Origin of the sequence: Capnocytophaga cynodegmi DSM 19736 (genome assembly GCF_000379185.1) — a bacterium.
Classification (GTDB): domain Bacteria; phylum Bacteroidota; class Bacteroidia; order Flavobacteriales; family Flavobacteriaceae; genus Capnocytophaga; species Capnocytophaga cynodegmi.
The window spans coordinates 57759-115429 of record NZ_KB900736.1 but is presented as its reverse complement, the minus strand read 5'-3'; the positions used below and the strand labels follow the sequence as shown (position 1 = coordinate 115429).

The following is a 57671-nucleotide window of genomic DNA, read 5'->3' as shown; positions in this document are numbered from 1 at the left end:
TACAAATAGCAAATATACTACACGGAGAAGTAGAAGGAAATCCTGATGTAGAGGTGTACAAACTCTCAAAAATTGAAGAAGGTGAGGCGGGAAGCATTACTTTTTTAGCAAATCCGAAGTATAAAAACTACATATATACCACAGAGGCTTCTGTAGCAATAGTTAATAAAACTTTTGAGGCGGAAAGTGAACTTTCAGTTACTCTAGTAAAAGTAGATGATGCGTATTCGGCTTTCTCAAAGCTATTGGAATACTATAATCAGATAAAGTTGAATAAGAAAGGAATTGAAGACCCTTCATTTATCTCAAAATCAGCACAAATAGGGCAAGACGTGTATGTTGGTGCTTTTTCCTATATTGGAGAAAATGTGGTTATTGGTAACAATGTAAAAATTTATCCAAATACCTATGTTGGTGATAACGTCACCATTGGTGATAATACCACTTTATTTGCAGGTTGTAAAATATATTCCGAAACAATTATAGGCAAATATTGTACATTACACGCTGGGGTTATATTAGGGGCTGATGGATTTGGTTTTGCTCCAGTTCAGGAAGGATTCTATAATAAAGTTCCGCAAATCGGGAACGTTATCATTGAAGATTACGTTGATATAGGTGCAGGAAGTACCATTGACCGAGCCACTTTAGGTTCAACAATTATTCGTAAAGGTGTAAAATTAGACAATCAAATACAAATAGCTCACAATGTAGAAATTGGGAGGAATACAGTGATTGCAGCTCAGACTGGAGTAGCAGGTTCTACGAAAATAGGAGAGAGTTGTATGATTGGAGGTCAGGTAGGAATTGTAGGGCATTTGAATATAGGAAATCGAGTGAAGATTCAAGCACAATCGGGTGTTATCAGAAATGTAGAAGACGATGAAGTGTTACAAGGAGCGCCAGCAATAGGATATTCTGATTATAATAAATCGTATGTGATTTTCAAAAAATTACCTACATTGATGAAGCGATTTTTAGATATTGAAAAAAAATATTTGGAAGATAAATAAAATTTTATGGTAAAGCAAAATACTTTAGCAAACCAAATTAGTTTAGAAGGAGTAGGTCTGCACACGGGTCAGAATGTGAAAATGACATTAAAACCAGCTCCAGTAAATCACGGATATACTTTTGTTCGAGTGGATTTGGAAGGGTCTCCCTTGATTGAGGCAGATGTTAACTATGTGATAAATACCGAAAGAGGTACCGTTCTGGAGAAAAAAGGTGTCAAAATACAAACTTGTGAACACGTTTTGGCAGCTCTTGTGGGAATGGATTTGGATAATGTTATAATTGAATTAAATGCTTCAGAACCACCAATTATGGATGGCTCGGCAAGGTATTTTGTAGAGGCTATATCAGAGGTAGGAATTCAAGAACAAGACGCTCCGCGTGAGGAATACATTGTAAAAGAAGTAATTTCATACGTGAATGAAGAAACAGGGAGTGAAATTACCCTAATTCCTTCTGATGAATACCAAGTAACTACGATGGTTGATTTTGGTACTAAAATTTTAGGTACACAAAATGCTTATCTGAATAAGCTTTCTGAGTTCAAAGATGAGATTGCTAATTCACGAACATTCAGTTTTTTACACGAATTAGAAATGCTTCTTGACCACGGGCTGATTAAAGGAGGAGATTTGAATAATGCTATCGTTTATGTAGATAAAGAAATCTCGGAAGAGACGATGGAAAAGTTGAAAAAAATCTTCAATAAAGAGGATATTTCTGTGAAGCCAAACGGGATTTTAGATAATTTGAATTTGCATTATTCCAATGAGGCTGCCCGACATAAGCTCCTTGATGTAATTGGAGATTTGGCTTTGGTCGGTACACGCATAAGAGGAAAGGTAATTGCCACAAAACCAGGTCATTTTACTAATACACAGTTTGCTAAAAAATTGTCGAAAATTATTAAAAATGAACGTAGAAATAACGTTCCTTCAATTGATATAAATCAACCTCCATTGCTGAATGTTAATGATATAATGAAGCTCTTGCCACATCGTCCGCCATTTTTATTAGTGGATAAAATTTTTGAGCTTTCGGACAAACACGTTATTGGCTTGAAAAATATAACAATGAATGAGCCTTTCTTTGTAGGACATTTTCCTGGGGCTCCCGTGATGCCTGGGGTTTTGCAAATTGAAGCGATGGCTCAAGCAGGAGGCGTATTGATTTTGAGTACAGTACCTGATCCCGAAAATTACTTGACATATTTTATGAAGATAGATAACGTTAAGTTCAAAGTTCAAGTAATGCCTGGTGATACACTTATTTTTAAGTTAGAACTCTTGACTCCTATTAGAAGGGGTATTTGTCATATGCAAGGGTATGCCTATGTAAATGGAAAATTGGCAACTGAAGCTGAGTTGATGGCTCAAATTGTAAAAATTAAATAATTCGGAAAAGCGATGAATCAACCTTTGGCTTACGTACACCCTGGTGCGAAAATAGCTCAGAATGTGGTGATAGAACCATTTTCAACCATTCATAATAATGTTGAAATTGGTGAGGGTACCTGGATAGGACCTAATGTTACGATTATGGAAGGAGCAAGAATTGGCAAGAATTGTTCAATCTTTCCTGGAGCGGTAATTTCCGCAATTCCTCAAGATAAAAAGTTTCAGAATGAGGAAACTATTACCATTATTGGAGATGGAACAACTATCCGAGAGTGTGTTACAATCAACAGAGGGACGATTGACAAAATGAAAACTGTGGTAGGAGAAAATTGCTGGATAATGGCTTATAGTCATATCGCTCACGATTGTACTGTAGGGAATCACTGTATATTTTCAAATAATACAACTTTAGCAGGACATACTACGGTTGGGGATTTCGTGGTTTTAGCAGGGATGGTTGCAGTTCAGCAGTTTACCACTATTGGTAGTCACGCATTTGTGACAGGAGGTTCTTTAGTTCGCAAAGATGTGCCTCCTTACGTAAAGGCAGCTCGTGAGCCACTTTCATACGTGGGGATAAATTCTGTTGGTTTACGAAGAAGAGGTTTTACACCAGAAAAAATCAGAGAGATACAAAACATTTACAGGATTATTTTCCAAAAAGATTTCAATATCACACAAGCACTTTCCATAGTAGAAGCGGAAATGGAGGCTACTCCTGAGAGAGATGAAATTCTTGATTTTATTCGTAATTCTTCTCGAGGTGTGATGAAAGGTTATACAGGGGGAAGTATGTAGCAGTATCGTACTTTCTTATTTTATGATGAAGTTTTTAATATTCTTGAAAAATAAAAGTTTAAATTAATTATATAGATGGCAACAACAGCAGATATTAGAAAAGGATTATGTATCCGTTTTAATCACGACATTTACAAAATAATCGAATTTTTGCACGTCAAACCAGGAAAAGGACCTGCTTTCGTTCGTACCAAATTAAAAAGCGTTACAACAGGAAAAACTCTTGATAATACATTTTCTGCAGGACATAAAATTGATGATGTGCGTGTAGAAACTCGCTCTTTTCAATATTTATACGAGGAGGGAGACGATTTTGTTTTTATGAATACTGAGGATTACAACCAAGTAAATATCCGCAAAGATATGTTGGAAAATCCTGAATTATTAAAAGAAGGAGAAATAGTAATGATTATTTTTAATGCAGAAGATGAATCACCTCTTTCTGTGGAAATGCCTGCCAGTGTGATACTTACCGTTACGCACGTTGAGCCAGGGGTAAAAGGAAATACAGCAACTAATGCTACAAAACCTGCTATTGTGGAAACAGGAGCAATTGTAAATGTTCCGTTGTTTATTAATGAGGGAGACCGCATTAAGGTAGAAACAGAAAAAGGAACGTATGTAGAACGTATGAAAGATTAATTATCTTTTCAATAAATATAAAAATCCGAATTTCATTAATAAAATTCGGATTTTTAATTTCTTATCAGTCATTACAGTACTTCTCAATAGCTACTTTACATTCTTTTTGAAAAAGGTTTTCTAAATCATCAATTTTTAGACGTAGTTCCAGAATGTCACTTTTTTCTGAAATATTGTTCAAAAAACTTAATATTTCCACTTCTCTTTTGGCATTTATCTGTCCGAACATACTTAACATTTTGTGAGCAATAGCTCGGATATGTTCATATTCTCTAATATTTGCAAAACGTTTTAAGTCTGAAATGTTTTTTATAGAGTCATTTATAAAGTTTTCGTAAAGAGCGATTATACCTTCTTTATCATCACCCATAAATTGTTCCAAAACTTCAGGACGATACTTTGTAGAATCAACAGTTGAAGGAGGTGTGAAGTCTACTTCGTTTACTTCTATTTTTGGGAAAAATGAGTTCAATTTTTCGTAAAATTTTTGAGGTGTGAAAGGTTTGGGTAATATTCCTGAAAAGCCGTTTTGAGTATAGAAACTCTCAGGGACATCTTTTCTTCCAGTGATGGCTAACACAGGAATTGGATTATCTTTATATTTCTCATTGAATAACGTAACAAAGTGAAAACCATTCATTTCAGGAAGCTGAATATCTGTAATGACCATATCAAAACTGAGGTTGTTCATCTTGAAGAGAGCTTCTTTTCCGTTACTGAAAGGAATTACTTCTATACTCTTTTGTTGTAATAATTCCTGAATGAGTCCCAAAATAGTCACATCGTCATCAATGGCTAGAATTCTAATTTCGTTAGGTTTTTTGTCAGAAATCCATTTTTGTGAAATATTCTTTTGATTTTCAACAACCTTTTCAGATACAAAACGAAAAGTAAATGTACTTCCTACATTTTCCTCACTCTCAAGAGTTATTTTTCCTTTAAGTAAATGAGCCAATTTTTGTGAAATATGTAGTCCCAATCCTGAGCCTCCATAACGTTTTGAGACATCTGTATTAGCTTGTGTAAATTCATCAAAAATATGTGCTTGTTGCTCTTTTTTTACACCAATTCCAGAGTCAGTAACAGAAATTATGATTTCAGAAGCCTTATCCGTGAAAGGTTTTGCCTCAGCTTTAATGCGAATTTCTCCTTTTTCAGTGAATTTAAAAGCATTGGAAATCAGATTGTAAAGTATTTGTCTGATACGATATGAATCATTTGTAAATTTGCTATTACGAATTGTATCGGAAATTTCGATGGAAAGGGTAATAGGTTTTGATTTGAATATAGATTTCACATTATCAGATACTTCCTTGATGGTGTCGGCTATGTTTATAGGAACTTTTTGTATAGTGATTTTTCCAGCTTCTAATTTTGAATAATCCAACAACTCATCGACCAATTTTTGAATATATTCTGAAGAATATTTAATATGTGATAGATAATTCTTACTTTTTTCTGTAATATCTTGCTTACTAAGCAATTCCGAATAACCTATGATGGAACTTAGTGGTGTTCGTAAGTCGTGGCTAACCATCGATACGAGTTGTTCTCTACTTTTTAACAAACGATTGGTTTTCAAGTTTGCTGTTTCTAGTTCTTGTCGGTACGTTTGAATTTTCCAAAAGTCTCTAATTATGATAAAGGAGAGCAAAACCGTCACTATAATAGCAAAAATATAAGATGAAATTAGAAAAGATTTACTTTTTTTGAAAATAATTTGGCGTTCGTAGTTAATTTCCTGTGAGCTTTTCAGGATATCTTCTTCAAAATCGGAAAGTAAATCACTGATTTTCTCTGACATACGGTTGTCATTGTGCCAAAGAGTTTGAATCTTTTCATTTTGCTTATACTTAGATTTTTGAGTTTCTTTGTAGACTTTAGTCAACAATTTCAAGGTCTCCATAACGGTTTCATCAAATTTTGACTGATTCCGAGTAGGAGGAATTTTGATGTCCTTGTATCGTTTTAAGATGGAGGATATATCGGGTTGTGTATCCGTTGAATCTATCTTAGGACCTATTCGCTCTTGGTTTGTTACTATGTTGTCATTCAACAAGAAATGCCCCAATGAAGGTTCCAAACTCGAAAGTTTTTTAATAGCATTACGAATGGTAATTGATGAAATATCACTACGTTGAATAACTTTTAGTTCCTGAAGATTTTTACTTTTCAATTGTAGTAACATCTGCACAGTATCAAGCATTTGTAAATGTTTTTCCGAAGTGATATGTTCCCTGAATTTAATAATGCTATCCTCCAGAATATGATTTTTTTTAAGAAAGGATTGAAGAGCCTGTTCGTCGTCAGTACGGATTGCGATTTTTCCAGCACTCTCTGTTTCATTCATAAGAGTTAGTATCCTACCAATTTTTAGAATTTTATCTCTGTTGGATTCATTTATATTTTCTGAGGCGGTTAGCTTCTGGATTTCTTTGTAAGTAACAACAGTAACTGTCGCAGATGTTAAGGTTAATAGAAGGTACCCTAAAATTATTTTTAGTGTTATTTTTGGAGATTTCATAGTTTTTCTAAGCTAAAAATTTAACTCTGACAGCAAAAATAACATTTTTTTATGATTTAAAATACTATTTTGTGAATTTAAGAATTAAATTGAATTTTGTTTGGAAAAACATTTTTTTTTTTATAAAATTGCAGTCGCATAAATAGAATAGTTTTGTTTTTATAAATGATTGATTTCAAATAAGTTATCTTTAATACAACTACACAAATATGGGTTTTTTTGACTTCTTAACAGAAGAAATAGCAATAGATTTAGGAACTGCAAACACATTAATTATTCATAATGATAAGGTGGTGGTTGATAGCCCGTCAATTGTAGCTCAAGACCGAACTTCGCACAAAATTATAGCAGTAGGTAAGGAAGCTCGTTTGATGCAAGGTAAGACACACCCTAATATTAAAACAATCCGACCGTTGAAAGATGGAGTAATTGCTGATTTTGATGCTTCCGAGCAGATGATTAGTATGCTTATCAGGAGTGTACCCGCATTGAAAAGACGCTTTTTTTCTCCTTCGTTGCGTATGGTGGTTTGTATTCCATCGGGAATTACAGAGGTGGAAACACGTGCGGTACGCGAATCGTGTGAGCGTGTAAATGGTAAGGACATTTACCTTGTTCACGAACCAATGGCTGCAGCTATTGGGATTGGTTTGGATATTATGCAACCAAAAGGAAATATGATTATTGATATTGGAGGAGGAACCACAGAAATTGCTGTAATTGCCTTAGGGGGAATTGTTTGTGATAAGTCCGTGAAAATTGCAGGTGATATCTTCAACTCTGATATTGTTCATTATATGCGTACTCAACATAACTTATATGTTGGAGAAAGTACTGCTGAAAATATTAAAATAACTATTGGTGCAGCAACAGAAGATTTAGACCTTCCGCCAGATGATATTATGGTACAAGGGCGTGATTTGTTAACGGGTAAACCCAAACAAGTACAAGTTTCGTATCGCGAAATGGTAAAAGCATTGGATAAGTCCATCTTACGAATTGAGGATTCTATTATGGAAACTCTATCACAAACGCCTCCCGAGTTAGCTGCAGATATTTACAATACAGGTATTTATATGGCTGGTGGCGGGGCTATGTTACGAGGTTTGGATAAGCGAATTTCTCTAAAAACTGATTTGCCAGTTTATGTAGCGGAAGACCCATTACGTGCAGTAGTTCGCGGAACTGGAATTACCCTGAAAAACATAGATAAATTCAGAAGTATATTACTTAAGTAATGATTTATAATTTTGAAATTGTAAGGTGTAGGATATTGAAAACTTGCACCTTACAATTTGTCTTTTAAAAATATGTAATTTAAAGTTTATGCAACAAATCATTTTGTTTTTTATTCGTAAAAGAAACTTTTTTGTGTTTTTGTTGCTTTTTTCTTTTTCTATCTTTCTGACTATTAAAGATAATTACTATCCACAAAGTAAGTATATTAACTCTGCTAATATAGTTTCTGGAAATTTATATAATTTTTCAAGTTATTGGACTCAGTATTTTGACTTGAGAGGACAAAATAATATTCTTAGTGAAGAAAATAAACAACTTCGTAGCCAAATATTTGCATTAGAAAATCAGCTCAAACAAAGCATTGCAACTGATAGTATATCATTTTTTGATACAAGCCAATATGAAGTTCGTAGGGCTAATGTTATAAAAAATAGTTTCTTACGAAAGAAAAATTATTTGACAATTGATAAGGGAGAAAAAGAAGGAGTAAAGCAAGATATGGGAGTTATTTCTCCTAATGGAATTGTGGGAATTGTTGAAAACACATCGGGTGAATTTGCTACTGTTCAAAGTGTTTTGAATATAAAATCTTCTTTGAATGCAATGGTAAAACGAACAGGTCATTTTGGTTCACTGAAATGGAATGGACAGGAGTTAAACATTGTTCAACTTGTGGACATACCTAACATAGCTCCCATTCGAAAAGGTGATACTATAGTTACGGGAGGAATGTCGAGCATTTTTCCTAAAGGAATTCCTGTTGGGCAAATTATGAATATTACTAAAAGTCAAATGGATAATTCTTTTGTAGTTGATATTAAATTATTTACGGATATGTCCAACGTGGATTTTATCTACATAATTGAAAACAAAGACAAAGAAGAGATTAGTAATTTAGAAAGTCAAAATCCTAATGAATAATCTTTTTATCAAAAATATTTTTCTGTTTATTGTGCTAGTATTGTTGCAGGTACTTGTGTTTAGCAATATTGGTTACTTAGGGTATGCAAATCCGATGGTGTATTTACTTTTTGTTATTATTTATCCATACAGGGAGTTCAAGATACCATTTTTATTTGCAGCTTTTTTAATAGGTTTAAGTATTGATATTTTTTCGAATACAGGAGGAATTCACGCAGCAAGTACAGTTTTTGTAGCCTATATTCGTTCAGTAATATTGAGATTCGTGTTTGGTAATAACTTTGATTTTCAGGAAATAAAGCTTTTGCAATATCCTCCTGCAAAGGTATTTTCTTATACAACAATTATGGTTGTATTGCATCATACGTTATTTTATTTTCTCGAAATATTTAACTTCAATCACTTGTTTACAACCTTTGTAAAAATAGGAGTATCTTCTGTTTTCACTATAGTTGTATGTTTGCTATTTGTCTACATATTTAGAAGCCAAAAGAAATGAGAAAGTATTTGTTATTTATCATAATTATCTTAACATCAATCATTTTCGTAATTCGTTTAGTTTATCTTCAGGTTGTGGAATTTAATGAGAATTCACGTCCCGACGAAGATGTTGCTGTTGAGGTTGTTTACGACTATCCAGAGAGAGGTTATATTTACGATAGAAATGGGCAACTTCTGGTGTCAAACCAACCAGCCTACGATGTGATGGTAGTTCCTAATGATGTTAAACAATTGGATACGTTGGAGTTATGTGGATTATTGGCAATTTCAAAAGAAGATTTTAAAGAACGTTTACAGAAAGCAAAAAAATATTCTTACCGAAAACCATCCGTTTTGGTAAATCAACTTTCAAAAGATGATTATGCAGTTTTGCAAGAAAAGTTACGTAAATTTGATGGTTTTTACATTCAAAGACGCTCGTTACGTCATTATTTAACGCGTAATGCAGGAAATGTTTTAGGATACATAAGCGAAGTAAATGAGTGGGAATTAAAAGAAAATTCATATTATATATCAGGAGAATTAGTTGGACGTCAGGGAGTTGAAAAACAATATGAATCTTTTTTAAGAGGAGAAAAAGGAGTGCGTTATTTCCAGAAGGATAGACACAATCGTCAGATAAGTAGCTATAAAGAAGGAATGTTAGACACGCTTCCTGTTATGGGACAATCTCTACAACTTACATTAGATATTGGTTTACAGGCATATGGAGAAGAGTTAATGCAAAATAAACGAGGTGGTATTGTAGCGATTGAACCTAAAACAGGAGAAATATTAGCATTGGTTTCTGCTCCTACTTTCGATCCTAATTTGTTGGTAGGAAGGCAACGTTCTAAAAATTATACAACTCTCTATCAAGACTCTATTGCTAAACCTTTGTATGATAGGGCTTTACTTGCAGAATATCCACCAGGTTCTCCTTTCAAAGTAATCAATGCTTTGATAGCCTTACAGGAGAATGTAATATCTTCTTCAACTTCTTTTGGTTGTGGGGGAGGGTATCGGTATGGAAATCGAATAATGCGATGCCATTGTGGACGTTCAAGCAATGATTTGCTACACGGAATTGCTCACTCTTGTAATTCTTATTTTGCAAATTCTTACAGACGTAGTATCGAAAAGTATGGAAAACCTTCTGTAGGAATGGATGCGTGGAGTAAACACGTCAAAAGTTTTGGTTTGGGAAGCTTCTTGGGAAGTGATTTTCCTACAGGACGACCAGGCAAAATTCCGAATACGGCACTGTATGACAGGCAATATGGACAAGGTCGTTGGGCAGCGACATACAATATTTCAAATGCAATAGGGCAAGGAGAAATATTGACCACTCCAATACAACTTGCTAATGTAATGGCAATTATAGCTAATAGGGGGCATTTTTATACACCTCATATCGTAAAGAAGATAAATGATGAAGTAACTCCATTTAAAGAGTTTACAACACTTAAACGTACAACTATAGATAAGCAACATTTTGAACCTATAATTCAGGGAATGAACACAGCTTATAATTCAGGTACTGCACGTGGAACGAGAATAGAAGGAATTGATATTGGTGCGAAAACGGGAACTGCTGAAAATTTTGTACGAATTAACGGAAAGCGTATGCAGCTGACAGACCACTCTATTTTTGTGGCGTTTGCGCCAATTGATGATCCTAAGATAGCTATTGCTGTATTTGTAGAGAATGGATACTATGGAGCAAGAGTTGCAGGACCAATTGCTTCACTGATGATAGAAAGATATATAAAAGGAGAGGTATATCGCTGTGATTTGGAAAAACGAATGCTTGAAAAAAGCTTAGAGGAAGAGTATGCAAAACCATATAGTGGGCAACCTTTCCGTATAAATCAATAAAATTTCAGGTAAGTTGTAATTTTGATATGGTATTTTTAGTGTAAAAAATATCCGAAATTAAAAATACTTGATTTTTCTGAATTTTATAATCTGTTAATAATCAGTATGTAATATATATAGTGTCCAAATATATGGCACACTATTTTGAAAAATAGTTTTGTGATATTGTATTTTTAAGTATATTTGTCACTATCTATTTCTTAATATTGCAGAAGAGTAAAAAAATGTCTTCTTTTTTTAAGAAAATTTTAAAAATAAAAACATAGATAAAATAATATGAAATTTATTGTATCAAGTTCGTACTTATTAAAAAAATTACAAGTAATAGGAGGAGTTATTAATAGTAGCAATACGATGCCTATTCTTGATAACTTTTTGTTTGAATTGTCTCCTAATGTACTAACTATCTCAGCATCAGATTTAGAGACAACAGTTAAAGGAGCATTGGAAGTGGAGTCAGATTCAGAAGGAAGCATTGCTGTACCTGCGAAATTGTTGGTCGAAATATTGAAAACTTTCGCTGAACAACCGCTAACGTTTGTAGCAAAGGATAATAACACAATAGAAATCAGCTCAACACACGGAAAATATTCATTGGCATATTTGAATGGAGAGGAATTTCCAAAGCCTGTTACCTTATCTGAAGCCAACAAAGTAACTTTGCTTGGAGATGTTTTGGCTACTGCGATTCAAAAAACAATTTTTGCTGTCGGGAATGATGATTTACGTCCTACAATGAGCGGAATTTTCTTTGAATTCAATGAAGAAGGGCTAACTTTTGTGGCTACAGATGCTCATAAGTTAGTGAAATACCAAAGAACAGATATCAAAGCTACAGAAACTTCAGAGTTCATTATGCCTAAAAAACCTTTGAATTTATTGAAAGGAATTTTAGCAGGAAGTGAAACGGAGGTTATCGTTGAATATAACGAAAGTAATGCCAAATTCTCTTTCGATGGAATGGAGTTTATATGTCGCTTGATTGATGGAAAGTATCCAAACTACGATGCGGTAATTCCTAAGGAAAATCCTAATAAGTTGGTTGTGAATCGTTCACAATTTTTAAACTCAGCAAGGCGTGTTTCTATATTTTCGAATAAAACAACGCATCAGGTTCGTCTAAAAGTAGCAGGCTCTGATTTACAAGTTTCTGCAGAAGATATTGACCACAGCAATAAGGCAGATGAGCGTTTGGTTTGTAACTACCAAGGTGATGATATGGAAATTGGATTCAATTCTCGTTTTTTGATTGAAATGTTGAATAATTTGGATTCAGATGAAGTAATGCTTGAAATGTCTATGCCAAATAGGGCAGGTATATTAACTCCGCTTGATGGGTTAGACCCAGGTGAGAAAGTGTTAATGTTAGCGATGCCTATAATGTTGAATAATAATTAGTTGAAAACATAAAAAAGGGAATAAATTTTTAATTTATTCCCTTTTTTATTTTCTCATTCAATTTCAGCACTTAAACCAGCATCTAATAAGGCGAGACACATAGGTTTTAGTTTTTCATAACTTCCTGACTTTACATCACATTTACCTTTAAAATGAACAATGATTGCACATTGTTCTGCTTGGTCGTAAGTATGTTTACAAACATTGACCAAAGTTTCGATAACGTGGTCAAAAGTATTCACATCATCATTGTACAAGATAAGATGGTATCCATCATCCAAGAGTTCTTCTGTAGAAGTTTCGCTTTGTATTTTTTCTTGGTGATTGAAAATCATAGTTTTTAGGATTTTAATTTTTTTTAAATTTTAAAGCAACCCACTGATTACGTTCTAATTTCTCCACAAGTTTTAGATCATTTTCGTTGCATTTATTCGTAATTACAGGTATATCAGATTCGTAAAATCCACTCAATAATAACGTTCCTTCAGAAGGTAAAGTTTTTGCATATTGTGGAATATCCGAAAGCAAAATATTTCGATTAATATTGGCTATAACAACATCAAAATTTTCATTATCAAGAAGTGAAGCATCGCCTAATTTTACTGAGATATTTTTGCAATGATTCCTTTCTATATTTTCAACAGAATTTTGAACACACCAATCATCAACATCAATAGCAGTTACGGATTCAGCACCTCGTTTTTCTGCCATAATAGCCAAAACGCTTGTTCCACAGCCCATATCTAATACTTTTTTTTCTTGTAAGTCTGTATTTAACAGAAATTGCAACATCATATATGTAGTTTCGTGATGCCCTGTGCCAAAACTCATTTTTGGTTCTATGATAATATCATAAGTTGTATTAGGAACTTCGTGAAACGGAGCTCTGATTGTGCAAATATCATCAACAACAATAGGACTGAAATTTCTCTCCCACTCTTCATTCCAATTGATTTGTTCTATGGTCTTTAAAGTATATGAAATTTTGAATTTAGCAGATTGTAAGATATAAACATCATCTAGGATATTTTTGTACCATAAATTTTCTTGAATGTAAGCCAATATTCCATTTTCAGAATCCACAAAACTCTCAAAACCAAGCTCTGCTAATTCAGCAACCAGAATTTCAGAAGCAACTCCAAGAGGTTCAATTGTAAAATTGTATTCTATATAATTATACATTTTTTTGTTTTTTACTCCATTTTCTTTTTGCGAAGCTCAAAGTTTTTACCTAAATATACTTTTCTAACCATTTCATCTTCAGCAAGTTCTTCGGGTGTTCCTGCCTTTAAAATTCCTCCTTCAAACATCAGGTAAGTTCTGTCCGTAATGGAAAGAGTTTCTTCCACGCGGTGGTCAGTAATTAAAATTCCAATATTTTTGCTTTTTAATTGAAATACAATAGATTGAATGTCTTCAACAGCAATAGGATCAACACCAGCAAAAGGTTCATCAAGCAGAATGAATTTAGGATTTGTAGCCAAAGCACGAGCAATTTCGGTACGTCTACGCTCTCCTCCTGAAAGTAAATCTCCTCGATTTTTTCGTATATGTCCTAAACTGAATTCATCAATAAGTTCATCAACTCTCCTTTGTTGTTCTTTTTTAGATAGTTTGGTAAGTTGCAACACACTTTTGATATTATCTTCAATGCTTAGCTTTCTGAAAACGGAAGCCTCTTGTGCCAAATATCCAATTCCGTATTGTGCTCGTTTGTACATCGGGAAGTTAGTAATATTCTCTTTATCAAGATAAATTGTACCTCCATCGGGTTTTATTAAACCAACAATCATATAAAAAGAAGTTGTTTTCCCAGCTCCATTTGGTCCTAAAAGTCCGACGATTTCTCCTTGATTCACTTCCAAAGAAACGCCCTTAACAACTTTTCTTCCTTTGTATATTTTAATGATGTCGTTTGCAATTAGCTTCATTTTCAGATTAATTAGAAAACCAAAATTACATACAAAAATGATTTCCGGCAGAATCTTTTTTGGATTTTATTTAAAACTCGAATCGATAAGGCATTTCGTCCAATTCAGTTTCTAAATCTACCCAATCGTGAACTTCTGTTACGAGGCTATAAACCATCTTTTCGGTCAAGATTTTTCCTTCATATATGTCTGAAATTGTTTGTTCTGACATATCTTCTCTTAGGAAAGTTTCATCTCCAAAAAAGTCAATTGCCCAATTTTTGTATTCTTCTGGTTTGGTAGTAATTTGGTCAAATTTATGAATAAATTCATCAACTTCAAAATTTTCTTCACAATTCCAAGTTTCGCCGTCCAAAGACCAAATTACAAACGGAATATCAGTATCTGAAAAATTCTTACGATAATAAGGAAGGAATATTTTGGGAATTCGTTTTTCAAATGACTTATTGTCAGAATCTCCATTTCCTTCTGAGGTTGTTGATGGAACAATCAAACAAGCCTTATCAGCAAAATAAAACGAGAGTGAAGCTCCATCTTCTTCTTCAAATCCAAGTCCCCACTGAGCTTCAATTCCATCGTATTCTTCTTGATTGCTTTTGTAGTAAGTGTGGTATGTTTCAAATTCATAACCACAAATAATCCAGTCTATTACAGCTTTGCCTTTGCAAATCTGTTTCAACGTTTTCACGTTGGGTAGTTGTTGTAAGTAGGCTTTACAATCCATTGAACCTTGTTGTATTATAAATTAATTTTTTTTGATTTTTCGTCTTTTTTTAGTACGTATTTTGATATAAAAATACTTATTTCATATAAGATTAGAATAGGGATAGTTACAATAATCTGGCTGGTTACATCTGGAGGGGTAATGATAGCTGATATGATTAAAATAACTACAATGGCGTGTCTGCGATATTTTCGCATAAATGAAGGCGTTACCAATCCTAATTTTGTTAAAAAATAAACAATTATTGGAAGCTCAAAAACTAATCCACAAGCTATTACCGACGAACGTACTATGGAAATATACGAGCTTAAATCAATTTGGTTTTGAACCTCGTCACTTACAGAATATGAACCTAAAAAGTTAATTGAAAGAGGTGCTATTAGGTAGTATCCAAATAAAATTCCAGAGAAAAATAGAACTGAAGCAATAATAATAAATCCACTCGCTAGTTTTCGCTCGTTTTCGTATAAGCCGGGACTTATAAACTTCCAAAGTTCGTAAAGAATGTAGGGGAAAGAAACGATAACTCCAGTCCAAATAGAAGTCCAAATATGAGCTGAAAACTGCCCCGCCATAGTTCTGTTTTGCAGTGTGAAAGGCAATTCCTGAGCACAAAAAACACTTTCATAATCAAAAAGTTGCCCAAGTTTACAGAACATTTGATATGTGAAAAAATCTCCCTGTTTTGGTCCAAAAATGATTGCAAAAATGTAATCTTTGTAGATGAAAGCAAGAACAGCGACTATCAAAACAGCCATTGTTGAGCGAATTAAATGCCAACGAAGCTCCTCCAAATGGTCTAAAAAAGACATTTCATCTTTTTGATTTGTCATATTTTCTTAAGCTGAAAAACTTTCTTTTTTAATGGTTGAAATACTCTGCAAATATACATTTTGTTTTCAATTTTCAACATTTTTGAAAAGAATTTTTTATGTTGGGAAAAATATATTGGCTATTAAGAAAAATAAAATTGCTTTTTTTACCTCTATATTGTTGCTTCCCAGTGAGTTTTGAACAGACGGAGTTCGTCCCAAGTGTATTTTCCATTGAGTTTTTCAAATATATTTCCGAGTGAATGATTTTCTTCTTCGTTAAAAATATCAGTAAGTTCCTGTATTGTTGTTTCTGATAAAATTTCTGAAGCCATAATTTCCTGTTGTTCAACGAGTTTTATAAGATGGCGATAAATAGTTGCTTCAGTTAGCATTCTTTTTTCAGCAATAGATTTTACGCAATGAGTAGCATTCCAGAGTTGTAATGTGATGCTGTAAGTAGAGATTTTTTCCGTTTGATTTTTTATATCTTTTTTATTGATATTTTCCGATACAAAAAGCTGTTTGTTTTTTAAATGTTGCTCAACTTTTAGAAGTAATTCCGTTCGCATATTCTTAAATTTTTCGGAATTAATATTCTGATTTTCAAAATCTTTTTCTTCCTTGTGTAATTTAATTAATTGTTCTGTTTTTAAAAGATTTCTAATGATTTTTGAAGTGATGTCTTCTAAATCAGATAATTCATCTTTGAATTGCTTAACTTTCTTTAAAATTTCAATTTCACCATAAATGCAAAGAATTTCGTACCAAATTTCTTTTAATTGTGGCATAAAATAGGAATATGCTTTTTCAAAACGTTCACAAATGAATGAAAATTCATAATCTGAAATGAAAATATTTTTGAGCTGCAATACAAATTTTTCCGCAATTCCTGTTAATGTGATGACTTGTGATAATTTTTCATTTGCCCAGTTTTTGTATGTGCTTTTTTTGCCAACTTCACCAGTATAACTTGATTTGTGTAAGTTCCATTGATACAAGAAGTTATCCCATTGAAAGCATTCCAAAATTAACTTTTCCAAGAATTGCTTTTTTCCATTTTTACAAGCATTAAGTATTTCATTTTCAGAAGCTTTATTTTTAGCATATTGTCTTACATTTTCATTCCCGTCAATTCCGTGTTCACTGATAGGAGAAAGCAAAATCAACCCATCTAAAGAACGCAAACGAGAAAAAGCCACATACGCTTGACCTGAAGCAAAAACGTTATCCAAATCCAAAGCTGCTTTTTCAAAGGTAAGTCCTTGACTTTTATGAACTGTAATTGCCCACGCTAACCTGAGTGGATATTGTGTAAAAGTTCCTAATCGTTCTTCTTCAATGTCTTTGGTTTCTTCATTTACACAATAACGGATATTTTCCCATTCGTAACGTTCTACATTTATCATTTTTCCGCCATCTAATTGTATTTCAATTTCATTCTCGGAAAGAGAAGCGATAGTACCCATTTTTCCGTTGAAAAAAAGTTTTTCAGGAGATAAATCGTTTTTGATAAACATAACTCTGGCACCTTCTTTCAAATGTATTTGTTTTTCAATAGGATACATATTTTCAGGAAAATCACCAACAATGATAGCTTCATATGTAAATTCTTTTGTTTTTAGTTTGCTTATTTTCTCATCGTTGATGGCATCTGCTTTTGCATTGTGTGTTGTTAATGTTATAAAATCGTTTTCTGGTTTGAAGTTAGGTTTTACGTATTGTTGCAAAAATTGTATGTCTTTCTGATTTAATTTGTTATCTCTTAAATTATTGAGAATAGATATGAAATGCTTATCCGATTGGCGATATATTTTTTCTAATTCAATGTAAAGCAATGGATTCTGTGAAATCACTTTCGATTGGAAGAAAAACATTCCTTCGTAGTACATTTTCAAAATTTCCCACTCATCATTTTTCACAACGGGAGGAAGCTGAAGTAAATCTCCTATGAATAATACTTGCACACCTCCGAAAGGGACTTTGTTTTTGCGAATGGTTTGTAGCATAAAGTCTATCGCATCTAAAACATCAGCACGTAGCATACTTACTTCATCAATCACCAGAAGCTCCATACTTTCAATAATTTGACGCTTATTTTTATGCATCTTAAAGTGATTTCGTAAGGAAGTTCTGTTTTCGAATCGAGTATTGTTATTTATGAGAGGAGTAGAAGATGAAGTTGGTAGAAATGAAGCAAAAGGCAATTGAAACATCGAATGGATTGTAACGCCTCCTGCATTGAGTGCAGCGATACCTGTCGGTGCCACGACAATCGTATTTTTATGGCTTGTTTCAATAATTTTACGCAACAACGTGGTTTTTCCTGTTCCTGCTTTTCCTGTTAAAAAAATATTTTGGTACGTTTCGTTTACCAATGTAAGTATTTGCTTTTCCATAAAAAAATCGCTGACGAGCAAAAGTAATAAATTATTCTGAAAATTAAATTTTTACAAAAAGAAAGAAGTTGCCTTTTGAGCAACTTCTTGAAATATTTATGTTTTTCTTCCTTTACCAGAAAATAGCATACAAAGCCACTAATAGTATGATAATCACATAGGAAGCAATGTTAAATGTTGAATCTGTTTTGAAAGTGTTTTTGTCAATGATGATAGCTTTTTCACTAACAGCACCTTTATTTTCAAAGTGGCTAACCACAGCGATAATTAACATTGAAACAATCCAAGTAATCATCATTTGATGCATCCAAGGAAGTGTAACGAATAAGCTACTTAAAGCTGAATCTGTCATCCAACCGTTAGGTCCTATTTTGAAATAGAAGGCAATCAATGTAGAAAGAAGTATTCCCCAAATAGCTCCTTTGTTTGTAGCTCGTTTATAGAACAATCCCATCATAAAAACAGCCAAAATACCTGGGCTAACAAGTCCTGTATATTCCTGAATGTATTGGAACATTTGATTAATTCCTCCTAAGGCAGGTGCTACAATCAAAGCAATTACTAGTGCAATTGCTGCTGAAATACGACCTACGCTAACCAGTTGTTTTTGAGAAGCATTTGGATTAATATTTTGTTTGTAAATATCCATTGTGAAAATTGTAGCCGTGGAATTTAACATCGAAGCTAGTGAAGAAACAATTGCGGCTGCTAAAGCGGCAACTACCAACCCTTTTAATCCTGTTGGGATAAATGTTTTGATAAGCCAAGGGTAAGCATTGTCATTCATTACGGCTCCATCTACTCCTGTAAAGGCTTCTTTTACGCCATCAATAGTCGCCGTTCCTGCTCCACTTTGATACATAACATAAGCCACAATTCCTGGTATTACTACCAAAACAGGTACAATCATTTTTAAGAAAGCCGCAAAGACAATCCCTTTTTGTGATTCTTTTAAAGATTTTGCAGCTAAAGTACGTTGAATAATATATTGATTAAATCCCCAGTAGTACAAGTTTGCAACCCAAAGTCCACCAACTAGTACAGCAATACCAGGTAAGTTCATATATTCGGGGTGCGATTCGTTTAAAATCATTTTGAAATGATCAGGAGCGACATCGAAAATATGCTGTAAACCAGTTATTACTCCGCCCTGAGGTGTCACATTGTCAAGTGCAATGTAAGCAGTAATCAGTCCGCCAACAACAAGTAATGCCACTTGGATTACATCTGTCCAAGCAACTGCCGAAAGCCCCCCCCAAAGAGAATATGCCGCTGCAAAAAGTGCTAAACCAATCATCGCGTAAAAAGGGTCAACTCCTAAAACTACTTGCAAGGCTTTTCCTCCTAAAAATAAGACACTTGTAAGATTAACAAAAATAAACAAAGCCACCCAGAAGACAGCAAGAATTGATTTTAGATTAGCACTATATCGTTTTTCGATAAACTCAGGAATGGTGTACAATCCTTTTTCAATGAATATAGGTAAGAAGTACTTTCCTACGATAATTAATGTAAGAGCTGCCATCCATTCGTAAGACGCAATTGCTAAACCTAATGCAAACCCCGAACCAGACATTCCTATAAATTGTTCCGCGGATATGTTTGCGGCAATTAGTGAAGCACCAATTGCCCACCAAGGAAGAGATTTACTCGCCAAGAAGTAATCTTCTGCAGTTTTCCCTGAATTCTTTTTATTGCGTGACACAAAAAGCCCTACACCGAGAATGACCGCTGCGTACAGGCCAAAAATCACATAATCTAATGTTGTAAATGAATTCATATATCAAAATTTTAGTATGTTTTTATTTTTTCGGGTGCTAATTTAAGAAATTTTTATTTACGATGTAGCATCTGCCCTGAAAGATTTAAATGCGTTAAAGGTTAAAGACGATTATACTTGCTAAAATTGTCATATAATCACCTCTATACTCGGGTTAATTTCCAACAAATCAGCGATAAATGCTGTTCTATCTTTTGGAGAAATCAGAAAGCAGTCATATTTATTGTAAAAAACTCCAATACGCTCAAGTGATGCTCCCAGTCCAAGTTCTGCTATAAAGCCTACTTTTTCTATTTTTCGGATACTTTTAATAGATATTTTTTTCTTGAAAAAGAAACCTCCTTTTAAAGTCAGGAATTCTTGGTCAATAATATATCGAATGCCCCAAATACAATTTCCAAATACTAAAGCCAAAAGCAAAAGTATTGTTGCTACAATTATTCTATCTCTAAAAGAAGTAAGCTCATATAACAAGAATACAAGCGGAAAGAATGTAATTACGATAACAATTCCAAAAAGGAATTTATCTACTTTGGATTTATATACTTTTTCCATTTGTAAAAAAAATAAAAGCCAAATGAAATAATGGTTTCACTTGGCTTTCTGATGATTATAATTCACGAGTTCCCTCGCCGATGCTCACGTCATACACCGATGGGGCGTACCCAATTTTTTCTGTGTAGCGTTCGGTAATGTGTTTTTTGTAGGCTTCCACTCGGTCGTTCTTAACCAATGCAATGGCACAACCTCCGAAACCAGCTCCAGTCATACGAACGCCTGTAACGCCATCAAAATTAATACTTTCTAAATAGATGGTATCCAGTTCTTTGCCCGTAACTTCATAATCTTCCATTAAGGATTTGTGTGAGGCAGACATCAACTCTCCGAAGCGCTCCACATCGCCCGATTTTAAGGCTTTTTCGCTTTCTTTTACGCGTAAATTCTCATAAATCACGTGTTTAACTCGTTTTTGCATCTCTTCGGTAAGTTCGTTTTTGTGAGCCTCGAAGTACTCAGCAGGGATAGAACAAAGGTCTTTGAAATCGGCATTTTTGTTGAAGATTTCCAACGCTGCTTCGCAAGTAGCACGACGCTCATTGTATTTAGAATCTGCCAGTTTTCTTTCTTTGTTGGTGTTGATAATCAGTAGGGTATCGTCTTTTAAGCTGAAAGGCGTATAGGTATAATCCAACGTTTGGCAATCCAAAATGATGGCGTGTTCCTTTTTCCCCATTCCGATAGCGAATTGGTCCATAATACCACAATTTACCCCCACAAATTCGTTTTCTACATTTTGTGAAATTTTCACCAGTTCAATTTGGTCTTTTCCTAATCCGAAAAGAGAGTTCAGAGCAAAGGAAGTTACAAGTTCGATAGAAGCTGAAGAGGAAAGTCCGCCGCCGTTGGGAATATTTCCGTAGAAGAGAAATTCCATTCCACTGAATTTCACACCCTCACGTGTAAAATAGTCAATACAACCCAGCGGATAATTTATCCAAAGACTTCCATTTTTGGTATATCCTTCGTGATTGATGGTTACCTGATGTGTTGATTCTGGAAAGTTTAAACTCTTGAAAGTAAATGTGTTGTCGTTTGTTTTGCGAACCGCCAAATACGTTCCATTCTCAAGAGCACAAGGCATCACCAGTCCGCCGTTGTAGTCGATGTGTTCGCCAATCAAATTGACACGAGCCGGAGCAAAGAAAACCTTGTCACAAGGTTGCCCATAGCTTTTCTGAAATTCTTCTTGTATATATTTTTTCATTTTTTGAAATATTTTTTTCTGTTTTTGTACTAATTAAATATACATCTTTATTCCCGTATTACCAAGTATAGGTAATCTGAAATCTTTTTATAGTTTTATTTTATGTTTTTTACTTCTGACAAATGCTCGAAGCTCCAAAACGCTTGTTTTCTTTATTCGCCTAAATGCTCGAAGCTCCAAAACGTGTGTTTTCTTCATTCGGCTAAATGCTCGAAGCTCCAAAACGTGTGTTTTCTTCGTTCGCCTAAATGCTCGAAGCCTCAAAACGCTTGTTTTCTTCATTTGGCTAAATGCTAGAAGTCCCAAAACGTATGTTTTCATCATTCGCCTAAATGCTTGAAGCTCCAAAACGTATGTTTTCTCCAATCGGGAAAACCCCGAAGTCCTAAAACGTGTGCTTTCTTCATTCGGGAAAACCCCGAAGCCTTAAAACGTGTGTTTTTTTCTATCGGGAAAATCCCGAGCTTTCACAACGCGTGTTTTCTTATTTCGAATAAATGTCCGAAAGGCAAAATCTCTCGTTTTTAATTCTGAAAGTTTATGCTATTTCAATGAACTTAAAAATAGTAAAATGTTTGTATTCCTCCTGCGGATTTAACTGCGTGGATTGAAACTGCGGATAGTTCAACGCATCGGCAAAACCTTGGCATTCAAAACATATTCCTGCATTCTGCCCAGTAGCTTTTCTGTTTTTGGGGTGTAGTTCAGGCACATAATATCCGCCATAGATATGGAGTACGGGGTGATTGGTACGCACGTCCATACGAATACCACTTTCGTTGCAAATGAGCGACCCAACGGTTTCTTCCTCCGAAACCTGACGTGGAAAGGCATTGTCAATATCGGGGTGTACAAGGGTAGGCTTACGATAATCCCATTGTGTGCCTTCCACCAAGCGTAATTCGCCCGTTGGGGAATAATCAGGATTTAGTGGAGAAACTCTGTCGCCATTAATCTGTAAATGATGATTTAAAATATTGCTGGAATCGGTGTTCAGGTTAAAATAAGCGTGTTGGGTTAGGTTCAGGATAGTAGGTTTGTTGGTAGTTCCGTAATAATCCACTCGGAGTTCGTTTTCATCAGTAAGTGAGTAGGTTACTTCTGCGGTAACTTCACCAGGGAAGCCTTCTTCGCCATCGGCAGAAATGTACCGGAAAGTTACAGACGGAATTGGTTTATCTTGTACCGAAACGACTTCCCAAACTTTGCTGTCAAAACCTTCAAAACCGCCGTGTAGTTGTGCTTGGTTGTGGTTTACGCTTAGTTGAATTGTCTGTCCGTTGAGGGTTGTTTTTCCATTTTTGATGCGTCCAGCATTTCTCCCGATGATTGCTCCAAAATACGGATATTCTTTGCGATAATCTGCACTTAGGTATTCTTCCAAGGTGTCAAACCCAAGAACAGTTTGTATGTGTTTCCCGTCTTTTGGGAATTTAATGGAAGTGATGATACCGCCAAAGTTGGTTACTGATACTTCCATCGTGTTTTTATTGGTTAAGGTAAAGAGTGTTACCTGTTTATCGTGGTGTTTTCCAAAAGGTTTTTGTGTGATATTTTTCATTTTCAAAAATTTTGACGAATGTACGAAAATTTTGACAGAGTACAATGTTTTTCTGTTCAGAAATGACCAAAAACAGAAAATATTTTTTCTCTTCTGATGAAAACTGCTATCTTTGCAAAAAAAGTTTTAATGATGAAATCAGAGCAAGAATTGGCTGAATTTTACGAACGTTTGAAAAAAGAATTGGAGGAAACAACTTCTTTCCCAACCTCGTATTTGTACAAGTTTATCGTACCAACCGACGCCCAAAAAATAGAAACGCTTAATTCTGTTTTTGAGAAAACAGATGCTGAAATAAAAACTCGTCCTTCTTCGAATGGAAAATATACGGGAGTTTCTGTGACTATTCTTTTGCAAAATCCAGACGAGGTAATCCATTACTACAAGGAAGCAGGAAAAATAGAAGGAATTGTTTCCTTGTAAAGATTTGATAATTACTGAAACACAACGCTGAATAATCAGAAGAAAATGGAAAATCAAGATACACAAAATATGTTCGAAAATATGGGGTTGGAATACAACACAGAACGAACACCTTTGATAATTCCTGAATATGGAAGGCATATACAAAAAATGATTGAGAAAGCCATAACGATTGAGGATAGGGAAAAACGTAATAACACGGCAAAAAGCATCATAGCTGTAATGGGAAATATGTTTCCTCATTTACGAGATGTTCCTGATTTTCAGCATAAACTATGGGATCAGTTATTCATTATGTCAAAGTTTCAGTTAGATGTAGATTCTCCTTTTGAAAAACCAACTTCTGACGTATTGATTAAACATCCTGACACTCTTCAGTATCCGCAAAATCATCCAAAATACAGATTTTATGGCAATAACATAAAGAAAATGATTGAGGTTTGCGTTCGTTGGGAAGAAGGACAGCTAAAAGAAGCATTAAAATATGCAATCGCTAATCATATGAAAAAGAGCTATTTGATTTGGAACAAAGAAGCTGTTGAAGATGAAGTAGTTTTTCAGCATTTGTATGAATTAAGCGATGGTAAAATCGACCTAACTGAAACAAAAGAATTTCTGACAAATAGTAATGAACTTATCAAAACCAAGCAAAACTTAACGAAAAGAAATTCAACTCAGTCCAAAAAAAATAAAAAAACTAAAAGCAGTTAATTATTATGGGAGTATTTAAAATAGAAGGAGGATACACGCTGAAAGGCGAAATAACTCCGCAGGGAGCTAAAAATGAGGCACTTCAGGTATTGTGCGCGGTTTTGCTTACAAACGAAAAAGTAACAATACATAATATTCCTAATATATTAGATGTTAATAAGTTAATTTCATTACTTGAGAACTTGGGAGTGAAAATACAGAAATTGGGTAAAGGTTCGTATAGCTTCCAAGCAGATGAAGTAAATTTAGAATATTTGAAATCAGAGGCTTTTCAGTCTGAAGGACAGGGGTTACGAGGCTCAATTATGATTGTGGGACCACTGCTTACACGGTTTGGAGTGGGTTACATTCCTCGACCAGGCGGAGATAAAATAGGTCGTCGTCGGTTGGATACACATTTTGAGGGATTTATAAAATTGGGTGCAAATTTCAACTACGATAAAGAAAACCAGACGTATAGCGTAACTTCTAATCGACTAAAAGGAGCGGATATGTTGCTCGATGAGGCATCAGTAACTGGAACATCAAACATTATTATGGCTGCGGTTTTGGCAGAAGGAACAACAACCATTTACAATGCAGCCTGTGAGCCTTACGTACAGCAATTGTGCCGAATGTTGAACATAATGGGTGCTGATATTCAAGGAATAGGTTCTAACTTTTTGACTATTAACGGAGTAGAAAAGCTTTCAGGTTGCACACATACGCTTTTACCCGATATGATTGAAATTGGTAGTTGGATTGGATTAGCAGCGATGACCCAAAGTGAGATAACTATAAAAAATGTAGGTTGGGAACATCTTGGGCTGATACCTAATGTTTTTCAGAAATTAGGAATTACCCTCGAACGCCGCGGAGATGATATTTATATTCCTGCTCATACTCAAGGATATGAGGTTCAGAATTACATAGATGGTTCTATCTTGACTGTTTCCGATGCTCCTTGGCCAGGCTTTACTCCTGATTTGCTGAGTATTATATTGGTGATGGCAACACAGGCACGTGGAGAGGTATTAATTCATCAAAAGATGTTTGAAAGCCGTCTGTTTTTCATTGATAAACTGATAGATATGGGAGCTAAAATCATTTTATGTGACCCACATCGAGCTACGGTAATTGGTAATGACTTTAAATCTCCGTTGAAAGCTACTTTGATGACTTCTCCTGATATTAGGGCAGGAATTGCTCTGTTGATTGCAGCTCTTTCAGCTAAAGGGACTTCAACCATCTATAATATAGAACAAATTGACAGAGGTTACGAAAACATTGACGAGCGTTTAAGGGCTTTAGGAGCAAAAATAATACGAGTAAATTAACAGAAAATCAAAAATTTATATATAAATAAAAAATCAAAATGCTAATCATAGGAATTACGGGAGGAACAGGATGTGGAAAAACAACCGTTGTAAATCAGATAGTTAAAGAGTTGTCAGGAAAAGAAGTAACAGTAGTTTCGCAAGATTCATATTATCGGGATATGAGTCACTTACCTTATTCTGAAAGAGTTAAAGTTAACTTCGACCATCCAAGTTCTATCGATTTTGATTTACTAAAACAACATTTGATTGCTCTTAAAGAAGGAAAATCAGTAGAAAGCCCCGTGTACTCATTTGTGGAACACAACCGAACAGGCGAAACTATTTTGATAAATCCTACGAAAGTAATTATTGTTGAAGGAATTTTGATTTTTTCACACGCAGATATTCGTAGCCTATTTGATATCAAAATTTATGTTCACGCTGATTCTGATGAGCGATTGATTAGACGTATTAAGAGGGATACTACCGAAAGAGGCAGAGATGTGGAAGAGGTTTTGAATCGTTATCAAACTACTTTAAAACCAATGCATTTGCAATTTATTGAACCCACAAAAGAATATGCCGATATTATTATTCCTAACAATAAAAGAAATAATGTAGCTATTGATATTATAAGGACCATTGTTCACAATCGAATTTCTCAAACTGTTTCCTGATGAAATCTATTTTTCAATACATCGCACTTTTGAAGGGGTATAAGCTATACGCTTTTATACTCGTTTTTTTCTTTGTATGGATGGCTTTCTTCGATGCAAATTCTTTATTGACACACAGGGAATTAAATAAAGAAATTAAAAAATTGAACAAACAAAAACAGTTTTTGGAAAAGGAAATAGAAAAGGATAAAAAAAGTTTGAAAATCCTCAATACTGATGAAGGTAAGGAAAAAATGGGAAGAGAGGCATATTATTTAAAACACGATAATGAGGAAATCTTTATAATAGAATACGATACAATAGATTGAAAATTAAAGTTATATGAACTTCGGAATTGTTATTCCAGCCCATAATGAAGGAGATTTCATAGAAAAAACGTTGGAATCTCTTTTCAAACAAACAAAAGTACCTTCACAAATCATTGTAGTTGACGATTGTTCCACTGATTCAACGCCTCAAATTTTAGAAAAAATTAAACTAAAAAATCCTTCTTTGGTAATTCTTCGCAGAGAAGAGGGGACTACGCATTTGCCTGGGAGTAAGGTAGTTCAGGCGTTTAATTCAGGTTTGCCTTTTCTGAAAGATGATATAGATGTAATTTGTAAGTTTGATGCGGATTTGGTTTTTCCTCCTGATTATCTTGATATTTTAGAAAAGCATTTTACTGAAAATCAGAAAATAGGAATGTGCGGAGGTTTCTGTTATGTAGAAAGGAATGGTGATTGGGTTTTGGAAAGTTTGACGGACAAAGACCATTTGCGAGGTGCACTGAAAGCTTATCGTAAAGCCTGTTTTTCAGATATTGGGGGACTAAAAACTGCAATGGGCTGGGATACAGTTGATGAACTTTTAGCTCGTTTCTATGGTTGGGAGGTGAAAACCGATGAAGTATTGAAAGTGAAACATTTACGTCCTACGGGAGCTGGTTACAATTTAAATGCTCGTTTTCTGCAAGGAAGTGTTTTTTATCGTTTACGTTATGGTTTTTCACTTTCTGTTTTGGCTTCGGCAAAGTTGGCTTTCAAGAAGAAAAAATGGAGTTTATTTAAGGATTATTTGCGAGGATATTTTAAAGCAAAACGTGAAAAACAAGAATTTTTGGTAACTCCTGAACAAGGAAAATGGATTAGACATTACCGATGGAATAAAATTCTCACAAAGATTTTCTGAAGATATTTGAATTTTTATACCTTCTAACAATAAACTTTCGTGTTTTTTAATATATCAAATAGTTATCTTTGCAGTAAAATAGATTTTTTTAATGAATCCTACAAATAGAATATATTTTGATAATGCTTCAACAACACAACCATTTACTGAGGTAATAGAAGTTTTAAATCAAACATTTTCAGAATTTTACGGAAATCCATCATCAACACACAGCTTTGGACGTTCTGCAAAATCATTGATTGAAAGTGCAAGAAAAACTATCGCCAAAGAATTGAAAGTTCAAGCATCTGAAATCATTTTTACATCGGGAGGAACAGAAGCTAATAATCTGGTTTTGAGAGCTTGTGTTCGTGATTTGGGAGTTCAAACCATTATAACATCTCCTATAGAACATCATTCGGTATTACATACTGTACAATTACTAAAATTAGAATATAATATTGATGTTCATTATGTCCATTTAACTGAAGAAGGTGATGTTGATTTGAACCATTTGGAAGAACTTTTACAACAAACAAAACAACAGAAAGGTTTAGTCAGCTTAATGCACGTTAATAATGAAATAGGAAATATTCTTCCTGTTGAAAAAGTTGCTGAACTTTGCAAATTGTATGGAGTTTATTTTCATTCGGATATGGTGCAGTCTGTTGGGCATTTTCGGTTGAATTTGAATGAACTTTCAGTGGATTTTGCAACGGCTTCGGCTCACAAATTTCACGGAATTAAAGGAGTAGGATTTGCTTATATCCGAAAGGGAATTGACTTAAACGGACTTATATTTGGTGGAGAGCAGGAGCGAGGTATGCGTGGAGGTACCGAACCTTTGCATAATATCGTGGCAATGGAAAAGGCTTTTTCACTATCTTATAAAAATCTGGAAGATACTATTTTATATCTATCTGAATTGAAGAGATATTTTATCAAAAGGATAAAAGAAGTATTTCCTGATGCATTATTTAACGGAATGTCTGCCGATTTAAGAAAAAGTACACATACTATTATAAATGTGGGATTTCCTTCTTTAAAACAGAAGAACGAAACACTTTTGTTTTATCTGGATTTAAAAGGAATAGCTTGTTCAAAAGGGAGTGCCTGTCAAAGCGGAAGTACGCAAAACTCACACGTTCTAACCGCTTTTCTTCCAGAAGAACACCTGAAGATACCTTCACTTAGGTTTTCATTTTCTCAATTCAATACAAAGCAAGAAATAGATAGTTTTGTGACTATATTAGGCACATTATAGTTCAACATAGAAGAAATAAAAAAAACCGATGGCTATAAGTCATCGGTTTTTTACTTGTAGATGTAAAAATCAAACTATTTTTTACCAACTTTATGTCCTGCCATACCATAATATAGTATAAATACAAAACAAGGTAGACAAAGCCAATAAGCATTTTGCATTCCGTAACTATCTTTTAGCCATCCGAAAATAAGCGGAAGCACAGCACCCCCAGCAATCGCCATAGTTAAAAGAGAAGCTCCTGTTTTGGTGAATTTACCCAATCCGTCCATAGCCAAAGGCCAGATGGCAGGCCACATTAGTGAGCAACCCAAAGCCATAAATGAAATAAAGTAAATTGAGTATTCAGCTGGAGCGAGTCCAACTGCTATTGTACCAAAAATAGCCAATAAAGAGCAAATTTTAAGTGCCGCAGACTGGGAAATATATTTCGGAATAAATAAAGCACCACAAATGTAACCAATAATCATTCCGATAGAAGGAATAAAAGCCGCCACTTTAGCGATTTCAATTCCAAATAATGAAGCCACCTTAACTCCGCTTTCTTCGATATCTTTTGCATAATCTACCATAGTTGCTAAAGAAATGGTTTCAACTCCCACATAGAAGAATAAAGCTAAAACTCCTAAAAGCAAATATGGAAAATCAAGGATTGAGTTCTTTCCACTACCTTCGCTAAGGTTGCTTTCAGTAGAATCTTCATCTTCTCCAGCTGCTTTTACCTCAGGAAGCGGAGCCATTAGTGAAACAACTCCTAAAAGCAAAAATACTCCAACGATAATGTAGAAAGGTAATTGCAAGTCAGCTGGAGTTACGTTTTCAATACTTTTTCCAATAACAAAAGCCAAGAAAAGAGGTGCAATAGGCCAAGCCAATTTATTACAAATTCCCATTATACTGATGCGTTTTGCGGCACTTTCAATAGGTCCTAAAATTGTTGTATACGGATTTACTGAAGCTTGTAGATAAGCGTTGGCAGCACCACTAACAAAAGAGGCTAATAAAAAGATATAAAAGTTAGTTGCTGTGGCAAAAATTCCAAAAGCAATGGCAAAGAGCAAAAATGAAAAAGCCATTGTTTTTTTATAACCGATTTTTTTAATCAACATCGAAGCAGGATATCCAAAAATTAAAAATGGAATAAAAGTAGCAGCTAAAAGCATATAACTTCCTGCAGATGAAATATCTAAAGTTCCTTTTAAAACAGGAATCAGATATGAATTAATCCCCAAAGCAAACCCAATGGAGAAAAACATCAGCCCGATGAATGCCAACGGAACTAAAAAACTTTTTGAAGATTCGTTTGTTTGCATATTAAATTATTTTAATTGGTTATGAACAATATTTAAAATTCAGCTGACCAAATTAATACTTTTTTATTGATGGAAAAAGTAATTCAGTATAAAAATGTATTCAGAAAATAAGGATTTATTTTTAAGTTGTTTATAATTAGTTGTTTATGAAGTTTATGGATTGTATTTTATGTTTTGAAAGAAGAGAAATTTCGATATGATTCAAATAAGATACTTAACTCCTTAATTGTGTTGTAATTACTAAACTCTTGTATGTGTTCAAGTGAAAAAAGTGAAAAAAGTGGGTTTATTTCAAAAAAAAAATTGTAATTTTACCTCGCAAAAAAAATAATGTATATATTAAATGTCAGAGAAAAAGATTAAGAAAATAGCAGTTTTAACCTCTGGTGGTGATGCTCCAGGAATGAACGCCGCCATACGTGCAGTGGTTCGTACGTGTGCATTTCACAATGTTGCCGTTTTGGGGGTGTATCGTGGTTATCAAGGAATGATTGAAGAAGATTTTATAGAATTGAATGCTCGTAGCGTTCGTGATACTATTAATAAAGGAGGAACTTTCTTGAAATCAGCACGTTCTAAGGATTTCCGTACTAAAGAAGGTCGCCAAAAAGCTTACGAAAATCTTAAAAAACACAATGTAGATGCCTTGGTCGTTATCGGTGGAGATGGTTCATTTACAGGGGCTTTGCTTTTTAACCAAGAGCATAATTTTCCAGTGATGGGAATTCCTGGAACTATTGATAATGATATTTATGGAACAAGCCATACCTTAGGTTACGATACCGCACTTAATACAGCGGTAGAAGCTATTGACAAAATCCGAGATACAGCAAGTTCTCACAACCGAATGTTTTTCATTGAGGTTATGGGACGTGACGCTGGATTCATCGCACTAAATACGGGTATTGGAGGCGGAGCAGAGCGTATCCTTATTCCAGAGGAAGATACACCTATTGAAGAACTTTTGCAAGATATTGAAGAAGGACACGCTAAAGGAAAAACTTCTAACATCATCGTGGTTGCTGAAGGAGATAAAACGGGTAAAAATATTTTTGAATTGAAAGAATATGTTGAGAAAAAACACCCAGAGTACGACATTCGTGTAGCCATTTTAGGACATATGCAACGTGGTGGAGCTCCTTCTTGCTATGACCGTGTTCTTGCCAGTCGTATGGGAGTGAAAGCGGTAGAAACGCTTTTGGAAGGAAAATCGAACTATATGGTAGGAATCAACAATGATGTAATTGACTTGACTCCGCTCGAAAAAGCTATCAAAGGCGGAAGTAAGTTGGATATGGAACTTGTTCGTGTAGCAGAGATTATGAGTATTTAGTTTCTCGTAATTCAGAAGATTGTTTTTATGCAGAAATATCACACATTTAACGTAGATAATTAGGCAATAATTTTATTAGGATGTAAAAATGGTAGAGTTAGTTACAAAACGAGAATGGTTAGACAATTGGCAAATAAATCGCCAATTAACTCGCAAGGTGATTGAGGCTTTTCCTGAGAAGGAATTGTTTGAATTTTCCGTTGGTGGGATGCGTCCGTTTTCAAAAATAGTTGATGAATTGATCTATCTTGGTGTTATTGCTATTAGACAATTTTCTGAAAATGAAATAATTACTTTTGAAAATCACGATAATTATGCTGGAAAAACCAAAGCCGAGATTTTGTCAAATTGGGATAAACTTACCGAACAAATTAATACATTTTTTGCCAATACTTCTTTAGAGCGTTTTCGTGAAGAGTTTAACGTGTTTGGAATGTTTAACTATCCAATTATTCATAATTTAGATTACCTTTTGCAAAACGAAATTCATCACAGAGGTCAAGGATATGTTTACTTGCGAGCATTGGGCATTGAACCACCAGCGTTTTATAGTGAATTTTAATTAAAACAATAGAATTTAATAAGGAATTTCAAAATTTAAAAAAATATAAAGATTGTAACATAAAAAGCTAATTGCTAAAAATAATTTAATAACAAATAAAAGAGATAATTATGTCAACATTAAAAATTGGAATCAACGGATTCGGACGTATCGGGCGTCTTGTGTTTAGAGCGGTTTACGAAAGACCAAATGTAGAAATCGTAGGGATTAACGACCTTCAAGACGTAGAATACATCGCTTATCTTTTAAAATATGATTCAGTTCACGGAACTTTCAAAGGAAACGTAGAAGTAAAAGACGGAAACTTGGTAGTTGACGGAAAAGTGGTTCGTATCACTGCTGAAAAAGACCCAGCAAACTTGAAATGGAATGAAGTTGGAGCTACTGTAGTTGCTGAATGTACAGGTATTTTTACTACATTGGAAAAAGCTCAAGCTCACATCAATGCAGGTGCTAAAAAAGTAGTTATTTCTGCTCCTTCTGCTGATGCTCCAATGTTCGTAATGGGAGTTAACCACAAATCAGTAAAACCAACTGACAACATCGTTTCTAACGCTTCTTGTACAACAAACTGTTTGGCTCCTATCGCTAAAGTTATCAACGATGCTTTCGGAATTGAAGAGGCTTTGATGACAACAGTTCACGCTACAACAGCTACGCAATTAACTGTTGATGGTCCTTCTAAAAAAGACTGGAGAGGTGGTCGTTCAGCACTTATCAACATCATTCCTTCATCAACAGGAGCTGCTAAAGCGGTAGGAAAAGTTATTCCTGAATTGAACGGAAAATTAACAGGTATGGCGTTCCGCGTTCCAACAGCTGACGTTTCAGTAGTGGATTTAACAGTTCGTACTAAAAAACCAACTTCATTGGCTGAAATTAATGCTGCTATGAAAAAAGCTTCAGAAGGTGAATTGAAAGGAATCTTAGGATATACTGACGAATTAGTTGTTTCTCAGGACTTTGTAGGCTGCAAAAAAACATCTATCTATGATGAAAAAGCAGGTATTGCATTGAGCGACACTTTCTTCAAAGTAGTTTCTTGGTACGATAACGAAGCTGGATACTCTAACAAATTGGTTGATTTGGCAGAGCACGTAGCTTCTTTATAATAAAAAAATAAGGCTGTTCGTTTTTTTCGGATAGCCTTTTTAAGTGTTTAACTTAATTACATTAAGATTATGATTTTAATTGTTGATAGTGGAGCTACTAAAGCGGATTGGACAGCTTTGGACAATAACGGAGAGAAACTATTTGTTACACAGACCTTAGGATTAAATCCTGAAGTAATTGATGAAGAGGTTTTTGTAGAACGTGTTACCACTAATAAGGAACTTGCTGAAAATAAAAATACTGTTTCGGAGATTTATTTCTATGGGGCTGGTTGCGGTACTGAACGTATGTGGACTTTTGTAGAGCGTACTCTAAAATCTATTTTCAGAAATGCAAAAATAGATGTGAAAGAAGACACCTTTGCTGCGGTTTATGCTACCACTAATCCTTCCGATAAAGCTATCGTTTGTATTTTAGGAACTGGTGCTAATTGTTCTTATTGGAATGGTGAGAAACTAATTCAAGCGGTTGATTCTCTTGGATATATAATGATGGATGAATCCAGTGGAAATTTCTACGGGAAAAAATTAATCAATGATTATTTCTTCAAAAAAATGCCAAAAGATTTGGCTGAAAAATTTGAGAAGGAATATGATTTGAATTCTGATGTTATTAAAAATCATTTATACAAATTACCTAACCCAAATAGTTATTTAGCTACTTTCGCAAGATTCGCCGTAGAGAACAAGGAGCATAAATATTGTCGTCAGATTATAGAAAACGGAATACAACTATTTGTTGACCACTGGATTACACAATACGAAGCCAGATATGAAGTGCCAATCAATTTTGTAGGAAGTATCGCTTTCTATTTGCAAGATATTCTGAAAGAGGTTCTTACAAAAAATAATTTGAAGTTAGGAATAGTTTTACGTAAGCCAATTGATGGATTAGTTGCGTTCCACGTTAAGAATAGATAATACCATAAAAGTCAGGATTTTTTCAAAAATGATATAAAAACACCTGATTTTAAAAATTTTGAATAAAAAATAAGGAATTATATTTGTTTATGTTCCTTATTTTTTATTTTTGCAACATAATGAGTATGAAAATATTATATACGCCTTACGGAATATGCCATTTAAGTGTGGTTCCTGTTCGCTTAGAGCCTTTTGAAAGTACTGAGATGATAACGCAATTGCTTTTTGGTGAATTATTGCAAGTGATTGAAAAGCAAGAAAATTGGAGTTTTGTTCGAATAATTTTTGATGGAACGGAAGGATGGGTTTTGAATAATCAGTTTACAGAAATATCTGATAAAGAATATCGTAAAGTTCTCAAAAAGAAAGACAAATACGCACATCGTTTGATGACTAAATTGCGGTTAAAAAACGCAGAGAATTCATTCTTGTATGTTCCTAAGGGAGCCACTTTTTCATACAACTATTTGTTAAATGCTTCACAATCAACACAGAAACCCTCTGGTGTGGGTGTCATCTCAACAGCATTTGAGTATTTGAACGTTCCCTATCTTTTGGGAGGAAGGACGCCTTTTGGTATTGATGCATCGGGTTTTGTTCAAATGGTTTATAAGTTGAACGGAATCAATTTGTTACGAACTCCAGAAAAACAATCCAAACAAGGGGAATTAGTAGGATTCATCGAAGAAACAATTCCTGGTGACTTAGCTTTTTTTGATGATGAAGAAGGAAATATCACGCACGTTGGAATTCTGTTGGGAGATAATCAAATCATACATTCTTACGGAAAAGTCCGTGTTGATAAATTAGATCATATAGGAATTTTTAATTCTGAAATTAGAAATTATACACATAAATTACGTTTGATGTGTAGAATACTTTAAAATATTTATCAAAATGATAAAAATGTATCATAATCCAAGATGTTCAAAATCTCGTTGCGGTTTAGATTTGCTTAAGGAATCAGAAAAAGAATATGAAATTGTGGATTATATGAAAAATCCACCGAAAAAGGAGGAAATTGTTGAGATTTTAGCAAAACTAAAAATTTCTCCATTAGAACTAGTTCGAAAAAATGAATCCATTTGGAAAGAAAATTTTAAAGATAAAACATTAACCGATGAGGAAATTATTCAATTAATGGCAGATTATCCTCGACTTATTGAAAGACCAATAGTTATTGTTGGAGATAAAGCTGTTATTGGAAGACCAACAGAAAAAATATATGAGTTGTTAAGTGTTTTTTAAGAAATCTGTTTGGAAATTTCATTATTTTTTATACGTTTGCAAAAACGTATAAACATTTAAATAATGAAAAGAAATTTTTTATTGGCTGTAGCTGTGATTTTTGGAACGGCAGTTTACGGGCAAGCGTATGTTTCAGTAAGTGGTGGCTACGGATTTGAAGCTCACAAGAAAAAGATTGGAGAACAAGTAGCATTGACGGGAGTTGCATCGGATTTAGAAGGAAGTTTTGGTGTTGGGTTTCAAACACAATTAAGGGGAGGTTACTTCTTCAATAAGAGACTAGGTGCAGAATTGGCAGTTGGTTATTTGCACGGAAAATCAATCACAACCTCAAAAACTCCTGTTTCTGAGTCAATTTCTAAGTCAAATGTATTCGGAGCATCATTATCGGCTGTGTTCAATGTTACTGAAAATATTTATTTACGTGCAGGAGGAGTTACCAAAGTGGGAGGCTCATCAAAGATTAATACAGATATAGATTTGACTCCGTTTTCTATGCCAGCAAAGGCTACAGTGACTTCAAAAACAAGTGGAAAAATGCCTTTTGGATTTATTGGCGGACTGGGTTATAAATTCAAATTAACTGAAAAACTTTCTTTCTTTGTTGAAGGTGAGTATATTAACATAAATGTTGCCCCAGATAAATTGAAATTGGATAATTTTAACGGAACATTCGGAGGAAAAAACGTTTCATCAAAAGAATTTTTAGGGAATGTGAATACTACAATAGAAAGATTATCAGGTTCTCCTTCTCCTGAGCATAAGGCACTTGTGGAGAAAGCTAAACCTTTAGTAACCAAGCTTTCTACGTTATTGCAAGAAGATGAAGTTTCAGTAGCAAATCAAGATAAGTCACCTTATTCTTCATTAGGATTCAATTTTGGTTTGATCTTTCATTTCTAAGATTTTGAAAATAATATATCAAAAAGAGGTTTTTCTTAAAAAGAACCTCTTTTTTTGATTTTTACGGGTGAGTAATGTATATTTGTAGCTGGATTTAAAATAAAATAACTTACAGATGAAAATAGCCTTACTTGGGTACGGGAAAATGGGAAAAACCATAGAGAAATTAGCTTTAGAACGTGGTCACGAGATAGTTCTAAAAATAGATGATTCAAAAACCTCTTATGATATTTCTGTTGCTGATGTTGCAATTGAATTTAGTACTCCTGATAGTGCTTTTGCTAATATTGTGAGTTGTGTTCAAAAGCAAGTTCCTGTGGTTGTTGGAACTACGGGGTGGTTGAAGAATTATGAAAGGGCAGTGGAGATTTGTAAGGAATATCGGGGAGCGTTTTTGTATGCTTCCAATTTTAGTATAGGGGTAAATGTGTTTTTTGCTTTGAATAAGAAATTAGCGAAATTGATGGCTCCCTTGAAAAATTATGATGTTTCAATAGGAGAAATCCATCATACACAGAAATTAGATGCTCCAAGTGGTACAGCAATTACCTTAGCTGAAGGAATTATTCAAAATTCTGATAAAACAGCTTGGAAATTAGGACAGGCAGGAACAACTGAAATATCCATTGAAGCTAAACGTATTGAAAACGTGCCAGGTACGCATATCATAACTTATGAGAGTCAGGTAGATACCATTGAGATTAAGCATACAGCTCACAGCCGTGAAGGGTTTGCTTTGGGAGCCATTTTGGCGGCTGAATGGATTTTGGGCAAAGAGGGTGTATTTTCAATGACGGATGTTTTGGGAATAGATTGATTTTAGTTGATTATAAATGATTGATAATGAATTGTAAAATTATTTTTTCAGATATAGATGGAACACTTTTGAATGGGGAACGAACTCTTTCGGAGGCAACTATTTCAGAAGTTAAAAAAGTAAAAGATAAAATACCTTTTGTTTTGGTTTCTTCACGTATGCCTAAGCAAATGAGCTATTTACAAAAAATGTTAGATACGCTTCATCTTCCGGTTATTGCATATAACGGAGCTTTGGTATTAGACCAAGAAAAAGTATTACATTCAACAGAAATAAATCTCGAACTAATTGAAAAAATAATATCATATAATGAAGAGAGGTTTGATGGCAAAATTCATATAAGTTTGTATCACAATGATTTGTGGTTTGTTCCGGAATATGACTTCTGGGCGATGCGTGAGGAAAACAATACAAAAGCAAAACCAGAGGTCCTTTCCAATAGAGAAGTGCTTGTGGAATGGAGAAAACAAAATATTGGAGCTCATAAATTAATGCTTATGGGAGACCAACGCCTGATTGAACAAATGTTTGCCTATTTGAATGATAATTTTTCTGAAAAATTACATATCTACCGAGCTAAGGACACGTATATTGAGATTGCAGACATAAAAGTTTCAAAATTAACAGGAATTAATGTACTTCTGAACCAAAAATACAACTATACCTTGAAAGAAGCAATGGCTTTTGGTGATAATTACAATGATATGGAGATGATTCAAGGTGTTGGTTATGGAATTGCAGTTGCAAATGCTCGTGAGGAAGTGAAAAAAGTAGCTTACGGACTTACATTTCACCATAAAGAAGATGGTGTAGCAAAGTATTTATTCTCTTTTTTCAAAGATATTTTATAACTATTTTGAATTTAAAAATAAAATTCGCACAAAATGTCTATTCGATTTGTTGTAATACGCGAAAATATAAGAATTGCTATTGAGTCTATCAAGAGTCAGTTGTTACGTACTATTCTGACAATCCTGATTATAGCAATTGGTATTACTGCTTTGGTAGGAATTTTGAGTGTGATTACAGCTTTGAGAAATACTCTTGAGGGAAATTTTTCACAGATGGGAGCAAACACATTTTCAATTTCAAGATACGAATTTGAACAACGGGCTCAAGGTAGTGGTGCCAAAGAGAAAATAAATCCGTTAATTACTTACCAAGATGCACTGATGTTCAAAAAAGAATTGGACAATCCGTTTGCTAAAACAAGTATTTCTATTTTCTCTGCTTCGGGAGTGGAAGTGAAGTATGAAAACCAAAAAACTGACCCTTTGGTCAATATACTTGGAGTTGATGAAAATTATGTAACTAATTCAGGATTAGAACTTGAAGCAGGAAGAGACCTTACTACTTTGGATATTGAAAATAATGCCAATGTTTGCATCATTGGTGCTGATTTTCAGAAAACTCTTTTGAAAGATATCAATCCTATTGGAAAAGTAATTTCAGTTCGTGGGCATAAGTTTACTATCGTTGGCGTTTTGAAATCAAAAGGTTCAACCTTTGGTAATTATGAAGATTTGCAAATACTTCTACCATTGGGGATTGCACGTTCCTCTTTTACAACTCAAGTGCCTAATTATCAGATAAAAGTGCGGGTAAGTGACCAACAGAAAATAGACGCAGTTATGGATGATGCTATTTTGGTAATGCGTAATATCCGAAGCCTTAGACCTTTAGATGAGAATAATTTTGGAGTGGAACGCAGTGATGATTTACTACATCGTATTGCGAATATTACTGGTGGAATTGCTATTGCAGGTTTTGTAATTGGGTTGATAACTATTTTGGGTTCATCAATTGCATTGCTTAACATTATGTTAGTCTCTGTAACAGAACGCACTAAGGAAATTGGAATACGAAAAGCCTTAGGTGCTCACAGAAAGGCAATTACGATGCAATTTTTTACCGAAACAATAATAATCGCTCAATTAGGAGCTGTTTCTGGCATTGTTTTAGGAATAAGTTTGGGATATTTTATATCAAAAATGGCTAAATTTGAGTTTACAATTCCTTGGATGATAATTTTTGTAGCCATTTTAATAGCTCTTGTAGTTTCTATAATTTCTGGTTTGTATCCAGCTATAAAAGCCTCAAAATTAGACCCTGTTGAAGCCTTACGCTATGAATGATTCAATCCTTATTTTCGACGGAGATTGTATGTTCTGCAATCGAATGGCTTATTTTTTAGCAAAAGCAGACAAAAAAGATTACTTCAAATTTGTATCCAGCATTTCAGAAAAAGGAAAACAAATTATAGAGGAGAATAACTTGCAAGAAATGGTTGATAAAACAGTGATTGTGAGAGTAGAAGAGAAATTCTATTTTAAATCACAAGCGGTATATCATTTTCTGAAAATAAGTAAAACATTTCCTATTTTTCGTTTTTTGATTTGGATATTTCCTACATTTCTGACAGATTTCTTTTATGATATCATTGCCAGAAATCGAAAAGAAATTATCAAAAGTAAGTGTCCAGTTCCAAAACCTGAAATTAGAAGGAAGTTTTTATAAATGATTGTAAAGAAATAATGTTTAGAATAAAAAAACTCAGAAGATAGAAATTCGTTTTCAAATCTTCTGAGTTTTTCATTTATTTTATTAGAAAAGAGTTATTTTTTTTCTGGTAGTCGTTCATACAAACAACAGTGATGCAAATTCTCGTATGTTTTATTATCTGCACGTTCCTCCCCAGCATCGTGACCTATTTTAGCAATAGCTTTTTGAACATCTTTTACTGAACATTTGCGTTCATCAATAATCACTTGAATATTTCCGCTTTCCACGTTCCAAACGGCACTTTTTACGCCTTTAATAGAATAAGCAGCCTTTTCGATACGTTTTTTACACATTTCGCAATTTCCTCCAACGGCAAATTCAGCTTTTTTATTTTTGTTAGGTTTTTCTTGAGCGGCAATTAGTCCAACAGAACAAAATATTGCCATTAAAATTAAAAACTTTTTCATTTTATTTGGTGTTTATGTTAATTATTTTTCCAATTTCTTATTTTAAAACGTAATCCAGCGTAGTACATTTGCCCAAAAGTAGGAGCATATAGCATTGTGCTGTCAAAATATGTACCAAAAGGGTTATTGGCAGACAAGATTCCGTTTTCCTGCTTATAATTTCCTATGTTTTCTCCTCCTATATATATTTCAAATTGATGAGAAAAAGCTCTGGTTATTTGAAAATTCATTGTAGCAAATGACGGAGCATACTCGCCCAAACGATATTGCTCTGGATTGTTTTTGGTTGAAGGAAGTCGTTGCCTGCCAAGCCAATTGAATGTAAAGTCAAACTTCCAATGAGTGTGATTCTTTTCAAAAGTTTCGTATGCTATGTTCGCAAAAAATCGATGTTTGGGTGTTAAGGCTTTTTCTAATTTTCCTGCTGTAAACTGCGTTTGAACATCATAGTATTTGTAGGCAGTTTTTAAATCCAAACCTCTGAGAGGAGAAATACTGAATTCAGCTTGAAAAGAATTGGCAAAACTTTCTCCTTGCAAATCATAAAATAGAACTTGTTGTGCAGAATTATCTAAGTCTATAACTGATTGATTTTCAAAATGAGTTCTATAAAAGTCAAGACTAACTTCTGCATTTTTATTAAATATTTTGAATGATTGCAGAAAGCTTCCTCCGTAATTCCACGCTATTTCAGGATTCAAACCATATAATTTTCCGCCATTTCCAAGTATTGAAATTTCTCGATTCGAAGCAAAAAACTGTTGATTTTCAGCAAAAATATTAGCAGCTCGTTTTCCTCTTCCTGCAGAAGCTCTAATAACTGCATTTTTCCAAGGATTGTAGCGTAAATGCAAACGTGGAGTTATGAAATTCCCCAAATTATTGTGAGTATCAGCGCGAATACCAGCTACCAAACTAAAATTATCTAAATTGTCATATGTATATTCAAAAAAAGCACCGATAGATTTATCTGTACGCGAAAAATTGGCTTTTAAATTGCTTGATACCAATTCATTAAAGTCATCGTAAACAAAATTAATTCCTGTAGCGAATTTATTTTTTGTATTGGTAATAATCGAATTATAGATTAGATTTGAGTAAAAACTTTTTTGATGTATATCATACTGATTCAGACCAAAATATGAATTCTGTTTGTGCCAATGAAAAGCATTTTGTAATCCAATACTTTTGTGAGGCTCGTCGGGAAAAGCATAACCAACCTTATTTGCAATACCAATTCTTTCGGAATTTATTTCACTTCCCCAAGCATTTTTAGAAAGCTTATCCGTTACAGGATTAAATTTCATTTCTCCTGCTTGTCGGTTATCTTTCATATAATTTAAGTTCAGAAATCCAACCCAACCCTTCTCACTATCAATAAATTGCCAACGATTTAGTAAGTTTATTTGATTACCTTTTGGGTGGTCAATAAATCCGTCTTTATTATGGTCACTTTTTGTATTCAAAACATTTCCGTGAGCAAAAAATGTAGAACTCAGTTTGTCAGAAAATTTTTGATTTAAATGAGCGTTAATCTCCATACGACTATCCTGTGAACCAAATATATTAAGGAAGAAAGGAATATCAGTGGCAGGTTTTAAAATCTCGTAATTAATTTGTCCTGAGATACTTTCATATCCATTTATAACACTTCCTGCACCTTTGGTAATTTGGATACTTTCAATCCACGTACCAGGAACAAACATCATTCCGTAGGCTTGTGAGGCACCTCGAATTGTTGGGATATTTTCTTCAGCCATCAGGATATATGGACTTGTAAGCCCTAACATCTTGATTTGCTTATTTCCTGTAACTGCGTCAGAAAAATTTACGTCAATCGACGGATTTGTAGAAAAACTTTCTGAAAGATTGCAACAAGCAGCCTTTAGTAGTTCTTTGCTACTCATTATCTGCAGGTTAGCTACCTGATATTTTGACCGAACTGTAGCTGCTCTATTGTGTGATACAACAACCTCTTCCAAATTGTTCTCTGGTTTCAATTGGACCATCAAATCCGATTGAGAATTTACATTTATAGTCTGCGATTTAAATCCTACGTGACTGAAAACAAGGGATTTTGAATGTTCTGTGTTTTTTATTGTAAAGTTTCCGTTTTCATCAGTAGATACTCCAATAGAAGTTCCTTTCCAATGAACATTGGCACCCAAAAGAGGTTCTTTGTTTTCATCAATAACTCTTCCGCTTGTATATTTTTGAGAGAAAAGTAGAAAAGGGAATAAGAATATTCCAATTATAAAAAAGTATTTATTCATTTATTGTCAGTATTTTATGTTATAATTTTTATGTAAAATGTTTAAGGCTCTCTAACTTAGAATGCCTAAAAAAATAGTTACTAAAAATTAATTACGCATAAAATATAAGCTGACAAAATAATTCGTACAGAGGAGGAGCATTTAAATCAACATAAAAAGCAGGAACATTTCTGTTTGATTTTAAAATGCTTATATTCTTGAAATTGTACGAATTTTCAGGTAAGGCAAAGGTGAAAAAACTTAACTGAAATGTTTTATAGGAAAGCGTATCATCCGATTTAGAAGATTCAAAGGTTTGATCATCACAACAATCGGAATGGTCATTGTTCGATTCGCAACAACCTCCAACTAAATCGCAAGAATCGTTTTCTTGCTCTGAAATGATTTCGTAAGTAAATGAAATAGAAGCTAATTCGTCTTTACAATAATGGAAAGACAATGCCCATCCTGAATTTGAAAACAAGATGAGAATTATCAGTAATATGTGTGTAAATTTTCGAATCATTGGGGCAAAAGTAATGATTTATTTGTTATAAAACTGTTAAAAATATAAATTTAATTATGTCTTTGATGTAAGTAGTTGTCAATTAGATATTTTTTGATTATTTTACTGCAACTTTCTTGTATTTTTGTACATTGCTTTTTACTTTTGTGTTTTTAATAGAAGTTTATGGCACCACTATCCACCATCTCAAAGTTTTTGCCACAGGAAGAACGATTGGCAGTAGCTAACAGACAGATATCTCTAAAAATAGGTTTACCCAAAGAAAGCACATTTCAGGAAAAGCGTATCTGTCTGGCCCCTGACGATGTTGCTGTTTTGGTGGCAAACGGGCATCAAATTTTGGTTGAATCGGGTGCGGGTGAAAATGCTAATTTTTCTGACAGAGATTATAGTGAGGTGGGAGCAGAAATTATATATGATACAGAACAAGTATTTTCTTGTCCCATAGTGTTAAAAGTTGAGCCACCAACAAAAACAGAAATAAATTATCTCCGTCCAAAATCAGTTTTGATTTCAGCTTTGCAGATAAAAACTCAAACAAAAGAATATTTTGAGGCTTTGTCCAAAAAACAAATTACAGCTTTAGCTTTTGAATATATTCAAGATGAAGAAGGTAATTTTCCAGTGCTTCAGTCTGTTAGTGAAATTGTTGGAACAGCTTCAATATTAATAGCTTCGGAGTTGATAGCCAATGTTTCGAATGGAGGAGGAGGTTTTCTCTTCGGGAATATTACAGGGGTGCCTCCCATTGAGGTCGTTTTTTTAGGGGCAAATGATATAACCAAATCAGCTGTTAAATCAGCAATAGGTTTGGGAGCAAAAGTAAAAGTGTTCGATAGTTCCTTAGCAAATTTGCGAGAATTGAAGCAATCGTTAAACGACTCGATTTTTACATCTACTTTGCAACCTAAAATTTTAAAAAAAGCCTTGATGCGTTGTAATGTACTGATTGGGGCGATGCGGGGCGAGAGCCGTTCTCCTATCGTTGTTAGTGAAGATATGGTTCAGTTGATGAAAAAAGGTTCAGTAATAGTGGATGCCAGTATAGATACGGGAGGATGTATTGAAACAAGCCGAATAACCACTTTGGCAAATCCTACCTTTGTGAAACATAACGTGGTACATTATTGCGTTCCAAACATTGCTTCACGTTACGCTCGAACTTCATCATTTACTCTGAGCAATATTTTAATGCCTTTTATATTGAAAGTAGGAGAGGAGGGAGGAATTGAGAATATTCTGCACGCAGACAAAGGCTTAAGAAACGGATTGTATTTCTATCACGGAATTCTGACGGATAGTACTGTTTCTGAGTGGTTTGGATTACCTTACAAACCAATTAATTTATTATTTATTTAAAAACCAATCAATAAGAAGTTTTTTATCGGTTGGAAATGTTAAAAAAAGTTGAAATGTCAATACTAAAAAGAATTGGATATTATTCTATTGGGCTTTCTATCGGAATTGTAATTGTTGCTTTTTTTTTCAAAAAGAAAGAAACAGAGACTTTTTGTTATTTTCCTAATTGCAGAGTTTTGAAAGATTTACGTTCCAAAACAATGGAAATTTCTCCTGAAATTATCGCTACTAAAGGGGAATTAACCAAAATTTTTACAGATGGTAATGTGCTTTTTAACAAAAGTAATGTAAAGGCAGAGCCGTGTAAAGTTTATGTTGTTGAAGGAGATTTAAAGGGGAAAAAAGTAGAGGTGATTGTTGAGAATTGTAAAGAAAAAGTTTTTGTTAAAAGGATAGAAATCCAATAATTTCTTTTTTTGAAAATATGAAAAATCCTCTTGAAATACTCAAAAAATATTGGGGATATGACTCCTTTCGATATCCTCAAGATGCTATAATCCAGTCTGTTTTGGAAGGGAATGACGTTTTAGCTCTAATGCCAACAGGAGGAGGTAAGTCCATTGCTTTTCAGGTACCAGCTTTGGTAAAGGAAGGAATTTGTATTGTTGTTTCTCCTCTGATAGCATTGATGACAGACCAAGTTGAAAACTTGAAAAGTAAAGGTATTAAAGCCCTATCAATTGCTGGTGGAATCTCATATGAGGACTTGGAAAGATTGCTAAATAACGCTATTTGTGGTGATTATAAATTTCTGTATTTATCTCCCGAACGTTTGCAACAAGAGGTTGTTCAGAATTTCATTAAATCAATGAATGTTAATTTGATAGCAATTGATGAGGCTCATTGTGTTTCCCATTGGGGAAAAGATTTCCGTCCCGCTTATCTGAAATGTAAATGGTTGAAAGAACAGTTTCCTAAAGTTCCATTGTTGGCTTTAACTGCTTCGGCAACACTGAAGGTGCAGAACGATATTCTTCAGCAATTAACCATTGAAAAGGCAACAATTATTTCCACTTCTTTAAAGCGTCCTAATATTGCCTATATGACTTTCAAAACTGATAGTAAATGGCAACGATTAGAGCAGATTCTGAAGAAAAATAAAGGAACTTCGATTGTTTATGTTCGTAGCAGAAATGGAACAATCCGGATGGCAGAATATTTGCAAGAACGAGGTATTTCGGCAACTTTTTTTCACGGAGGGCTATCTTCTGAAGAAAAGAACAAAAAATTGAGTATGTGGCTACTAAATGATATTCAAGTGATGGTTGCTACAAATGCCTTTGGTATGGGAATTGATAAGCCCGATGTCCGAACGGTTATTCATTGGGAAATTCCAACGACTATTGAAGATTATTTTCAGGAAGCAGGAAGAACTGGACGTGATGGAGAGAAGTCATATGCTGTTTTGCTCTATAATAATTCAGACTTGCAAAGTGCTAAAAATCAACTTACGGAACAAATCGTCGATGTTTCGTATTTGAAATTCTTGTATGCTAAATTAAATGTTTATTTTCAGATTGCTTACGGAGAAGGAGAAGAAATTTCTTTCCGATTTCAATTTTCCGACTTTTGTAAGCGATACAATTTACAATTTCAAAAAGCATATAATGGATTATCTTTACTTGACAGATTATCAGTTATTTCACTGAGTCAAAATTTTCATCATAAGATTACATTGCGTTTTCTTCCCTCAAGTGTAGAGGTAATTAACTATTTGAAAGGTCAAGCAGAATTAAAGGATATTGTTTTCTACTTATTGAGGAATTTCCCTGGGATTTACGAACAAACTATTCCTATAAAAATTGAAAGAATAGCCCAAAAAACAGGAATGGAAATCTCAAAAATTATAGCTCAATTTGAAAAATTACAAAAAGACGGGATAATAGAATATACCAACGAAAATACCGATGCTGAAATAATTTTTAAAGTTCCACGCGATGACGACAGAACCATCAACACAGTTGCTAAAAATTTGAAAGAATATAATGCGAATAAGATTGATATGCAAGAAGCTATGTTCCGTTATATCGAAAATTCAAATGAATGTAAAAGTATTCAGTTGTTAAGGTATTTTGGTGAAAAGGAAATGAATCCTTGCGGTATTTGTTCTGTTTGTATTTCTAAAAAACAAAAAATAAAAATAAATAGTGAGGAGTTAAGACAAAGAATTTTGGATTTATTAAAGGGGCAAAGTTTGTCTTCCAATGAATTGCTCTTACATTTAGATTTTGAGGAAAAAGATATTTTGGAAGAGTTGTACAACTTATTGGAGATGAATAAAGTGTACATTAACCATTACAATCAATATGTTTTGTTAAAATAATATATTTAAAAATAAAAAAGCAACCTTATTTAGGTTGCTTTTTTTGAGCGGGAGACGAGGTTCGAACTCGCGACATTCAGCTTGGAAGGCTGACGCTCTACCAACTGAGCTACTCCCGCCTATCCTTTGTTTTACGAGTGCAAATATAATGCAATTCATATTAAAGTTCCAAATATTTTTTCACTTTTTTTTGATAAAATTTTATGTTAAAATGTAAGTGATTTATATTTAGTGTTTTATCTTGATAAAAAATTAAACAATTTCTGCAACAACGAAAGTACTTCCTCCTACAAAAATGAAATCTTCTGGTTTCGCATTTTCCTTTGCTGCTTCCAATGCGTTTTTTACGGAGTTGTAAGCCTTTCCGCTTATACCTTTTTTAGTGGCAATTTCGTATAAAACTTGTACATCTAACCCACGTGGAATGTTCGGTTTACAGAAATAATATGTTGCATTTTTAGGAAACATATCAAGTGCGGAGTTCACGTCTTTGTCTTTTGCAAAACCTAAAACGATATGGAGTTTTTCAAAGGATTGTTGAGAAATTTGCTCAATAACGTATGATAATCCAGCCTCATTGTGTCCTGTGTCGCAAACTATTTTAGGTTTTTCGGAAAGAGTTTGCCAACGCCCCCTTAGCCCCGTGTTTTTTACTACATTCAGTAGCCCAGTTTTGATGTCATTATCAGAGATTTCCCAAAAATTATTTTTCAAAAAATCTAAAACTGCAATAACTCCTTTTATATTTTTTTCTTGATAAATTCCTTGTAAATCAGTTTTTAAAACAGTTGAAATAGAGGAAGCAAAAATAATAGGAGCATTTTCTTCTTTGGCTTTTTTTATAAAAATAGGAGCAGTTAATTCATTATATTCACTAATAACTATAGGCGTATTTTTTTTTATAATTCCTGATTTTTCGGTAGCTATTTCTGGTAAAGTATTCCCTAAAATATCCATATGGTCTTTCGATATGTTCGTGATTAAGGATACCTCAGGATTTATAATATTTGTAGAATCAAATCTCCCACCCAATCCAACTTCAATAACGGCAATGTCTACCTGTTCTTTTGCAAAATAATCAAAAGCCAACCCAACTGTCATCTCAAAAAAAGACAAATGATTTTCTTCAAAGAAAGATTTGTGTTTTTCTATGAATGAAATCACATCACTTTCAGGTATTTCGATGCCATTTATTTTGATACGTTCTCTGAAATCCTTAAGGTGAGGTGATGTGTACAAGCCCACTTTATATCCTGCTTGTTGTAAAACAGATGCTAACATATGGCTTGATGAGCCTTTTCCGTTAGTACCAGCGATATGTAGTGATTTGAATTTCTTTTCAGGGTGATTTAGTATGGAGGTAAGTGCTTGAATATTATCCAATTTATGGTTTAATGCTTTCCTGCCTTGGTTTTGAAACATAGGCAAACGATTAAACATCCACGAGAGTGTTTCTTGATAGTCCAATTTTATTCAGTTAATAAGGTTGATATAAGAAAAGATAATTTAAGAAAACCTATTTTGAAATTCTTAAATTATCTTCATTTTTTTAAAATAGTTTCACTTTGCGTAAAATTATTCTCCTAATTTAAAGTTAATTACAATAAATCCGATTTGTCGTGAAGGAGCCTTTGAATCAGCATTCCATTTGTGTTTGAAGGCTGTTTTTCGGGCTGCTTCTAATAAACAAGCTTCCCTGCTTGTAGAGCCTCTCACACCAGGAGTAGCCTTTACTACATTTCCATTTTGGTCAACTTCAATTTGAACGACTACTGTTCCTGATTCATTACAATCTTGCAGAACTTTCCCTTCTGCTTCTATGTTTCGTCCTTTAAGTCCCCAGCCTTTGCCTCCTGTTCCCGAACCTCCAGAACCGTAATAACTACTTGCGTAAGGATCACCATCAGGGCTACCTTTGTAACCAGCAACATTGTCATCACCTTGCCCTCCAGAGGAGTTTCCGTTTGCATTAGCAGCTCCTAAAATACTTGATAAAGCATCAGTTGTTTCTTTTGATGGCTTGGGATCTTCTTTTGGCTTTTCAGTCGGTTGCTTATTAGGAGTTTTTTCTGATTTTTCCTTTTTGGGAGTTTCCTTCTGTTTTTCTTTCTTTTTTGGCTCGTTAGGAACAGCAATTTCTTCTTCATTGTCCTGAGCCAAAAGATTTTCTTTGACACTTTCAGAAGTACTTTCCTCTGGTTTTGACGTTTCCTCAGAACGTGATGGTTGTGGTTTTGAAGCACTTGGAGGAGGAGACTTTTCGCCCATTCCCTGTACATCAACACCAAAAACGACATCAACACCGCTTTCAGGAGGAGGGTCAAGATATTTCATTCCCGCAAAAAATAGCAAAATCACGATAAGCCCCATTATAGTGGTAGTGATAGCTAATGATTTACGTTTATGTTCTGTGTCAATTAAACTCATATCATTTTATTTTGGACGAACAGCCAAAATTACTTTATATTGGTTTTGATTTGCGATATCCATCACAGCAACAGCTTTCTCAATGGGAACGCTTTCTTCTACCCTTAAAATGATGGTAGGCTTTTCAACACCTTGCAATGCTACTTTAAGTTCTTGTTCTAAACTCTCAATAGCAATTTGTTTTTTATCAATAAAGTAATTTAAGTCTTTGTTTATGCTTACAGAAACATTCTGTGTATTAGTCGATTTACCCTTAGCTTTTGGTAAGAGCAAATCTAATGCGTTCGGGCTATTTGCCGTAATCATAAAGAATACAAGCAACAAGAACACTATGTCAGTCATTGACGACATACTGAATTCAGGACTGACTTTATTTCTACCTCTTATTTTCATCTTGATACTTGGCTTTAGAGGTTGTTTTTATACGGGTTCATTCAATAAATCCAAAAATTCAACTGCATTAGCCTCCATTTGGTGAACGATTTTATCAGTACGAACCACTAAATGGTTGTAACCGATGTAAGCGATGATACCAACAATTAATCCAGCCACAGTTGTTGCCATTGCGGTATAGATACCATTGGCTAAAGCTCCCATTTCTGCCTGTCCTCCAGCGGTAGCCATCTCGTGGAATGACATAATCATACCAACAACCGTGCCTAAAAATCCAATCATAGGTCCAGCACCTGCAATAGTAGCCAAAATCGCTGTGTTTTTTTCCAATTTGTAAACTTCCAACGTTCCTGCATTTTCGATTGCTTTGTTGATGTCTTCCAGAGGTTTACCAATTCGGGAAATACCTTTTTCAATCAAACGAGCTACAGGTGTGTTCGATTGCATACAAAACATTCTCGCTGCGTCTAATTTCCCTGCTGAAATACCATCACGGATTTTCATCATAAAATTCTTATCAACTTTAGAAGCTGATTTTATGGCAAATAATCTCTCAAAATAAATAAATAAAGCCACAGCTAACATAATGAATAACACAGTAATGATAACTGTACTCGCCGCTCCTCCATTGAGGATCATATCCATAACCGAAAGTGTTTTTTCTTCAACAAGTGCTGTTTCACTTGCGACACTCGCCAATTCACCAGATGTTTGTAATACCAACATAATAATTTTTCGTTTTTCTTTTAAATCTGGCAAAATTAATAATTAATTCTTATTATGCATACTTTTTGTTGTTTTTTTACATTTTGATTGATTCGTTTTAAGATATATTTTTGAATTAACACACTGAAAAGTATTTAACTAAGATAATTTTTTATTCTTCATCTTCGTTATGAAAAATTTATTTTTTTCAATTTTCTGTAAAAATAGTTATCTTTGTCGTCTTAAAATTTAGGTATGCCTCATTTACGACATATTCGAAAATATTTTTATAAGTATCGTTTTCATCTGGTATTGGGAATTTTTATCACAATTATAGCCAGAGTTTTTTCGTTATTTATGCCAGAATATGTACAAAATTCTATCTCTGCGATTGAACAATACGCAAAATCTCCACAGGAAAATATAAATATTACTGAATTACTGCTGAAATACGCCTTGATTATCATTGGAACTACAATTGTTTCTGCTATAATGACTTTTTTTATGCGACAATTGATAATTAATGTTTCAAGATATATAGAGTACGACCTAAAAAATGAAATTTTTGTAAAATATGAACAACTTTCACTTTCTTTTTATAAAAAGAATCGTACTGGCGATTTGATGAACCGAATTAGTGAAGATGTTAGTAAAGTTCGGATGTACGCTGGTCCTGCAATTATGTACAGCGTTCAAACGATAACACTTTTTTTGTGTGTAATTCCGCTAATGTTTTACACTTCTGTCGAGTTGACGCTTTACACATTAATTCCTCTCCCCATTTTGTCAGCGTTGATTTATGTGATGAGTAGAAAAATCAATAGAGAGACGCTAGTTGTACAACAATTTTTGTCAAACTTATCCACTTTTTCTCAGGAAACATTTTCAGGTATAGGAGTTATTAAAGCTTATAATGATGAATCTCTGATTAACAGTCAATTATCTGTTTTAGCAGAAGAGGGAAGACAAAAAAATATCAAATTAGCAAAAGTACAGGCAATTTTTTTCCCGACAATGATTTTGATGATAGGTTTAAGTCTAATTTTCGTGATTTTTATGGGAGGAAGGCTTTATTATCTGGGCGAAATTACTTCGATTGGGGTTATCGTAAAATTTAGTATCTATGTGATGATGCTCACTTGGCCTGTAGCAACGGTTGGTTGGGTAAGTTCAATTGTGCAGCAAGCTGAAGCTTCCCAAAAACGGATTAATGAGTTTTTGGCAGAAGTTCCTGATATTCAAAATACAAATCCAAATCCAGAGACAATTAAAGGAAATATTCGTTTTGAAAATGTAAGTTTTACCTATCAAGATACAGGTATTCAGGCTCTTAAAGATATTTCTTTCAATATTAAAAAAGGAGAAACAATAGCTATTATCGGTAAAACAGGAAGTGGAAAAACCACAATTATTGATTTGATTTCCAGAATGTATGATGCTTCAAAAGGGCAAATTTTCATTGATGAAAAACCTATTCAAAGTCTGAATTTACCGAGTCTTCGCAAGGCTATTTCAGTAGTTCCACAAGAATCTTTTTTATTTTCGGATACGATAAAAAATAATCTTTTATTTGGAAACAAAAACGCAACACATCAGCAAATCGTTGAGGCAGCAGAAAAAGCAGTTGTACATCATAATATAATGGATTTTACACATCAATATGAATCCGTTTTGGGAGAACGTGGAGTGTCGTTAAGTGGAGGACAAAAGCAACGTATATCTATTGCTCGAGCTTTACTTAAAGAAGCTGAAATTTATTTGCTGGATGATAGTCTTTCGGCTGTGGATACGGATACTGAGGAAAAAATACTTTACAATTTGGGTGAAATTTTTAGGGAGAAAACCGTAATTATCGTAAGTCATCGAGTTTCAATAACCAAAAATGCGGATCGTATTTTAATGTTAAATCAGGGAGAATTAGTAGAAGAAGGAACACACGAAGAACTTTTTGATAAAAATGGCTATTACAGAGCATTTTACGATTCACAAGTAGAAACATAAAAATTTGTGTAAGAATAGAAATAATTATTGTATCTTTGTGCTGAATTAAAATGTAATTAATAATTAAAAAAATATAAAAATATGTACAAAATTGTATTGTTGCGTCACGGATTAAGTGAGTGGAATAAGTTGAATTTGTTCACAGGTTGGGAAGATGTTGATTTAACAGAACAAGGAATTGAAGAAGCTCGTGAGGCAGGTAGAATTCTTAAAAAAGAAGGTTTTAAATTTGATGTAGCTTTTACTTCTGTATTGAAAAGAGCCATTAAGACATTAAATTACGCTTTAGATGAGATGGGAGATTTATGGGTACCTACTAACAAAAGTTGGCGTTTGAATGAAAAAAGTTATGGAGCTTTACAAGGTTTAAACAAAGCTGAAACCGCAGAAAAATATGGTGAGGATCAGGTACTTTTATGGAGACGTTCTTACGATGTAAAACCACCACTTATTGAAGAGACAGATAAGAGACACCCTTCACACGACCGCCGTTATAATCATTTAAAAGCGGAAGAAAAAACAGGAGGTGAAAGCTTGAAGGATACTTATGACAGAATGTTACCCTTCTGGTTTAGTGATATTGCTCCTGCCATCAAGCAAGGAAAAAGTGTGATTATTGCAGCTCACGGAAATAGTTTGCGTTCATTGGTTCAGTATTTAGATGGGCTTAGCGAGGCTGAAATCTTGAAATTGAATATCCCAACAGGTGTGCCTTTGGTTTATGAATTAGACGCTGATTTAAAACCAATTAAGAGTTATTATTTAGGTGATCAAGAAGCCATTGCTGCAGCAATCAATAGTGTTGCTAATCAAGGTAAATCAAAATAGTAGATTAAAAAATATATTTAAAAATCCGTCCGAAAGTTTCAGTTTTCAGACGGATTTTTTATTTTCAAGTGGATGATATAAAGTGGTCGCAGGTTATGATAATGATTAAAATGAAGTCCTCCACACCCTCAAAGTCAAAGATAAAGTTAAAGTCCAGTTAATAAGAACTTTACTCACTTATGTGCTTAAAATAACTTTTGATTGATTTTCGAATTCTCGAAATTTTGCTTTATAGAAATTAACTTCGCTTTCAAATTCACGATGTTGTGCCAATAATTTTTCTTGCAAAATTTGCAATTCTTCTATCTCATACAAAGGTACATTTATAATTTTGAACACTTTTTCACCTATCTGCCTGAGTGAAATAAGTTCTTTTTTAGTGATATCCTCACGTAAAGTATCAAAATTGTGAATGAATTTGCCTATATGTGCTGCCTTTGCCTTACAGGATTTGTATTTTATGAATTCTTCAAGATGAAAGTTTTTAAAAAATCTTCAATAGTAAGTTTTTTAATTTATCCAGAGCTTTAAAGTCAATTTCTTCTACTTTTTCCTCTACTTTCTGGCGAATTTGTAATATTTTTTGTGAAATTTCATTGACACGATTATCTTTTTCTTTGATAGCACTTCTTAAAAAGCAGAAATGGCATATAAGGTTCCGATTTTTTCTAATTTCTCATCAATATTTTCTACTTTTTGAAATTATCCAATTTTTCTCCTTCTAATGAGGAAGTATGGGTGGCTATGATAATGATTTTTTAATATAGTGTTGAAAATCTACAAAAAAACTACGTAACAAGATGTAGATCATTTTATTACGTAGTTCTATAAAAAATAATATTGACAGAAGTTATTCTACAATTGTCATTTCATCAACAATATGTTTTGCTCCTGAGAATTTGTCAATTACCCAAAGTACATAACGGATATCTACATTGATTGTACGTTGCAGTTTTGAATCGAAAATAACGTCTCCTGCCATTGCTTCGATATTTCCATCAAAAGCCAATCCGATAAGTTCTCCTTTACCATTCATTACAGGCGAACCAGAATTTCCACCGGTGATGTCGTTGTCTGTTAGGAAATTAACGTGCATTGTTCCATCTTTATCTAAATAGCGTCCGAAATCTTTTGCTTCATACATTTCAATCATACGTCTTGGCATATCAAATTCAGGGTCGTTGGGTTTGTATTTGGCAACCATTGATTTGAATGTTGTATAATTATTGATGGGAGCATCGGCATTACGTTTGTCGGCAGGAAGGGCACGAACTGTTCCGTAGGTCAAACGAAGTGTGGAGTTTGCATCAGGATACAATGTTTTCCCAATTTTAGAAACTCGCATTCCTTTTACAAACTTGCGGAAAGCTTTTTCATAAGAATCTTGTAAAGCAATTTGCTCTTCTGACTTATGATTGTATTTATTTACAATAGCAAATGAAAGCTGTACTAACAAATCATTTTTAAGAACTTCTGGGTTAGGGTTTTCTAAAAAGGTTTTGAAATTTTCTTCTGAACCAAATACACTTGTTTCAAAGGCTTTATTAGCAAATTTTTTGAAATCACCTTGATAATCAGTTTGTATTTGTTTTACTTCAGAAGGAACATTTTTTGCTTTGGTTGCGTATAATTTCAATCCGTCAGCCAAAATAGCTTTTTCGGTAGCGATGTGTTTTTCTTTGTAAATTTGCAGAACATTTTGCATACGGCTAACCAATTGTTTCTTTTGCTCATCAGGCATTTGTTCGTAATTTTGAAAAGCACGTGCGATTGCTTGTGGAAGTGCAACAAAATCCGTAGCTCGAATAAGTGAAACCAAATAGTTATTATCAGCTGATTGAACGTTTGTTTTCTCAAAATAATTAGCCATTGTTTTCAGTACATCACCATATTCAGCTCTGTTTTTCTTTTTATTTGCCCATTTAGCAAATTTTTTCTCATAACTACGCTTTGTGTCGGCTGTTTTGTGAGCTTTTAAGGCTTCAATCATTCCTTGACGATTTTTCCAGTAATTAGCGATTTGTGCGTATTTTGAAGCATACATCAATCGAACGGCGTCATCAGCATTCATAAAAGGTTTCATAGCGTCCATTGCTGTTTTTGAGCCTTCTACCCAAGCTGGATACGCATATTCCACGTTTTGGTCAACCCAGAAAGAAGGCACCCAGCGATTTGTACGTCCAGGATAGCCCAAAATCATTGCGAAATCCTTTTCTTGAACTCCTTTTAGGCTTACTGCCAGATGTTTTTTGGCTTTCATAGGGACATTTTCAGCAGAATACTCAGCTGCATTTCCGTTTTTGTCAGTGTAGACACGGAAAAGTGAAAAATCCCCTGTTTGTCGAGGCCATTCCCAGTTATCGGTATCCCCTCCAAATTTTCCAATACTTTCAGGTGGAGTTCCTACAAGGCGAACATCTTTAAAGTCTTGATAAACAAAATAATAAAATTCATTTCCTTGGAAGAATGAACGAACAGAAACTACATATTTTTCTCCTTCATCATTTTCTTTTTGAATTTTAGCCATTTCACGATTCAATGCCGCTTCACGCTCTTTTTCAGTCATTTTATCGTTAACCACAGAGAGCATTCGTTGAGTAACATTATCCATACGAACAAAGAAACGAACAAAAAGTGATTCTGGTTTTATTTCATCTTGATATGTTTTAGCCCAGAACCCATCACGTAAGTAATTATTTTCGGGAGAAGAAACTTCGGCAATTTGCCCATATCCGCAGTGGTGGTTGGTTAGTACCAATCCATCTTTAGAAATAATACTTGCTGTACAACCTCCGTCAAATTGCACAATGGCATCTTTTAAGCTATTGTTGTTAATACTATAAATTTCTTGAGCGGTAAGTTGTAAGCCCATTTTTTGCATATCACGCTGATTCAAGCGTTCTATGAACATCAAAAACCACATTCCTTCATCGGCACGAGCTATTGGTGTTAAAAGCAAAGTGGCGATGAATGCTAAACATATTTTTTTCATCATAAAATAAATTAAATTTTTTGAGGCTAAAAGTAAATAATAAATATATTTAAAAANTATATTTAAAAATATTATTTAGTGTTTTTTAACATTTTCGAGCGTCATTTTTTCTCTTTTCCATAGAAAATTTTATTTGCGTACTGAATTACAAAATATTAAAATTTTTGATGAATTTGGAAAGAGAATCATTTTTTAGCTCTTAACATTTCACGTTTTCCGGGAGGACCTTGTAATTTTTCAACCTCAAAACCACAATGTTTCATCGCTCTTTGTACGCTTCCTTTTGAAGAATAGGTAACTAAATATCCATTTTTTTTCAAGGCGTTGTACATTTTTTCAAAAATAGAAATTTCCCAAAGTTCAGGTTGAACCCTTGCTCCAAAAGCGTCGAAGTAAATAAGGTCAAACCGCTCAAAATCATCAATTTGTTCAAAAAAGTGATTTCTTTTCTTAATTACAAAGTTTTCTGAAAGAGGAAATTCTTTTTCCCATTCCGATTGGTGAATTTTTTCAAAAATAGATTGTAGTGAATTGTTATTCAGAAGGTTGCAATAATTCATTTGTTGAGCTTCTTCCCAAGAAAGTGGATAACCTTCCACAGTTTCATAATGAATCTTCAACCCTAATTTTGAATGTTCTGAATAAGTTACTAAAACATTTAATCCTGTTCCAAAGCCAATTTCAAGAATAGAAATAGACTGATTTTCAAATAAATGAAGCCCGTTTTTTATGAATACGTGTAAGGCTTCCTGAATGGCTCCGTGTTTGGAATGGAAACTTTCATTCCACTTAGGAATATGTAAAGTAGTTGAACCATCGGAAGTCACGATAACTTTTCGTTCCATTTTTTAGTTTTTAAAGCCTATTTTTGAAGGTTCAGAATTTTCCTTAAATTCCTTGATATTAATGTTTGTCAATTCTGCTAAAGAATAAGGTTTATTTACAGTGATTTGTTTATCAGTTGATTGTAAATATTTGTTTGCTTTTTCAATGGTGAGTTCCTTAAATTTGTATTCGGCAATAAGCCTTCCTTTTCGTAAAAGGGCTGGGTCAATTTTTGAAATATCCGAGTTGAAAGTGCAAATTAATTGACATTCAAGCACATCGGAAAGCATACCATCTGCAATATTTAGGATAGAAGAAACTACATCTGTATTGCTATTGAAAGCAGTTCGTTCAGCAATGTAATTTTCGCAATCTTCCAAAACTAAAATGGAGTTTTTGTTTCCAATCAGTAGCCCAATAAAAGCGGGGTCGGTAAGTGAGCCAATCATTGTTGTAGGAACGAAAATGAATTTTTTATTCGGAATTTGACTTGTTAACCATTTGATATAGTTTGTTTTACCAGAACCTGCAATTCCGTGAAAAAGAACTACTCCTTTCGTGTCGTTTGTCAAAACATTTTTAACTCGATTGTGGATTTCCAAAAAATCATCATTGTACATTGTCTCAAAATCAATACGATATGGTTTTATAGTGTGAGTTTTGATTTCAAGTCCAACTTGAGTTTTTAATAAAATTGATACTTTCGAATCTTTAGAAACATATTTTTCTATATATTCCGAAAAAAGGGCACTTAAATTTTCTTTCGTTTTGGGATTTGTATTTTCGTAATATACGTAATTTACTTTAAAAAGTCCCTCCTCAAATATTTGATTATCATATTCATTAGATAGGTTTTTATCTGTTAGAATAAAAACTTCCAATTCTGGATGAAAAAAGCATTCCTCCGATTCAAAAAGTTCATTTTGTTTTGATGCATAATCAACCGTATAGTAATCAGTGCATTTTACAAAATGTTTCAGCTTTTCTTTCTGAATTACTAAATCCTCTCCACTTAGATAAATTCTACTCATCAAATCGTCCAGCAAACACTGATATGGGTTGCTGTAAGTCAGCATT

Annotated in this window: 56 protein-coding genes and 1 tRNA gene (2 of these 57 cut by a window edge); 32 read left to right on the top strand and 25 right to left on the bottom strand. The window is 33.9% G+C overall.

Annotation, left to right across the window (positions count from 1 at the left end; all coding sequences use genetic code 11):
- From lpxD to efp, 4 genes are all read left to right on the top strand, one after another.
- A protein-coding gene (gene lpxD, locus YW9_RS0110525) for a UDP-3-O-(3-hydroxymyristoyl)glucosamine N-acyltransferase (protein WP_018280131.1) crosses the window boundary here: on the top strand, positions 1-1013 show its 3' portion. The gene continues 16 nt to the left of window position 1, outside the view; 1013 of the gene's 1029 nt are visible here — the last part of the coding sequence; the start codon falls outside the window, past its left edge; it ends in the stop codon at positions 1011-1013.
- 6 nt (positions 1014-1019) lie between these two features.
- Positions 1020-2408 carry a bifunctional UDP-3-O-[3-hydroxymyristoyl] N-acetylglucosamine deacetylase/3-hydroxyacyl-ACP dehydratase gene (locus tag YW9_RS0110520; RefSeq protein ID WP_018280130.1) on the top strand — a complete coding sequence of 463 codons (1389 nt, stop codon included), beginning with the start codon at positions 1020-1022 and terminating at the stop codon, positions 2406-2408.
- A 12-nt stretch (positions 2409-2420) separates the two neighbouring features.
- Positions 2421-3209 carry an acyl-ACP--UDP-N-acetylglucosamine O-acyltransferase gene (gene lpxA / locus YW9_RS0110515; RefSeq protein ID WP_018280129.1) on the top strand — a complete coding sequence of 263 codons (789 nt, stop codon included), beginning with the start codon at positions 2421-2423 and terminating at the stop codon, positions 3207-3209.
- Positions 3210-3284: 75 nt separating this feature from the next.
- Complete coding sequence (gene efp / locus YW9_RS0110510; protein ID WP_018280128.1) at positions 3285-3851, top strand: elongation factor P; 567 nt, start codon at positions 3285-3287, stop codon at positions 3849-3851.
- Positions 3852-3915: 64 nt separating this feature from the next.
- Here the strand turns inward: efp and YW9_RS0110505 are convergent, their stop codons facing one another.
- Positions 3916-6375: a hybrid sensor histidine kinase/response regulator gene (locus YW9_RS0110505; protein WP_018280127.1), complete on the bottom strand. Its 2460-nt coding sequence runs from the start codon at positions 6373-6375 to the stop codon at positions 3916-3918.
- Between the two features lie 209 nt (positions 6376-6584).
- Between YW9_RS0110505 and YW9_RS0110500 the strand changes: the two genes are divergently transcribed.
- The 5 genes from YW9_RS0110500 to dnaN all read left to right on the top strand — a co-directional run bounded on the left by YW9_RS0110500 (position 6585) and on the right by dnaN (position 12291).
- Positions 6585-7613, top strand: a complete 1029-nt coding sequence (locus tag YW9_RS0110500) for a rod shape-determining protein (RefSeq protein WP_018280126.1) — start codon at positions 6585-6587, stop codon at positions 7611-7613.
- Positions 7614-7701: 88 nt separating this feature from the next.
- Positions 7702-8535 (top strand): rod shape-determining protein MreC, encoded by an 834-nt coding sequence (gene mreC / locus YW9_RS0110495; protein ID WP_018280125.1) that lies wholly within the window; start codon positions 7702-7704, stop codon positions 8533-8535.
- Positions 8528-9034, top strand: coding sequence for a hypothetical protein (locus tag YW9_RS0110490; RefSeq protein WP_018280124.1), 507 nt, complete (start codon positions 8528-8530; stop codon positions 9032-9034). The genes mreC and YW9_RS0110490 overlap by 8 nt, the downstream gene beginning before the upstream one ends.
- On the top strand, positions 9031-10893 hold the full coding sequence (gene mrdA, locus YW9_RS0110485; protein ID WP_018280123.1) for a penicillin-binding protein 2: 1863 nt from the start codon (positions 9031-9033) through the stop codon (positions 10891-10893). Before YW9_RS0110490 ends, mrdA begins: the two co-directional genes overlap by 4 nt.
- A gap of 276 nt (positions 10894-11169) precedes the next feature.
- Positions 11170-12291, top strand: a complete 1122-nt coding sequence (dnaN, locus tag YW9_RS0110480) for a DNA polymerase III subunit beta (protein ID WP_018280122.1) — start codon at positions 11170-11172, stop codon at positions 12289-12291.
- 53 nt (positions 12292-12344) lie between these two features.
- Here the strand turns inward: dnaN and YW9_RS0110475 are convergent, their stop codons facing one another.
- From YW9_RS0110475 to YW9_RS0110415, 11 genes are all read right to left on the bottom strand, one after another.
- The gene (locus YW9_RS0110475) at positions 12345-12626 is read right to left on the bottom strand and encodes an ATP-dependent Clp protease adaptor ClpS (RefSeq protein ID WP_018280121.1); all 282 of its coding nucleotides are present in this window, start codon (positions 12624-12626) and stop codon (positions 12345-12347) included.
- A gap of 13 nt (positions 12627-12639) precedes the next feature.
- Positions 12640-13473, bottom strand: coding sequence for a 50S ribosomal protein L11 methyltransferase (gene prmA / locus YW9_RS0110470; RefSeq protein WP_018280120.1), 834 nt, complete (start codon positions 13471-13473; stop codon positions 12640-12642).
- 11 nt (positions 13474-13484) lie between these two features.
- On the bottom strand, positions 13485-14222 hold the full coding sequence (gene lptB / locus YW9_RS0110465; RefSeq protein ID WP_018280119.1) for an LPS export ABC transporter ATP-binding protein: 738 nt from the start codon (positions 14220-14222) through the stop codon (positions 13485-13487).
- Positions 14223-14292: 70 nt separating this feature from the next.
- Positions 14293-14946: a hypothetical protein gene (locus YW9_RS0110460; protein ID WP_018280118.1), complete on the bottom strand. Its 654-nt coding sequence runs from the start codon at positions 14944-14946 to the stop codon at positions 14293-14295.
- 14 nt (positions 14947-14960) lie between these two features.
- Positions 14961-15779 (bottom strand): twin-arginine translocase subunit TatC, encoded by an 819-nt coding sequence (gene tatC / locus YW9_RS0110455; protein ID WP_018280117.1) that lies wholly within the window; start codon positions 15777-15779, stop codon positions 14961-14963.
- Positions 15780-15931: 152 nt separating this feature from the next.
- Positions 15932-18157, bottom strand: a complete 2226-nt coding sequence (locus YW9_RS0110445; protein ID WP_018280116.1) for a helix-turn-helix domain-containing protein — start codon at positions 18155-18157, stop codon at positions 15932-15934.
- A gap of 112 nt (positions 18158-18269) precedes the next feature.
- Positions 18270-19937, bottom strand: a complete 1668-nt coding sequence (locus YW9_RS0110440; RefSeq protein ID WP_018280115.1) for a sodium/sugar symporter — start codon at positions 19935-19937, stop codon at positions 18270-18272.
- 129 nt (positions 19938-20066) lie between these two features.
- Positions 20067-20492 carry a PH domain-containing protein gene (locus tag YW9_RS0110435; protein WP_018280114.1) on the bottom strand — a complete coding sequence of 142 codons (426 nt, stop codon included), beginning with the start codon at positions 20490-20492 and terminating at the stop codon, positions 20067-20069.
- 55 nt (positions 20493-20547) lie between these two features.
- Positions 20548-21702 carry a galactokinase gene (locus YW9_RS0110430; RefSeq protein WP_018280113.1) on the bottom strand — a complete coding sequence of 385 codons (1155 nt, stop codon included), beginning with the start codon at positions 21700-21702 and terminating at the stop codon, positions 20548-20550.
- Positions 21703-21789: 87 nt separating this feature from the next.
- On the bottom strand, positions 21790-22026 hold the full coding sequence (locus tag YW9_RS0110425) for a hypothetical protein (RefSeq protein ID WP_018280112.1): 237 nt from the start codon (positions 22024-22026) through the stop codon (positions 21790-21792).
- A 214-nt stretch (positions 22027-22240) separates the two neighbouring features.
- A complete protein-coding gene (locus YW9_RS0110415) occupies positions 22241-23263 on the bottom strand; it encodes an aldose epimerase family protein (protein ID WP_018280111.1) in 1023 nt (340 codons plus the stop codon).
- Between the two features lie 132 nt (positions 23264-23395).
- Between YW9_RS0110415 and YW9_RS0110410 the strand changes: the two genes are divergently transcribed.
- The 7 genes from YW9_RS0110410 to YW9_RS0110380 all read left to right on the top strand — a co-directional run bounded on the left by YW9_RS0110410 (position 23396) and on the right by YW9_RS0110380 (position 28785).
- A complete protein-coding gene (locus YW9_RS0110410) occupies positions 23396-23686 on the top strand; it encodes a DUF493 family protein (RefSeq protein ID WP_026193978.1) in 291 nt (96 codons plus the stop codon).
- A 45-nt stretch (positions 23687-23731) separates the two neighbouring features.
- Positions 23732-24397, top strand: coding sequence for a DUF4290 domain-containing protein (locus tag YW9_RS0110405; RefSeq protein WP_018280109.1), 666 nt, complete (start codon positions 23732-23734; stop codon positions 24395-24397).
- 5 nt (positions 24398-24402) lie between these two features.
- Complete coding sequence (murA, locus tag YW9_RS0110400) at positions 24403-25713, top strand: UDP-N-acetylglucosamine 1-carboxyvinyltransferase (RefSeq protein ID WP_018280108.1); 1311 nt, start codon at positions 24403-24405, stop codon at positions 25711-25713.
- 38 nt (positions 25714-25751) lie between these two features.
- Entirely contained in the window at positions 25752-26372 is a 621-nt protein-coding gene (gene udk / locus YW9_RS0110395) for a uridine kinase (RefSeq protein WP_018280107.1), read from the top strand.
- Complete coding sequence (locus tag YW9_RS0110390; RefSeq protein WP_018280106.1) at positions 26372-26680, top strand: septum formation initiator family protein; 309 nt, start codon at positions 26372-26374, stop codon at positions 26678-26680. Before udk ends, YW9_RS0110390 begins: the two co-directional genes overlap by 1 nt.
- Before the next feature lie 13 nt (positions 26681-26693).
- Positions 26694-27542, top strand: coding sequence for a glycosyltransferase (locus tag YW9_RS0110385; protein WP_018280105.1), 849 nt, complete (start codon positions 26694-26696; stop codon positions 27540-27542).
- Between the two features lie 91 nt (positions 27543-27633).
- A complete protein-coding gene (locus tag YW9_RS0110380; RefSeq protein WP_018280104.1) occupies positions 27634-28785 on the top strand; it encodes a cysteine desulfurase family protein in 1152 nt (383 codons plus the stop codon).
- A gap of 74 nt (positions 28786-28859) precedes the next feature.
- Here the strand turns inward: YW9_RS0110380 and YW9_RS0110375 are convergent, their stop codons facing one another.
- Positions 28860-30098, bottom strand: a complete 1239-nt coding sequence (locus YW9_RS0110375; protein ID WP_018280103.1) for an MFS transporter — start codon at positions 30096-30098, stop codon at positions 28860-28862.
- A gap of 343 nt (positions 30099-30441) precedes the next feature.
- Between YW9_RS0110375 and pfkA the strand changes: the two genes are divergently transcribed.
- The 11 genes from pfkA (at position 30442) to YW9_RS0110320 (ending at position 39511) form a co-directional block, all read left to right on the top strand.
- Positions 30442-31431, top strand: a complete 990-nt coding sequence (gene pfkA / locus YW9_RS0110370; RefSeq protein WP_018280102.1) for a 6-phosphofructokinase — start codon at positions 30442-30444, stop codon at positions 31429-31431.
- Between the two features lie 88 nt (positions 31432-31519).
- Positions 31520-31993 (top strand): DinB family protein, encoded by a 474-nt coding sequence (locus YW9_RS0110365; RefSeq protein WP_018280101.1) that lies wholly within the window; start codon positions 31520-31522, stop codon positions 31991-31993.
- A gap of 110 nt (positions 31994-32103) precedes the next feature.
- The gene (gap, locus tag YW9_RS0110360) at positions 32104-33105 is read left to right on the top strand and encodes a type I glyceraldehyde-3-phosphate dehydrogenase (protein WP_013997127.1); all 1002 of its coding nucleotides are present in this window, start codon (positions 32104-32106) and stop codon (positions 33103-33105) included.
- 69 nt (positions 33106-33174) lie between these two features.
- A complete protein-coding gene (locus tag YW9_RS0110355) occupies positions 33175-34026 on the top strand; it encodes an N-acetylglucosamine kinase-like protein (protein ID WP_018280100.1) in 852 nt (283 codons plus the stop codon).
- A 119-nt stretch (positions 34027-34145) separates the two neighbouring features.
- A complete protein-coding gene (locus tag YW9_RS0110350) occupies positions 34146-34910 on the top strand; it encodes a C40 family peptidase (protein ID WP_026193977.1) in 765 nt (254 codons plus the stop codon).
- Positions 34911-34923: 13 nt separating this feature from the next.
- Positions 34924-35274: an arsenate reductase (glutaredoxin) gene (arsC, locus tag YW9_RS0110345; protein ID WP_018280098.1), complete on the top strand. Its 351-nt coding sequence runs from the start codon at positions 34924-34926 to the stop codon at positions 35272-35274.
- 63 nt (positions 35275-35337) lie between these two features.
- Entirely contained in the window at positions 35338-36177 is an 840-nt protein-coding gene (locus YW9_RS0110340; RefSeq protein ID WP_018280097.1) for an outer membrane beta-barrel protein, read from the top strand.
- 115 nt (positions 36178-36292) lie between these two features.
- A complete protein-coding gene (gene dapB, locus YW9_RS0110335; protein WP_018280096.1) occupies positions 36293-36994 on the top strand; it encodes a 4-hydroxy-tetrahydrodipicolinate reductase in 702 nt (233 codons plus the stop codon).
- A 26-nt stretch (positions 36995-37020) separates the two neighbouring features.
- Positions 37021-37845, top strand: coding sequence for a Cof-type HAD-IIB family hydrolase (locus YW9_RS0110330; protein ID WP_018280095.1), 825 nt, complete (start codon positions 37021-37023; stop codon positions 37843-37845).
- Positions 37846-37878: 33 nt separating this feature from the next.
- Entirely contained in the window at positions 37879-39129 is a 1251-nt protein-coding gene (locus YW9_RS0110325; RefSeq protein ID WP_018280094.1) for an ABC transporter permease, read from the top strand.
- Positions 39122-39511, top strand: a complete 390-nt coding sequence (locus YW9_RS0110320) for a thiol-disulfide oxidoreductase DCC family protein (RefSeq protein WP_040354130.1) — start codon at positions 39122-39124, stop codon at positions 39509-39511. Before YW9_RS0110325 ends, YW9_RS0110320 begins: the two co-directional genes overlap by 8 nt.
- Positions 39512-39609: 98 nt before the next feature.
- On the opposite strand, the gene YW9_RS0110315 is transcribed toward YW9_RS0110320, so the two are convergent.
- From YW9_RS0110315 to YW9_RS0110305, 3 genes are all read right to left on the bottom strand, one after another.
- Positions 39610-39963: a heavy-metal-associated domain-containing protein gene (locus YW9_RS0110315; protein ID WP_018280092.1), complete on the bottom strand. Its 354-nt coding sequence runs from the start codon at positions 39961-39963 to the stop codon at positions 39610-39612.
- A 17-nt stretch (positions 39964-39980) separates the two neighbouring features.
- Positions 39981-42236, bottom strand: coding sequence for a TonB-dependent receptor (locus YW9_RS0110310; protein WP_018280091.1), 2256 nt, complete (start codon positions 42234-42236; stop codon positions 39981-39983).
- Positions 42237-42327: 91 nt separating this feature from the next.
- Complete coding sequence (locus YW9_RS0110305) at positions 42328-42741, bottom strand: HYC_CC_PP family protein (protein ID WP_018280090.1); 414 nt, start codon at positions 42739-42741, stop codon at positions 42328-42330.
- 165 nt (positions 42742-42906) lie between these two features.
- Between YW9_RS0110305 and YW9_RS0110300 the strand changes: the two genes are divergently transcribed.
- From YW9_RS0110300 to YW9_RS0110290, 3 genes are read left to right on the top strand one after another with little or no spacing between them, the layout of a single operon-like run.
- The gene (locus tag YW9_RS0110300; protein WP_018280089.1) at positions 42907-44100 is read left to right on the top strand and encodes an alanine dehydrogenase; all 1194 of its coding nucleotides are present in this window, start codon (positions 42907-42909) and stop codon (positions 44098-44100) included.
- 53 nt (positions 44101-44153) lie between these two features.
- Positions 44154-44507 carry a hypothetical protein gene (locus YW9_RS0110295; RefSeq protein ID WP_026193975.1) on the top strand — a complete coding sequence of 118 codons (354 nt, stop codon included), beginning with the start codon at positions 44154-44156 and terminating at the stop codon, positions 44505-44507.
- A 17-nt stretch (positions 44508-44524) separates the two neighbouring features.
- Positions 44525-46423 carry a RecQ family ATP-dependent DNA helicase gene (locus tag YW9_RS0110290; RefSeq protein ID WP_018280087.1) on the top strand — a complete coding sequence of 633 codons (1899 nt, stop codon included), beginning with the start codon at positions 44525-44527 and terminating at the stop codon, positions 46421-46423.
- A 46-nt stretch (positions 46424-46469) separates the two neighbouring features.
- Here YW9_RS0110290 and YW9_RS0110285 read toward each other — a convergent pair.
- The 5 genes from YW9_RS0110285 to YW9_RS0110265 form a co-directional block, all read right to left on the bottom strand.
- A tRNA-Gly gene (locus YW9_RS0110285) sits at positions 46470-46542 on the bottom strand.
- A gap of 133 nt (positions 46543-46675) precedes the next feature.
- Positions 46676-47890 (bottom strand): bifunctional folylpolyglutamate synthase/dihydrofolate synthase, encoded by a 1215-nt coding sequence (locus tag YW9_RS0110280; RefSeq protein WP_026193974.1) that lies wholly within the window; start codon positions 47888-47890, stop codon positions 46676-46678.
- 108 nt (positions 47891-47998) lie between these two features.
- Entirely contained in the window at positions 47999-48850 is an 852-nt protein-coding gene (locus YW9_RS0110275; protein WP_018280085.1) for an energy transducer TonB family protein, read from the bottom strand.
- A gap of 6 nt (positions 48851-48856) precedes the next feature.
- Positions 48857-49243, bottom strand: coding sequence for an ExbD/TolR family protein (locus YW9_RS0110270; protein ID WP_026193973.1), 387 nt, complete (start codon positions 49241-49243; stop codon positions 48857-48859).
- 27 nt (positions 49244-49270) lie between these two features.
- Entirely contained in the window at positions 49271-49969 is a 699-nt protein-coding gene (locus YW9_RS0110265) for a MotA/TolQ/ExbB proton channel family protein (protein ID WP_018280083.1), read from the bottom strand.
- A 234-nt stretch (positions 49970-50203) separates the two neighbouring features.
- Between YW9_RS0110265 and YW9_RS0110260 the strand changes: the two genes are divergently transcribed.
- The gene (locus tag YW9_RS0110260) at positions 50204-51949 is read left to right on the top strand and encodes an ABC transporter ATP-binding protein (protein WP_018280082.1); all 1746 of its coding nucleotides are present in this window, start codon (positions 50204-50206) and stop codon (positions 51947-51949) included.
- A gap of 81 nt (positions 51950-52030) precedes the next feature.
- Positions 52031-52777, top strand: a complete 747-nt coding sequence (gpmA, locus tag YW9_RS0110255; protein ID WP_018280081.1) for a 2,3-diphosphoglycerate-dependent phosphoglycerate mutase — start codon at positions 52031-52033, stop codon at positions 52775-52777.
- Positions 52778-52954: 177 nt separating this feature from the next.
- On the opposite strand, the gene YW9_RS13505 is transcribed toward gpmA, so the two are convergent.
- The 4 genes from YW9_RS13505 to YW9_RS0110235 all read right to left on the bottom strand — a co-directional run.
- Positions 52955-53116 carry a hypothetical protein gene (locus YW9_RS13505; RefSeq protein WP_018280080.1) on the bottom strand — a complete coding sequence of 54 codons (162 nt, stop codon included), beginning with the start codon at positions 53114-53116 and terminating at the stop codon, positions 52955-52957.
- Positions 53117-53627: 511 nt separating this feature from the next.
- Positions 53628-55769, bottom strand: a complete 2142-nt coding sequence (locus YW9_RS0110245) for a S46 family peptidase (RefSeq protein ID WP_026193972.1) — start codon at positions 55767-55769, stop codon at positions 53628-53630.
- Positions 55770-55954: 185 nt separating this feature from the next.
- Positions 55955-56614, bottom strand: coding sequence for a tRNA (5-methylaminomethyl-2-thiouridine)(34)-methyltransferase MnmD (gene mnmD / locus YW9_RS0110240; protein ID WP_018280078.1), 660 nt, complete (start codon positions 56612-56614; stop codon positions 55955-55957).
- A 3-nt stretch (positions 56615-56617) separates the two neighbouring features.
- Positions 56618-57671, bottom strand: the 3' portion of a protein-coding gene (locus tag YW9_RS0110235) for an AAA family ATPase (RefSeq protein WP_018280077.1). The gene runs 89 nt beyond the window's last position; 1054 of the gene's 1143 nt are visible here — the last part of the coding sequence; its start codon lies off the right edge, out of view — the gene reads right to left on this strand; the stop codon is at positions 56618-56620.

What these genes read in the sequence shown, in the direction of transcription:
- YW9_RS0110520 (WP_018280130.1), top strand. Translation starts at nt 1,020, where the DNA reads ATGGTAAAGCAAAATACTTTAGCAAACCAAATTAGTTTAGAAGGAGTA.
- lpxA (WP_018280129.1), top strand. Translation starts at nt 2,421, where the DNA reads ATGAATCAACCTTTGGCTTACGTACACCCTGGTGCGAAAATAGCTCAG.
- efp (WP_018280128.1), top strand. Translation starts at nt 3,285, where the DNA reads ATGGCAACAACAGCAGATATTAGAAAAGGATTATGTATCCGTTTTAAT.
- YW9_RS0110505 (WP_018280127.1), bottom strand. Translation starts at nt 6,375, where the DNA reads ATGAAATCTCCAAAAATAACACTAAAAATAATTTTAGGGTACCTTCTA.
- YW9_RS0110500 (WP_018280126.1), top strand. Translation starts at nt 6,585, where the DNA reads ATGGGTTTTTTTGACTTCTTAACAGAAGAAATAGCAATAGATTTAGGA.
- mreC (WP_018280125.1), top strand. Translation starts at nt 7,702, where the DNA reads ATGCAACAAATCATTTTGTTTTTTATTCGTAAAAGAAACTTTTTTGTG.
- YW9_RS0110490 (WP_018280124.1), top strand. Translation starts at nt 8,528, where the DNA reads ATGAATAATCTTTTTATCAAAAATATTTTTCTGTTTATTGTGCTAGTA.
- mrdA (WP_018280123.1), top strand. Translation starts at nt 9,031, where the DNA reads ATGAGAAAGTATTTGTTATTTATCATAATTATCTTAACATCAATCATT.
- dnaN (WP_018280122.1), top strand. Translation starts at nt 11,170, where the DNA reads ATGAAATTTATTGTATCAAGTTCGTACTTATTAAAAAAATTACAAGTA.
- YW9_RS0110475 (WP_018280121.1), bottom strand. Translation starts at nt 12,626, where the DNA reads ATGATTTTCAATCACCAAGAAAAAATACAAAGCGAAACTTCTACAGAA.
- prmA (WP_018280120.1), bottom strand. Translation starts at nt 13,473, where the DNA reads ATGTATAATTATATAGAATACAATTTTACAATTGAACCTCTTGGAGTT.
- lptB (WP_018280119.1), bottom strand. Translation starts at nt 14,222, where the DNA reads ATGAAGCTAATTGCAAACGACATCATTAAAATATACAAAGGAAGAAAA.
- YW9_RS0110460 (WP_018280118.1), bottom strand. Translation starts at nt 14,946, where the DNA reads ATGGATTGTAAAGCCTACTTACAACAACTACCCAACGTGAAAACGTTG.
- tatC (WP_018280117.1), bottom strand. Translation starts at nt 15,779, where the DNA reads ATGACAAATCAAAAAGATGAAATGTCTTTTTTAGACCATTTGGAGGAG.
- YW9_RS0110445 (WP_018280116.1), bottom strand. Translation starts at nt 18,157, where the DNA reads ATGGAAAAGCAAATACTTACATTGGTAAACGAAACGTACCAAAATATT.
- YW9_RS0110440 (WP_018280115.1), bottom strand. Translation starts at nt 19,937, where the DNA reads ATGAATTCATTTACAACATTAGATTATGTGATTTTTGGCCTGTACGCA.
- YW9_RS0110435 (WP_018280114.1), bottom strand. Translation starts at nt 20,492, where the DNA reads ATGGAAAAAGTATATAAATCCAAAGTAGATAAATTCCTTTTTGGAATT.
- YW9_RS0110430 (WP_018280113.1), bottom strand. Translation starts at nt 21,702, where the DNA reads ATGAAAAAATATATACAAGAAGAATTTCAGAAAAGCTATGGGCAACCT.
- YW9_RS0110425 (WP_018280112.1), bottom strand. Translation starts at nt 22,026, where the DNA reads ATGATGAAAACATACGTTTTGGGACTTCTAGCATTTAGCCAAATGAAG.
- YW9_RS0110415 (WP_018280111.1), bottom strand. Translation starts at nt 23,263, where the DNA reads ATGAAAAATATCACACAAAAACCTTTTGGAAAACACCACGATAAACAG.
- YW9_RS0110410 (WP_026193978.1), top strand. Translation starts at nt 23,396, where the DNA reads ATGAAATCAGAGCAAGAATTGGCTGAATTTTACGAACGTTTGAAAAAA.
- YW9_RS0110405 (WP_018280109.1), top strand. Translation starts at nt 23,732, where the DNA reads ATGGAAAATCAAGATACACAAAATATGTTCGAAAATATGGGGTTGGAA.
- murA (WP_018280108.1), top strand. Translation starts at nt 24,403, where the DNA reads ATGGGAGTATTTAAAATAGAAGGAGGATACACGCTGAAAGGCGAAATA.
- udk (WP_018280107.1), top strand. Translation starts at nt 25,752, where the DNA reads ATGCTAATCATAGGAATTACGGGAGGAACAGGATGTGGAAAAACAACC.
- YW9_RS0110390 (WP_018280106.1), top strand. Translation starts at nt 26,372, where the DNA reads ATGAAATCTATTTTTCAATACATCGCACTTTTGAAGGGGTATAAGCTA.
- YW9_RS0110385 (WP_018280105.1), top strand. Translation starts at nt 26,694, where the DNA reads ATGAACTTCGGAATTGTTATTCCAGCCCATAATGAAGGAGATTTCATA.
- YW9_RS0110380 (WP_018280104.1), top strand. Translation starts at nt 27,634, where the DNA reads ATGAATCCTACAAATAGAATATATTTTGATAATGCTTCAACAACACAA.
- YW9_RS0110375 (WP_018280103.1), bottom strand. Translation starts at nt 30,098, where the DNA reads ATGCAAACAAACGAATCTTCAAAAAGTTTTTTAGTTCCGTTGGCATTC.
- pfkA (WP_018280102.1), top strand. Translation starts at nt 30,442, where the DNA reads ATGTCAGAGAAAAAGATTAAGAAAATAGCAGTTTTAACCTCTGGTGGT.
- YW9_RS0110365 (WP_018280101.1), top strand. Translation starts at nt 31,520, where the DNA reads ATGGTAGAGTTAGTTACAAAACGAGAATGGTTAGACAATTGGCAAATA.
- gap (WP_013997127.1), top strand. Translation starts at nt 32,104, where the DNA reads ATGTCAACATTAAAAATTGGAATCAACGGATTCGGACGTATCGGGCGT.
- YW9_RS0110355 (WP_018280100.1), top strand. Translation starts at nt 33,175, where the DNA reads ATGATTTTAATTGTTGATAGTGGAGCTACTAAAGCGGATTGGACAGCT.
- YW9_RS0110350 (WP_026193977.1), top strand. Translation starts at nt 34,146, where the DNA reads ATGAGTATGAAAATATTATATACGCCTTACGGAATATGCCATTTAAGT.
- arsC (WP_018280098.1), top strand. Translation starts at nt 34,924, where the DNA reads ATGATAAAAATGTATCATAATCCAAGATGTTCAAAATCTCGTTGCGGT.
- YW9_RS0110340 (WP_018280097.1), top strand. Translation starts at nt 35,338, where the DNA reads ATGAAAAGAAATTTTTTATTGGCTGTAGCTGTGATTTTTGGAACGGCA.
- dapB (WP_018280096.1), top strand. Translation starts at nt 36,293, where the DNA reads ATGAAAATAGCCTTACTTGGGTACGGGAAAATGGGAAAAACCATAGAG.
- YW9_RS0110330 (WP_018280095.1), top strand. Translation starts at nt 37,021, where the DNA reads ATGAATTGTAAAATTATTTTTTCAGATATAGATGGAACACTTTTGAAT.
- YW9_RS0110325 (WP_018280094.1), top strand. Translation starts at nt 37,879, where the DNA reads ATGTCTATTCGATTTGTTGTAATACGCGAAAATATAAGAATTGCTATT.
- YW9_RS0110320 (WP_040354130.1), top strand. Translation starts at nt 39,122, where the DNA reads ATGAATGATTCAATCCTTATTTTCGACGGAGATTGTATGTTCTGCAAT.
- YW9_RS0110315 (WP_018280092.1), bottom strand. Translation starts at nt 39,963, where the DNA reads ATGAAAAAGTTTTTAATTTTAATGGCAATATTTTGTTCTGTTGGACTA.
- YW9_RS0110310 (WP_018280091.1), bottom strand. Translation starts at nt 42,236, where the DNA reads ATGAATAAATACTTTTTTATAATTGGAATATTCTTATTCCCTTTTCTA.
- YW9_RS0110305 (WP_018280090.1), bottom strand. Translation starts at nt 42,741, where the DNA reads ATGATTCGAAAATTTACACACATATTACTGATAATTCTCATCTTGTTT.
- YW9_RS0110300 (WP_018280089.1), top strand. Translation starts at nt 42,907, where the DNA reads ATGGCACCACTATCCACCATCTCAAAGTTTTTGCCACAGGAAGAACGA.
- YW9_RS0110295 (WP_026193975.1), top strand. Translation starts at nt 44,154, where the DNA reads ATGTCAATACTAAAAAGAATTGGATATTATTCTATTGGGCTTTCTATC.
- YW9_RS0110290 (WP_018280087.1), top strand. Translation starts at nt 44,525, where the DNA reads ATGAAAAATCCTCTTGAAATACTCAAAAAATATTGGGGATATGACTCC.
- YW9_RS0110275 (WP_018280085.1), bottom strand. Translation starts at nt 48,850, where the DNA reads ATGAGTTTAATTGACACAGAACATAAACGTAAATCATTAGCTATCACT.
- YW9_RS0110270 (WP_026193973.1), bottom strand. Translation starts at nt 49,243, where the DNA reads ATGAAAATAAGAGGTAGAAATAAAGTCAGTCCTGAATTCAGTATGTCG.
- YW9_RS0110265 (WP_018280083.1), bottom strand. Translation starts at nt 49,969, where the DNA reads ATGTTGGTATTACAAACATCTGGTGAATTGGCGAGTGTCGCAAGTGAA.
- YW9_RS0110260 (WP_018280082.1), top strand. Translation starts at nt 50,204, where the DNA reads ATGCCTCATTTACGACATATTCGAAAATATTTTTATAAGTATCGTTTT.
- gpmA (WP_018280081.1), top strand. Translation starts at nt 52,031, where the DNA reads ATGTACAAAATTGTATTGTTGCGTCACGGATTAAGTGAGTGGAATAAG.
- YW9_RS0110245 (WP_026193972.1), bottom strand. Translation starts at nt 55,769, where the DNA reads ATGAAAAAAATATGTTTAGCATTCATCGCCACTTTGCTTTTAACACCA.
- mnmD (WP_018280078.1), bottom strand. Translation starts at nt 56,614, where the DNA reads ATGGAACGAAAAGTTATCGTGACTTCCGATGGTTCAACTACTTTACAT.